General features: G+C 49.7%; 74 protein-coding genes and 2 other annotated features (2 of these 76 cut by a window edge). Of the genes, 5 read left to right on the forward strand and 69 right to left on the reverse strand.

Going from position 1 to position 55,112, the window contains the following annotated elements:
* Positions 1-65: the start of a stage II sporulation protein M gene (locus T458_RS50180; protein ID WP_023558704.1), read on the reverse strand. Its footprint begins 589 nt before the window's first position; 65 of the gene's 654 nt are visible here — the first part of the coding sequence; the start codon lies at positions 63-65; the stop codon falls past the left edge of the window.
* 125 nt (positions 66-190) lie between these two features.
* Here T458_RS50180 and pdaB point away from each other — a divergent pair, with 125 nt between their 5' ends.
* Positions 191-964, forward strand: a complete 774-nt coding sequence (gene pdaB / locus T458_RS50185; protein ID WP_023558705.1) for a polysaccharide deacetylase family sporulation protein PdaB — start codon at positions 191-193, stop codon at positions 962-964.
* 26 nt (positions 965-990) lie between these two features.
* Here pdaB and T458_RS50190 read toward each other — a convergent pair whose 3' ends face one another.
* Positions 991-1,578 (reverse strand): KinB-signaling pathway activation protein, encoded by a 588-nt coding sequence (locus tag T458_RS50190; protein WP_023558706.1) that lies wholly within the window; start codon positions 1,576-1,578, stop codon positions 991-993.
* A 127-nt stretch (positions 1,579-1,705) separates the two neighbouring features.
* On the opposite strand from T458_RS50190, the gene gerD reads away from it, so the two are divergent.
* A complete protein-coding gene (gene gerD, locus T458_RS50195; protein ID WP_023558707.1) occupies positions 1,706-2,347 on the forward strand; it encodes a spore germination lipoprotein GerD in 642 nt (213 codons plus the stop codon).
* Between the two features lie 43 nt (positions 2,348-2,390).
* Here the strand turns inward: gerD and T458_RS50200 are convergent, their stop codons facing one another.
* Both T458_RS50200 and cwlD read right to left on the reverse strand, forming a co-directional pair.
* Positions 2,391-3,488, reverse strand: a complete 1,098-nt coding sequence (locus T458_RS50200) for a P-loop NTPase (protein ID WP_023558708.1) — start codon at positions 3,486-3,488, stop codon at positions 2,391-2,393.
* 111 nt (positions 3,489-3,599) lie between these two features.
* Positions 3,600-4,316: an N-acetylmuramoyl-L-alanine amidase CwlD gene (gene cwlD, locus T458_RS50205; protein WP_023558709.1), complete on the reverse strand. Its 717-nt coding sequence runs from the start codon at positions 4,314-4,316 to the stop codon at positions 3,600-3,602.
* A 133-nt stretch (positions 4,317-4,449) separates the two neighbouring features.
* Between cwlD and T458_RS50210 the strand changes: the two genes are divergently transcribed.
* Complete coding sequence (locus tag T458_RS50210) at positions 4,450-5,259, forward strand: methyltransferase domain-containing protein (RefSeq protein ID WP_023558710.1); 810 nt, start codon at positions 4,450-4,452, stop codon at positions 5,257-5,259.
* A 66-nt stretch (positions 5,260-5,325) separates the two neighbouring features.
* On the opposite strand, the gene rpsI is transcribed toward T458_RS50210, so the two are convergent.
* The 36 genes from rpsI to rpsJ all read right to left on the reverse strand — a co-directional run bounded on the left by rpsI (position 5,326) and on the right by rpsJ (position 24,748).
* A complete protein-coding gene (gene rpsI, locus T458_RS50215) occupies positions 5,326-5,718 on the reverse strand; it encodes a 30S ribosomal protein S9 (RefSeq protein ID WP_005828788.1) in 393 nt (130 codons plus the stop codon).
* Positions 5,719-5,738: 20 nt separating this feature from the next.
* Positions 5,739-6,176 carry a 50S ribosomal protein L13 gene (rplM, locus tag T458_RS50220; protein WP_023558711.1) on the reverse strand — a complete coding sequence of 146 codons (438 nt, stop codon included), beginning with the start codon at positions 6,174-6,176 and terminating at the stop codon, positions 5,739-5,741.
* A 220-nt stretch (positions 6,177-6,396) separates the two neighbouring features.
* Complete coding sequence (truA, locus tag T458_RS50225; RefSeq protein ID WP_023558712.1) at positions 6,397-7,152, reverse strand: tRNA pseudouridine(38-40) synthase TruA; 756 nt, start codon at positions 7,150-7,152, stop codon at positions 6,397-6,399.
* On the reverse strand, positions 7,149-7,946 hold the full coding sequence (locus T458_RS50230; protein ID WP_023558713.1) for an energy-coupling factor transporter transmembrane component T family protein: 798 nt from the start codon (positions 7,944-7,946) through the stop codon (positions 7,149-7,151). Before T458_RS50230 ends, truA begins: the two co-directional genes overlap by 4 nt.
* A 3-nt stretch (positions 7,947-7,949) precedes the next feature.
* Entirely contained in the window at positions 7,950-8,822 is an 873-nt protein-coding gene (locus T458_RS50235) for an energy-coupling factor transporter ATPase (RefSeq protein WP_023558714.1), read from the reverse strand.
* Positions 8,798-9,649, reverse strand: coding sequence for an energy-coupling factor transporter ATPase (locus tag T458_RS50240; protein ID WP_023558715.1), 852 nt, complete (start codon positions 9,647-9,649; stop codon positions 8,798-8,800). Before T458_RS50240 ends, T458_RS50235 begins: the two co-directional genes overlap by 25 nt.
* 164 nt (positions 9,650-9,813) lie before the next feature.
* A complete protein-coding gene (rplQ, locus tag T458_RS50245) occupies positions 9,814-10,173 on the reverse strand; it encodes a 50S ribosomal protein L17 (protein WP_023558716.1) in 360 nt (119 codons plus the stop codon).
* Positions 10,174-10,303: 130 nt separating this feature from the next.
* On the reverse strand, positions 10,304-11,248 hold the full coding sequence (locus T458_RS50250) for a DNA-directed RNA polymerase subunit alpha (RefSeq protein ID WP_023558717.1): 945 nt from the start codon (positions 11,246-11,248) through the stop codon (positions 10,304-10,306).
* Between the two features lie 157 nt (positions 11,249-11,405).
* Complete coding sequence (rpsK, locus tag T458_RS50255) at positions 11,406-11,804, reverse strand: 30S ribosomal protein S11 (RefSeq protein ID WP_023558718.1); 399 nt, start codon at positions 11,802-11,804, stop codon at positions 11,406-11,408.
* Between the two features lie 16 nt (positions 11,805-11,820).
* The gene (rpsM, locus tag T458_RS50260) at positions 11,821-12,189 is read right to left on the reverse strand and encodes a 30S ribosomal protein S13 (RefSeq protein WP_023558719.1); all 369 of its coding nucleotides are present in this window, start codon (positions 12,187-12,189) and stop codon (positions 11,821-11,823) included.
* A 21-nt stretch (positions 12,190-12,210) separates the two neighbouring features.
* Positions 12,211-12,324 carry a 50S ribosomal protein L36 gene (gene rpmJ, locus T458_RS50265; protein WP_003333770.1) on the reverse strand — a complete coding sequence of 38 codons (114 nt, stop codon included), beginning with the start codon at positions 12,322-12,324 and terminating at the stop codon, positions 12,211-12,213.
* A gap of 34 nt (positions 12,325-12,358) precedes the next feature.
* Positions 12,359-12,577: a translation initiation factor IF-1 gene (infA, locus tag T458_RS50270; protein ID WP_023558720.1), complete on the reverse strand. Its 219-nt coding sequence runs from the start codon at positions 12,575-12,577 to the stop codon at positions 12,359-12,361.
* A gap of 117 nt (positions 12,578-12,694) precedes the next feature.
* Complete coding sequence (map, locus tag T458_RS50275; protein ID WP_023558721.1) at positions 12,695-13,441, reverse strand: type I methionyl aminopeptidase; 747 nt, start codon at positions 13,439-13,441, stop codon at positions 12,695-12,697.
* A 4-nt stretch (positions 13,442-13,445) separates the two neighbouring features.
* Positions 13,446-14,090 (reverse strand): adenylate kinase, encoded by a 645-nt coding sequence (locus T458_RS50280; protein WP_023558722.1) that lies wholly within the window; start codon positions 14,088-14,090, stop codon positions 13,446-13,448.
* Positions 14,091-14,152: 62 nt separating this feature from the next.
* The gene (gene secY, locus T458_RS50285; protein WP_023558723.1) at positions 14,153-15,448 is read right to left on the reverse strand and encodes a preprotein translocase subunit SecY; all 1,296 of its coding nucleotides are present in this window, start codon (positions 15,446-15,448) and stop codon (positions 14,153-14,155) included.
* Complete coding sequence (rplO, locus tag T458_RS50290; RefSeq protein WP_023558724.1) at positions 15,448-15,888, reverse strand: 50S ribosomal protein L15; 441 nt, start codon at positions 15,886-15,888, stop codon at positions 15,448-15,450. The genes secY and rplO overlap by 1 nt, the downstream gene beginning before the upstream one ends.
* 32 nt (positions 15,889-15,920) lie before the next feature.
* Positions 15,921-16,106, reverse strand: coding sequence for a 50S ribosomal protein L30 (gene rpmD, locus T458_RS50295; protein WP_023558725.1), 186 nt, complete (start codon positions 16,104-16,106; stop codon positions 15,921-15,923).
* Positions 16,107-16,122: 16 nt separating this feature from the next.
* Positions 16,123-16,620, reverse strand: a complete 498-nt coding sequence (gene rpsE / locus T458_RS50300; RefSeq protein WP_023558726.1) for a 30S ribosomal protein S5 — start codon at positions 16,618-16,620, stop codon at positions 16,123-16,125.
* An 18-nt stretch (positions 16,621-16,638) separates the two neighbouring features.
* Positions 16,639-17,001 carry a 50S ribosomal protein L18 gene (gene rplR, locus T458_RS50305; protein ID WP_023558727.1) on the reverse strand — a complete coding sequence of 121 codons (363 nt, stop codon included), beginning with the start codon at positions 16,999-17,001 and terminating at the stop codon, positions 16,639-16,641.
* Between the two features lie 33 nt (positions 17,002-17,034).
* The gene (gene rplF, locus T458_RS50310) at positions 17,035-17,571 is read right to left on the reverse strand and encodes a 50S ribosomal protein L6 (protein WP_023558728.1); all 537 of its coding nucleotides are present in this window, start codon (positions 17,569-17,571) and stop codon (positions 17,035-17,037) included.
* Between the two features lie 34 nt (positions 17,572-17,605).
* The gene (gene rpsH / locus T458_RS50315; RefSeq protein WP_023558729.1) at positions 17,606-18,004 is read right to left on the reverse strand and encodes a 30S ribosomal protein S8; all 399 of its coding nucleotides are present in this window, start codon (positions 18,002-18,004) and stop codon (positions 17,606-17,608) included.
* A 27-nt stretch (positions 18,005-18,031) separates the two neighbouring features.
* A complete protein-coding gene (locus T458_RS50320; RefSeq protein ID WP_005828830.1) occupies positions 18,032-18,217 on the reverse strand; it encodes a type Z 30S ribosomal protein S14 in 186 nt (61 codons plus the stop codon).
* Positions 18,218-18,241: 24 nt separating this feature from the next.
* Positions 18,242-18,784 (reverse strand): 50S ribosomal protein L5, encoded by a 543-nt coding sequence (rplE, locus tag T458_RS50325; protein ID WP_023558730.1) that lies wholly within the window; start codon positions 18,782-18,784, stop codon positions 18,242-18,244.
* Between the two features lie 26 nt (positions 18,785-18,810).
* Positions 18,811-19,125, reverse strand: a complete 315-nt coding sequence (gene rplX / locus T458_RS50330; RefSeq protein WP_023558731.1) for a 50S ribosomal protein L24 — start codon at positions 19,123-19,125, stop codon at positions 18,811-18,813.
* Positions 19,126-19,174: 49 nt separating this feature from the next.
* Positions 19,175-19,543, reverse strand: coding sequence for a 50S ribosomal protein L14 (rplN, locus tag T458_RS50335; RefSeq protein ID WP_023558732.1), 369 nt, complete (start codon positions 19,541-19,543; stop codon positions 19,175-19,177).
* Positions 19,544-19,584: 41 nt separating this feature from the next.
* The gene (rpsQ, locus tag T458_RS50340; RefSeq protein WP_023558733.1) at positions 19,585-19,851 is read right to left on the reverse strand and encodes a 30S ribosomal protein S17; all 267 of its coding nucleotides are present in this window, start codon (positions 19,849-19,851) and stop codon (positions 19,585-19,587) included.
* A gap of 22 nt (positions 19,852-19,873) precedes the next feature.
* The gene (gene rpmC, locus T458_RS50345; protein WP_005828838.1) at positions 19,874-20,071 is read right to left on the reverse strand and encodes a 50S ribosomal protein L29; all 198 of its coding nucleotides are present in this window, start codon (positions 20,069-20,071) and stop codon (positions 19,874-19,876) included.
* On the reverse strand, positions 20,061-20,495 hold the full coding sequence (gene rplP, locus T458_RS50350) for a 50S ribosomal protein L16 (RefSeq protein ID WP_023558734.1): 435 nt from the start codon (positions 20,493-20,495) through the stop codon (positions 20,061-20,063). Before rplP ends, rpmC begins: the two co-directional genes overlap by 11 nt.
* 2 nt (positions 20,496-20,497) lie before the next feature.
* Entirely contained in the window at positions 20,498-21,160 is a 663-nt protein-coding gene (rpsC, locus tag T458_RS50355) for a 30S ribosomal protein S3 (RefSeq protein ID WP_005828842.1), read from the reverse strand.
* 13 nt (positions 21,161-21,173) lie between these two features.
* Positions 21,174-21,506 carry a 50S ribosomal protein L22 gene (gene rplV, locus T458_RS50360; RefSeq protein ID WP_023558735.1) on the reverse strand — a complete coding sequence of 111 codons (333 nt, stop codon included), beginning with the start codon at positions 21,504-21,506 and terminating at the stop codon, positions 21,174-21,176.
* Between the two features lie 29 nt (positions 21,507-21,535).
* Complete coding sequence (gene rpsS, locus T458_RS50365) at positions 21,536-21,817, reverse strand: 30S ribosomal protein S19 (protein WP_023558736.1); 282 nt, start codon at positions 21,815-21,817, stop codon at positions 21,536-21,538.
* Positions 21,818-21,866: 49 nt separating this feature from the next.
* Positions 21,867-22,697, reverse strand: a complete 831-nt coding sequence (gene rplB, locus T458_RS50370; protein WP_023558737.1) for a 50S ribosomal protein L2 — start codon at positions 22,695-22,697, stop codon at positions 21,867-21,869.
* A gap of 32 nt (positions 22,698-22,729) precedes the next feature.
* A complete protein-coding gene (rplW, locus tag T458_RS50375; RefSeq protein ID WP_023558738.1) occupies positions 22,730-23,020 on the reverse strand; it encodes a 50S ribosomal protein L23 in 291 nt (96 codons plus the stop codon).
* Positions 23,020-23,643 (reverse strand): 50S ribosomal protein L4, encoded by a 624-nt coding sequence (gene rplD / locus T458_RS50380; RefSeq protein WP_023558739.1) that lies wholly within the window; start codon positions 23,641-23,643, stop codon positions 23,020-23,022. The genes rplW and rplD overlap by 1 nt, the downstream gene beginning before the upstream one ends.
* A 20-nt stretch (positions 23,644-23,663) precedes the next feature.
* On the reverse strand, positions 23,664-24,293 hold the full coding sequence (rplC, locus tag T458_RS50385) for a 50S ribosomal protein L3 (RefSeq protein WP_023558740.1): 630 nt from the start codon (positions 24,291-24,293) through the stop codon (positions 23,664-23,666).
* A gap of 146 nt (positions 24,294-24,439) precedes the next feature.
* Positions 24,440-24,748 carry a 30S ribosomal protein S10 gene (rpsJ, locus tag T458_RS0129310; protein ID WP_005828858.1) on the reverse strand — a complete coding sequence of 103 codons (309 nt, stop codon included), beginning with the start codon at positions 24,746-24,748 and terminating at the stop codon, positions 24,440-24,442.
* Positions 24,749-25,102: 354 nt separating this feature from the next.
* Here rpsJ and T458_RS50390 point away from each other — a divergent pair, with 354 nt between their 5' ends.
* Positions 25,103-25,492: a globin domain-containing protein gene (locus T458_RS50390; RefSeq protein WP_023558741.1), complete on the forward strand. Its 390-nt coding sequence runs from the start codon at positions 25,103-25,105 to the stop codon at positions 25,490-25,492.
* Positions 25,493-25,522: 30 nt separating this feature from the next.
* Here T458_RS50390 and T458_RS50395 read toward each other — a convergent pair whose 3' ends face one another.
* The 26 genes from T458_RS50395 to T458_RS50510 all read right to left on the reverse strand — a co-directional run bounded on the left by T458_RS50395 (position 25,523) and on the right by T458_RS50510 (position 52,194).
* Entirely contained in the window at positions 25,523-26,449 is a 927-nt protein-coding gene (locus tag T458_RS50395; RefSeq protein ID WP_023558742.1) for a DMT family transporter, read from the reverse strand.
* A 169-nt stretch (positions 26,450-26,618) separates the two neighbouring features.
* Positions 26,619-27,809 (reverse strand): elongation factor Tu, encoded by a 1,191-nt coding sequence (gene tuf, locus T458_RS50400; protein WP_023558743.1) that lies wholly within the window; start codon positions 27,807-27,809, stop codon positions 26,619-26,621.
* A 121-nt stretch (positions 27,810-27,930) separates the two neighbouring features.
* The gene (fusA, locus tag T458_RS50405; protein ID WP_023558744.1) at positions 27,931-30,009 is read right to left on the reverse strand and encodes an elongation factor G; all 2,079 of its coding nucleotides are present in this window, start codon (positions 30,007-30,009) and stop codon (positions 27,931-27,933) included.
* A 69-nt stretch (positions 30,010-30,078) separates the two neighbouring features.
* Positions 30,079-30,549 (reverse strand): 30S ribosomal protein S7, encoded by a 471-nt coding sequence (gene rpsG / locus T458_RS50410; RefSeq protein WP_023558745.1) that lies wholly within the window; start codon positions 30,547-30,549, stop codon positions 30,079-30,081.
* A gap of 54 nt (positions 30,550-30,603) precedes the next feature.
* Positions 30,604-31,038 carry a 30S ribosomal protein S12 gene (rpsL, locus tag T458_RS50415; protein ID WP_012683978.1) on the reverse strand — a complete coding sequence of 145 codons (435 nt, stop codon included), beginning with the start codon at positions 31,036-31,038 and terminating at the stop codon, positions 30,604-30,606.
* A 121-nt stretch (positions 31,039-31,159) separates the two neighbouring features.
* Positions 31,160-31,414, reverse strand: a complete 255-nt coding sequence (locus tag T458_RS50420) for a 50S ribosomal protein L7ae-like protein (RefSeq protein WP_031306169.1) — start codon at positions 31,412-31,414, stop codon at positions 31,160-31,162.
* Between the two features lie 136 nt (positions 31,415-31,550).
* Complete coding sequence (gene rpoC, locus T458_RS50425) at positions 31,551-35,174, reverse strand: DNA-directed RNA polymerase subunit beta' (protein WP_023558747.1); 3,624 nt, start codon at positions 35,172-35,174, stop codon at positions 31,551-31,553.
* 29 nt (positions 35,175-35,203) lie between these two features.
* A complete protein-coding gene (rpoB, locus tag T458_RS50430; RefSeq protein ID WP_023558748.1) occupies positions 35,204-38,746 on the reverse strand; it encodes a DNA-directed RNA polymerase subunit beta in 3,543 nt (1,180 codons plus the stop codon).
* A gap of 305 nt (positions 38,747-39,051) precedes the next feature.
* On the reverse strand, positions 39,052-39,648 hold the full coding sequence (locus T458_RS50435; protein ID WP_023558749.1) for a class I SAM-dependent methyltransferase: 597 nt from the start codon (positions 39,646-39,648) through the stop codon (positions 39,052-39,054).
* Positions 39,649-39,758: 110 nt separating this feature from the next.
* Entirely contained in the window at positions 39,759-40,121 is a 363-nt protein-coding gene (gene rplL / locus T458_RS50440; RefSeq protein ID WP_023558750.1) for a 50S ribosomal protein L7/L12, read from the reverse strand.
* 57 nt (positions 40,122-40,178) lie between these two features.
* Positions 40,179-40,694 carry a 50S ribosomal protein L10 gene (gene rplJ, locus T458_RS50445; protein WP_023558751.1) on the reverse strand — a complete coding sequence of 172 codons (516 nt, stop codon included), beginning with the start codon at positions 40,692-40,694 and terminating at the stop codon, positions 40,179-40,181.
* A gap of 24 nt (positions 40,695-40,718) precedes the next feature.
* Positions 40,719-40,880: a sequence feature (ribosomal protein L10 leader region), on the reverse strand.
* A gap of 42 nt (positions 40,881-40,922) precedes the next feature.
* Entirely contained in the window at positions 40,923-41,606 is a 684-nt protein-coding gene (rplA, locus tag T458_RS50450) for a 50S ribosomal protein L1 (RefSeq protein WP_023558752.1), read from the reverse strand.
* Between the two features lie 88 nt (positions 41,607-41,694).
* The gene (gene rplK, locus T458_RS50455) at positions 41,695-42,120 is read right to left on the reverse strand and encodes a 50S ribosomal protein L11 (protein ID WP_023558754.1); all 426 of its coding nucleotides are present in this window, start codon (positions 42,118-42,120) and stop codon (positions 41,695-41,697) included.
* 191 nt (positions 42,121-42,311) lie between these two features.
* Positions 42,312-42,848: a transcription termination/antitermination protein NusG gene (nusG, locus tag T458_RS50460; RefSeq protein WP_023558756.1), complete on the reverse strand. Its 537-nt coding sequence runs from the start codon at positions 42,846-42,848 to the stop codon at positions 42,312-42,314.
* Between the two features lie 45 nt (positions 42,849-42,893).
* Complete coding sequence (gene secE / locus T458_RS50465) at positions 42,894-43,109, reverse strand: preprotein translocase subunit SecE (protein WP_023558758.1); 216 nt, start codon at positions 43,107-43,109, stop codon at positions 42,894-42,896.
* 31 nt (positions 43,110-43,140) lie between these two features.
* On the reverse strand, positions 43,141-43,290 hold the full coding sequence (rpmG, locus tag T458_RS50470) for a 50S ribosomal protein L33 (RefSeq protein ID WP_003392018.1): 150 nt from the start codon (positions 43,288-43,290) through the stop codon (positions 43,141-43,143).
* A gap of 268 nt (positions 43,291-43,558) precedes the next feature.
* Positions 43,559-44,209, reverse strand: a complete 651-nt coding sequence (gene sigH, locus T458_RS50475) for an RNA polymerase sporulation sigma factor SigH (RefSeq protein ID WP_031306170.1) — start codon at positions 44,207-44,209, stop codon at positions 43,559-43,561.
* A gap of 80 nt (positions 44,210-44,289) precedes the next feature.
* Positions 44,290-44,814: an NYN domain-containing protein gene (locus T458_RS50480; protein ID WP_023558761.1), complete on the reverse strand. Its 525-nt coding sequence runs from the start codon at positions 44,812-44,814 to the stop codon at positions 44,290-44,292.
* A gap of 1 nt (position 44,815) precedes the next feature.
* The gene (gene rlmB, locus T458_RS50485; protein ID WP_023558763.1) at positions 44,816-45,571 is read right to left on the reverse strand and encodes a 23S rRNA (guanosine(2251)-2'-O)-methyltransferase RlmB; all 756 of its coding nucleotides are present in this window, start codon (positions 45,569-45,571) and stop codon (positions 44,816-44,818) included.
* Positions 45,568-45,978, reverse strand: a complete 411-nt coding sequence (locus T458_RS50490; RefSeq protein ID WP_023558765.1) for a Mini-ribonuclease 3 — start codon at positions 45,976-45,978, stop codon at positions 45,568-45,570. Before T458_RS50490 ends, rlmB begins: the two co-directional genes overlap by 4 nt.
* A gap of 14 nt (positions 45,979-45,992) precedes the next feature.
* The gene (cysS, locus tag T458_RS50495; protein ID WP_023558767.1) at positions 45,993-47,399 is read right to left on the reverse strand and encodes a cysteine--tRNA ligase; all 1,407 of its coding nucleotides are present in this window, start codon (positions 47,397-47,399) and stop codon (positions 45,993-45,995) included.
* The gene (gene cysE, locus T458_RS50500) at positions 47,380-48,045 is read right to left on the reverse strand and encodes a serine O-acetyltransferase (protein WP_023558769.1); all 666 of its coding nucleotides are present in this window, start codon (positions 48,043-48,045) and stop codon (positions 47,380-47,382) included. The genes cysS and cysE overlap by 20 nt, the downstream gene beginning before the upstream one ends.
* 64 nt (positions 48,046-48,109) lie before the next feature.
* Positions 48,110-48,345 (reverse strand) — a binding site (T-box leader).
* 20 nt (positions 48,346-48,365) lie between these two features.
* Positions 48,366-49,832 (reverse strand): glutamate--tRNA ligase, encoded by a 1,467-nt coding sequence (gene gltX / locus T458_RS50505; RefSeq protein WP_023558771.1) that lies wholly within the window; start codon positions 49,830-49,832, stop codon positions 48,366-48,368.
* A gap of 79 nt (positions 49,833-49,911) precedes the next feature.
* On the reverse strand, positions 49,912-50,388 hold the full coding sequence (gene ispF / locus T458_RS57010) for a 2-C-methyl-D-erythritol 2,4-cyclodiphosphate synthase (protein WP_031306171.1): 477 nt from the start codon (positions 50,386-50,388) through the stop codon (positions 49,912-49,914).
* A 9-nt stretch (positions 50,389-50,397) separates the two neighbouring features.
* Complete coding sequence (ispD, locus tag T458_RS57015) at positions 50,398-51,081, reverse strand: 2-C-methyl-D-erythritol 4-phosphate cytidylyltransferase (RefSeq protein ID WP_031306172.1); 684 nt, start codon at positions 51,079-51,081, stop codon at positions 50,398-50,400.
* Positions 51,082-51,105: 24 nt separating this feature from the next.
* On the reverse strand, positions 51,106-52,194 hold the full coding sequence (locus T458_RS50510; protein WP_023558773.1) for a PIN/TRAM domain-containing protein: 1,089 nt from the start codon (positions 52,192-52,194) through the stop codon (positions 51,106-51,108).
* A 285-nt stretch (positions 52,195-52,479) separates the two neighbouring features.
* On the opposite strand from T458_RS50510, the gene T458_RS50515 reads away from it, so the two are divergent.
* The gene (locus T458_RS50515; protein WP_023558775.1) at positions 52,480-52,875 is read left to right on the forward strand and encodes a hypothetical protein; all 396 of its coding nucleotides are present in this window, start codon (positions 52,480-52,482) and stop codon (positions 52,873-52,875) included.
* A 94-nt stretch (positions 52,876-52,969) separates the two neighbouring features.
* Here T458_RS50515 and pssA read toward each other — a convergent pair whose 3' ends face one another.
* From pssA to radA, 3 genes are all read right to left on the reverse strand, one after another.
* Positions 52,970-53,698, reverse strand: coding sequence for a CDP-diacylglycerol--serine O-phosphatidyltransferase (gene pssA, locus T458_RS50520; RefSeq protein ID WP_023558777.1), 729 nt, complete (start codon positions 53,696-53,698; stop codon positions 52,970-52,972).
* Between the two features lie 147 nt (positions 53,699-53,845).
* Positions 53,846-54,922 carry a DNA integrity scanning diadenylate cyclase DisA gene (gene disA / locus T458_RS50525; RefSeq protein ID WP_023558779.1) on the reverse strand — a complete coding sequence of 359 codons (1,077 nt, stop codon included), beginning with the start codon at positions 54,920-54,922 and terminating at the stop codon, positions 53,846-53,848.
* 6 nt (positions 54,923-54,928) lie between these two features.
* Positions 54,929-55,112, reverse strand: the end of a protein-coding gene (gene radA, locus T458_RS50530; protein ID WP_023558781.1) for a DNA repair protein RadA. It continues 1,187 nt past the right edge of the window; only the last 184 of its 1,371 coding nucleotides appear in the window; the start codon falls outside the window, past its right edge; its stop codon occupies positions 54,929-54,931.

Here is a 55,112-nt window from a genome sequence, read left to right on the forward strand (position 1 = left end):
ATCAACGCAGCTATGAGGAAATAACGTCTCTGATCCTCCCACAGTCGCTGTATATTCGCTTTCATACGCACGCTCCTCCATATCCCAATAATTCCACTATATTCATTTTACCTCACCAATAGTCGATCCACCAAAGAATATCCTCGTCTGATCCGCATAAACTGATATCGGACAAAGGAGGTGCTTATCCATGAGATATATCTTCGTCGTCAGTGCACAACGACTGAAGCAAATTTTGATTGTTGGCACCACGCTTTTGTTGGCGGTCGTGCTCGGTTACCATGAACGCGATACCCTATCAGCCTTCTCCGAACAACCCCAGGAACAGGTACAGGGGCCGCATGCCATCTATAAGGTCGACACCAAGGAAAAGAAAATCGCCCTTACCTTTGACATCAGCTGGGGAGAGACGCGAGCCGAACCTATCCTCGATATCCTGAAGGAAAAGAACGTCAAAGCCTCCTTTTTCCTCTCTACTTCCTGGGTGCAGCGCCAACAGGACACGGTAAAGAGGATCAAGGAAGACGGATTTGAAATCGGATCGCACGGCCATAAACACGAATTCTACACCAAGTACTCCGATGACGAGATTCGTTCACAAATTCGCCGGGCCGACTCCATTCTCACTGAAATGACTGGCAAGAAACCAAGTCTGATCCGTTTTCCCAACGGTGATATCGACAAGCGCGTTCTGACGATTGCCAACAGCCTGGGATACACCGTCATCCAATGGGACACGGACTCACAGGATTGGACGAATCCCGGCACCGATGTCATCGTCAACAACGTTCTCTCCAAAGCCCATCCTGGTGACATCGTTTTGATGCATGCCAGCGATTCCAGCAAAGAGACGCATTTGGCGCTGCCTGTCATTATCGACAAACTCCGGAAACAAGGGTATGAATTTGTCACTGTATCCGAATTGATCTCCGGGACCCAAGTAAACAGCCAAGAAGTTAAGTAAGCAAAAAGCTGGCCTCCAAAATGGGGTCAGCTTTCTGTTTTTAACACTCGATGCAGTTGCATCACTTGCCATACGTTGCAGAATAATAAAGGAACCAGCATGGAAAACGTCGCATGGACACCCATTTCTTTCAACGCTGGAATCCACTCCATTGCCGTTGCCACAAACATAAAAAACAGCGTCGGAACGAACGCATTCCGATTCGTAACACTCACTTTTCCATAGGCGGTAGCAACTGCTACGATCAAGAGCATCGTTGGTTCAAAAAAGAACGGGAGTACCGAGCCACCATTACCCAGTGAATTATAGCGCAGGTAAACCATATCAAAAAAGGCAAACAAAACGAGGAAAATCTGAATGCTCCGCCATAATGATGCAGAGCGAATAATCGTTTTTGCAAAATAATTAATCGTCATATAGGCAAAGAAGCCCATTTGGGAAACGATACTAATCGTCATGCCATACAACAGGTACATGAGCATTCCCATAAAAAAATTGCCCATATCCCCTTCCGTCATTTTGGCCCAATCAAAAATAATGGCGACCAGAATTCCACCCAGCCCGCCAAGCAGCAAGGTAGTAATAAACAGCCAGCCATATTTGCGTAAACTCACCAACAGCCCCTCCAATCCACATTCGCTTATGATTGTACCAATGCAAGAAAGAAAATACTAGCGTAAGAACAAAACAAAATGCGCACGTTACTCATAGGCGAAAGTTAAAGAAGGAGGTGTCCACCCCATGAAGAAAATGGCTTTCCCTGCTTGGCTGCTGTTAATCGCCTGTCTGCTTCTCTCGAGCTGCGCAAGCGGACAAGGGCAAAGTTCGTCTCAGCCAGATTACAAAAGCATGAAAGACATGGTGCTGGACATATTGCAGACGGAAGAAGCCAAAAAATCCGTGGAAAAGATGATGAAGGACGAAAAGTTCAAGCAGAACATCATGTTGGATGAATCCACGGTACGCACTACGCTGATCCAAAGCATGACCAACCCCAGCAGTCCTCACATTAAAGAGGCTTTTAAAGACCCCAAATTCGCCAGTACGCTGGCCAAGTCAATGAAAGATGAGCAAAAAAAACTGATGAAGGACCTGATGAAGGACCCTGAGTATCAAAAAGACTTAGTCACAGTCATGAAAGATCCGGAGTTTGAAAAAAACCTGATGGATTTGATGAAAAGCTCCGCCTATCGCCAGCAAACCATGACGATCATGAAGGAATCCCTGCAAAGCCCATTATTTCAAGCTGAATTAATGCAGCTTATGACCAAGGTATCCGAAGAAATGACCAAGCCAAAGGAATTGAAGTCCAAGAAAAAAGGACAAGGCGGCGGTGGCAGTGGTAGCCACGGCGGAGGAGGAGAAGGCGGCGGGTCTCAATAAACAGAAAAGGTGAGCTCTGCGCGAGCCCACCTTTTTTCCATCCCTATGCTTGTGTCTCACATTTCTGCGCGACACGCTTAGCCATGTCGAGATAGATCTGTCCAATCGGACTGTCCTGCTTGTAGACGGATGGGGAATAATCCGGTTCAGAAGGGTGATTTTCCGGCTGTCCGAGAGGAATCTGTGCCAGCAGGTCACAGGTCAGTGTCTCAGCAAGCTTCGCACCGCCACCGCGTCCGAACACATATTCTTTGGAGCCATCCTTCGCTTCGTACCAAGCCATATTCTCGACGACACCCAGGATTTCGTGACCAGTCCGTTTGGCCATCGCTCCGGCCCGCGCCGCTACAAAAGCAGCTGTCGGATGAGGCGTCGTTACGACGATTTCCATGCTTTGCGGAATCATCGTGTGCACATCCAACGCCATATCTCCTGTTCCTGGGGGCAAGTCCAGCAACAAATAGTCCAGCTCTTCGCCCCAGTGAACTTCTGTGAAAAAGTTGCGAAGCATTTTGCCCAGCATCGGACCACGCCAGATCACCGGTGCGTTGTCCTCGACGAAGAAGCCCATCGACATGACTTTCACGTTTTGCTTTTCCACAGGCAGGATCGTCTCGCCGATCACTGTCGGACGCTGATCGATGTTCATCATGTCCGGCACACTGAACCCGTAGATGTCAGCATCAATAATCCCGACCTTCTTGCCCAGACGCGCCAAAGCCACTGCCAGGTTCACCGTGACGGTGGATTTTCCAACCCCGCCTTTTCCAGACGTAATCGCGATGAAGGTTGTCGCCGAATCCTTGTCCAAAATTGGATTCAGCAATGGCGTTTTTCCAGGTGTCATATTGTGAGTCTGATTTCCGCGCAGCTGCGCGCTGAGTGCCGCTCTTTCTTCATCCGTCATCGCCCCGAACTGCAGCTTCACCTCTTCCGCTCCCAGAGCCTTCAAGGCAGAGACGACATCATCTTCAATTTTTGCTTTCAACGGACATCCCGAAATGGTTAATACCACCGTAAGACTGATCGTAGTCCCTTCGATCTGAATGTCGCGAATCATATTCAGTTCAACCAGACTGCGATTAATCTCAGGATCTTTTACATCACGCAATGCCTCGAGAACCTTCTCCTTAGTTAACATTCTGATCCCCCCATCTATACTTGACCACATTTTTTGCTTCTTTACGCTGTGTGAAAGCCGTGCGGGTACATTATAGCATACTCGAAACACAGGAACACCGGGGAGCACCACTTACGGTGCAGTTGGCGCTTTTTCCCCGGCGTACTGTCTTAGGATTCCCTGATAAATTGCATTTGCCATGGCTTTTTGATAATCGACGGAGCGCAGCTGCTCCGCTTCTTTGGTGTTGCTGACAAATCCAACCTCCACCAGCACCGCCGGACAGGTTACCTCCCTGATTAAAAACACCTTCTCTGTTTTGCTCGGCACTCGGTTGGTATTGCCGATCACACGTTTGATTTCATCCTGGATCAGATAAGACATCTCCTGGCTCTTTTTGAAAGCAGGTGCATAAAAGGTCTGGGCTCCTGACCATTTCGCGGATGGAATCGAATTTACGTGAATGCTGACCAAAAAATCGGGAGCATGCTCATTGATAAACTTGACCCGATTTCGTATATCCTCTGACTTTCGTCTGCGATTTTGATCCGCTTCCGGGGATGCCAAATCCTTGTCCTCTTCTCTCGTCATGATGACATACGCCCCCGATTGCTGAAGAAAGTCCCGCAGATACATGCTGATTGCCAGTGTTACTTCTTTTTCCACTACGCCCCCATCAGCCGATACCGCTCCTCCATCCTTTCCTCCATGTCCCGGATCGATCGCGATCACGGTCCCGGCCAGTGGCAGCGACCACGCCATCCATGAGGAGCGATCGGGTGCTTCATAGGTAAACAACACCATTAACAAAGCAAAAGCCAGTATCCAGCCTATTCCTTTACGTGTCACTGTCTACCGTCCCCTTTTGTCCCATTCTCGTTCCATCTTATGGACAAACGTGGACAAATATGACGGCATGGACAAAGGAAAATCTCCCTGCGCGATTGTATAAAATAAGAGAATAAAAAAGGGAGGGGTAGGAATGGACTCAAAGGTGGCTCGAAAAAGGGCGGAGCTCTCAGGAAAGGCTACTCATGTGCTCGATGCAAGAACATTGGATTCTTCCCACAAAAGACTGGCTGAGCTTCTGACGGAAGGACTCACGGTGCTGGATGTCGGCTGCGGCACCGGAGCGATTACACACGGGATTGCAAAAATAGTCGGATCGACAGGACGTGTCGTAGGTATAGACAGCAACCCAGCCCTCATAGAAAAGGCAAGCCACACTCATCAGGCCATTCCCGGGTTATCCTTTCTGACAGCTGATATTTTCAATCTCCCTTTCAAGGAAGAATTCGATATCGTTACCTCTGCAAGAGTTCTGCAATGGCTATCCAGGCCAGAAGAGGCATTACACATGCTGAAAGCTTCCACCAAACCAGGAGGCTGCATCCTCATTCTGGACTACAACCACGAAAAAATAGCTTGGGAACCTGAACCCCCGCCCAGTATGAAATTGTTTTACTCCGCCTTTTTACAATGGCGTTCGGATGCCGGCATGGATAATGCGATTGCAGATCATCTTCCAGCACTCTTTCACAGCATAGGTCTCGACGACGTATCGATTACATCTCAACACGAGACAGCAAACAGAACCGATGCGGATTTTCTTTCACGTATCCGGATTTGGGCGGATGTGGCCGCAAGCAGAGGGTTACAAATGGTTCAGGATGGATATGTAACGGAGAGTGAACGAGCTCGGGCCGAAATGGAATATCTGGATTGGATGGAGAACACAGCACAATCCCAAACGCTGTATATGCTAGCTGTGGAAGGAATCAAACCTAGGTAAATGCTCAAAAGAGTAAAAACCCCTGACCAATATAGGCCAGGGGCGAACATACTTGTCGGCAAGCAATTAGCGCTTGGAGAATTGAGGCGCGCGACGAGCAGCTTTCAAGCCGTATTTTTTACGCTCTTTCATACGAGGATCGCGAGTCAGGAAGCCAGCGCGTTTCAGAGCGCCGCGCAATTCCGGATCTGCTTTCAACAAAGCGCGTGCTACACCATGACGGATTGCACCAGCTTGACCAGTGGTTCCGCCACCGTTTACGTTAACCAATACATCGTAGCGACCCAGTGTTTCAGTCAAAACGAGTGGTTGTTTCACGATCAATTTCAGCGTTTCCAAACCAAAGTAAGTATCCATTTCACGTTTGTTGATCACGATGCGACCTTCACCTGGAACCAGGCGAACACGTGCTACGGAGTGCTTACGACGACCTGTACCGTAGTATTGTACTTGTGCCACGTATATTTCCTCCCTTTACCTTAACCGCGGATTTGCCAAGCTTCTGGTTTTTGTGCTGCATGTGGATGCTCAGTTCCAGCGTATACTTTCAGCTTGGTGAACATTTGACGTCCCAGGCTGTTTTTAGGCAGCATACCTTTTACAGCGAGTTCGAACATACGCTCTGGCTTTTTGTTCAACATGTCGCCAGCAGTTGTCTTTTTCAAACCACCTGGATACAGGGAGTGAGTGTAGTAAATTTTGTCTTGCAGTTTGTTACCAGTCAATTTCACTTTGTCAGCGTTGATGACGATTACGAAATCGCCAGCATCAACGTGAGGAGTGAATTCTGGTTTCAGTTTACCGCGCAGAATCGAAGCTACTTCGCTAGCCAGACGGCCCAGCGTTTGACCTTCTGCGTCAACGATGTACCATTTGCGCTCTACTTCGAGCGGTTTCGCCATATATGTGGTACGCATGTTTGTCCCTCCTAAATATCTTGCCTAACGCAAATGCTATAACCAAACATTCAAAAGAGAAAATTGCAAACTGTAACGGGTGAGCAACTTCTCCAGGTGTTCCATATAAATACGATCTTGTCATTTTAATTCCCGGGGCTAGAGTGGGGCTAGGCGGGGTTAAAATACCAAGGAATATCGTACTACATAGAGGTGTCAGAGTCAAGTGCCATCTCCAAGGCTAATCTTTGGAAATCTGTCCATCATAGAAGACTTCCCACATCGTCAAACCCTTGGCTGGCGCTGTTTTTCCAGCTCGCTCCCGATCACATGCCGCCAGAATCTCTTTTACCTCCTGCGGGTCTCTTTTTCCCTGTCCGACCTCCACCAATGTCCCGACGATAATGCGAACCATGTTGTATAGAAAACCGTTGCCGCGGCAAGTCACCCACACCTCATGACCACGTCGGTCCACGGATAAGTGATAGACGGTGCGCACCTTGTCCTCGACAAAGGTCTTGGCCGAACAAAAAGAGGTAAAGTCATGCTCCCCCACCAGATGCGAAGCCGCCTGCTGCATCGCCTCCACATCAAGCGGATAGCGAATATGGTCGGCATACCGATGGCGAAACACGTCCGCTACCGGGTCATTGTCGATGCAGTAGCGATACTCTTTTACCCGGACGTCGAACCGCGCGTGAAAGGACGCCTCTGCCTCTTCGACAGAACGAATCACAATCGCGTCGGGCAGTTGGTTATTCAACACAAAACGCCATTTGTCCAGAGGGATATGGCTCGCTGTGTCAAAGTGAATCACCTGACCGCGCGCATGCACTCCGGCGTCCGTCCGCCCTGACCCGAAGATCTGGATCTTTTCCCCGGTTACTCGTTCGAGGGCAGCCTCAATCTCCCCCTGGATCGTGATCTGATCCGGCTGGACCTGAAATCCGCTGTAGTCGGTCCCGTCATAGGCAACGATGCATTTGAGCCGCCTCATGTACGCCACCACCCGATTGCAAGGATCAGCAATACGGCTGCCACCGCGATCAAGCTGTCGCGCCATGAAAAACGCAGCTTGTTCAGGCGCGTCCTGCCGACACCACCACGGTATCCCCGGGCCTCCATCGCCATGGCGAGCTCCTCAGCACGCCGAAACGCGCTGACAAACAGCGGAATCGCGATCGGGATCAGATTTTTCGCTCTGCGTACCAGATTCCCGCTGGTAAAATCGGCTCCTCTCGCTGACTGAGCCTTGATGATCTTGTCCGTCTCCTCCATCAGCGTTGGGATGAAGCGCAAGGCAATCGACATCATCAATGCGATCTCATGGACAGGAACACCGATTCGGCCAAATGGTCCGAGCAAACGCTCCAGGCCCTCTGTCAGATCCATCGGTGAAGTCGTCAACGTCAGCAAAGAACTAAAAAGAATAAGAAGACCGAGACGTATGGAGATAAAGATGGCTTGCCGCACCCCTTGCTCCTCAACGGTGAAACTGCCTAGCTGATAGTAGACGGTTCCCCCTTTGGTAATGAAAATATGGAGTACGACGGTAAAGAGGATCAACAGCCAGACCGGCTTCAGGCTTTTCAGGATATAGGAAAGAGAAAGCCGGGAAAGTAGAATGGAAAAAACAGTAAATGCTATGAGGATCGAATAGGTAATCGAATTGTTCGCCAAAAATACCAATGTGGCAAACATAACGATAAACAGCAGCTTGCTCCGCGGATCCGCCAGATGGAGAAACGAACGTCCCGGCACATATTGACCGATAGCAATATTCTGCAGCATGCCCTAGCACTCCTTCGGCACGGACAGTCGTTTCAACACATGAGCGATCAGCTCCTCTTCCCGATACAGGGTAGCAGGGAGGCGAGCTGTGTCCGGCAGCAATTGATTGATTCGCGAGATGAAGGAAACGGTTTGCGGCACGTCGAGGGACAAGTCCCGGAGCCTATCAGCCTGTTGGAAAACTTCCTCGGGTCTGCCCTGCATCACCACTTCTCCCCCAGCCAGCACCAGCATGAGATCCGCATAACGCGCAGCTTCCTCCATACTATGTGTGACCAGCAAGGTCGTCAGGTTCTGCTCTCGGTGAATCCGGTGAATCCCTTCCAGAATTGCCTTGCGACCAGCAGGATCGAGACCTGCCGTAGGCTCATCCAAGACAAGCACCTTGGGTTGCATCGCCAGTACGCCAGCGATCGCTACACGCCGCATCTGTCCGCCGCTCAGTTGAAAGGGAGATCTGTCCTTGATCGCTTCGTAGTCCAATCCGACAAGCTCCAACGCTTCGCGCGCCCGAGACTCAGCCATGCTTTCGGGCAACTCGAAGTTGAGGGGACCAAAGCATACGTCTTTGGCGACCGTCTCCTCAAACAATTGGTGCTCCGGATACTGGAAGACAAGACCGATATCCTTGCGTTTGGCAGGGGGAATGCGTTTCGTCGGAGTGATGACAACATCCCCAATCGTGATCTCTCCAGAGGTCGGAGAGAGCAGCCCATTGAGATGCTGGATCAACGTAGACTTCCCCGAACCGGTTTGTCCGATAATCCCTACGAAAGCACCAGATGGTATCTTCAGCGATATATTTTTCAAGGCAAGCCGTTCAAATGGCGTTCCCTTGCCATACAGATGGCTTACTTGGTCAAAAGTAATCTGCATAGGTGCTCCACCAGCTCCTCTTGATGCAGTCCAAACGGGAGATCGTACCCCTTGGCCACCAGTTCATGACGGACACGTACCGTGAAAGGCACATCCAAGCCAGCCTCCTGCAGCCGCTCTACCTGTGAAAAAACTTCACCAGGCTGCCCGTCCATGAGGACCTCTCCGCGATTCATCACGATTACTCTGTCTGAATCGACCGCTTCTTCGGGAAAATGCGTGATATTGACGATGGTAATGCCTTCTTCCCGATTCAGTTTTTTCGCCAGGTGCATGACTTCCTGACGGCCCTGAGGGTCGAGCATGGCGGTAGCTTCGTCCAATATAATAACAGAAGGACGCATCGCCATGATGCCAGCTATCGCTACTCGCTGCTTTTGTCCGCCTGACAACCGATAGGGTTGAGCCAGCGTGTAGTTCTCCATTCCGACAGAGTGCAGGGCCTCATCAATGCGCTTGCGCATCTCCTGGGGATCTACCCCCATATTTTCAAGGCCAAAGGCAACGTCATCCTCAACGGTCGCCCCGACAATCTGATTATCCGGGTTCTGGAAAACCATTCCCACATGACGGCGAATCTCCCAAATCATTTCTCCATTCCTGGTATCGGCACCACTGACCAGAATCGTTCCGCTTTCGGGAAGGAGCAACGCGTTCATCAATTTCGCGAGAGTCGACTTTCCGGAACCGTTATGCCCCAATACGGATACGAACGATCCCTTGGCAATCGTCAAATCGACTCCCTTTAATACTTCTACCCGTTGGCCTTCTTCTCCATCATAGGAAAAAGCGACATTTCGAAACGTCAGCAGGTTCTCCTCGTTCATGGGTCAGTCACATCCCTCAACCTCATCCATCCTGGCAATAAAGAAAAAAGAGTTGAAGCAGAGTCCAGCCTATGACCAGATCTGCCCCCACCCTTTTCGCGGTAGTTTACCAGGTCAGAGATAGAATCCCGTGCCCTCGGTCAAACGACCATTTTTACCATCTATTACACCAGCTCGATGAATGCCATAGGAGCTGCATCCCCACGACGAGGACCGGTTTTCAGGATACGAGTGTATCCACCGTTGCGCTCTTTGAAACGAGGCGCGATTTCATCAAACAGTTTTTGTACAGCATCGCGACCTTCAGCGTTCGCTACTTCTTTGCGTACAAAAGCAGCTACTTGACGACGAGCATGCAGATCTCCACGCTTCGCCAGCGTAATCATTTGCTCAGCGATTGGGCGCAGTTCTTTTGCCTTCATCTCGGTCGTTTCAATGCGCTCGTGAATGATCAGGTCCGTTACCAAGTCGCGGAACAACGCTTTACGCGCCGCACTGCGACGACCCAATTTACGGTATGCCATGTTCTTAACCTCCCTTATCACGCTGACTATGCCACGCAGATACTTCGGTGCATCCACGTAGGCAAAACCAGATCTGTAGTTCCCTTAAAGGGATCCCGAAGAACAAATGGTGGCCTTGGGCTTCGATACCCTAGTCGTCGCTGCGCAAAGACAAACCGAGCTCAGCCAGCTTCTCTTGCACCTCTTCCAGGGATTTGCGACCCAGATTGCGCACTTTCATCATATCTTCTTCGGTTTTCTGCGTCAGCTCTTGCACGGTGTTGATCCCTGCACGCTTCAGGCAGTTGTAGGAACGAACGGAAAGATCCAGCTCTTCGATGGTCATCTCCAAGACTTTCTCTTTCTTGTCCTCTTCCTTCTCAACCATGATTTCAGCATCTTTCGCTTCATCTGTCAGACCGACAAACAAGTTCAGATGCTCTGTCATGATTTTGGCGCCAAGACTTACGGCTTCTTCCGGACTGATGCTGCCGTTTGCCCATACCTCAAGCGTCAACTTATCATAGTTCGTCATTTGCCCGACACGGGTATTTTCGACTTGATAGTTCACACGTTTGATTGGCGTGTAGATGGAATCAATCGGAATCACGCCAATAGGCAAATCCTCCGATTTGTTTCCGTCTGCTTGAACATATCCACGACCACGGCCTGCTGTCATACGAATGTGTAGTCGTCCGCCATTCGCCAACGTAGCAATATGAAGATCAGGGTTCAAGATCTCCACATCGCTGTCAGCACGGATATCTCCCGCCTTGACGATGCCCTCGCCTTCCGCATCGATTTCGATGATTTTTTCTTCATCGGAATGGATCTTCAGAGCGAGGCCTTTGATATTCAGGATGATCTCGGTCACATCTTCAACGACGCCTTCAACAGTCGAGAATTCGTGCAGAACACCATCAATTTGCACGGTACGAACTGCCGCACCTGGCAACGAAGAGAGGAGAATCCGTCTCAGAGAGTTGCCAAGAGTAGTTCCATAACCGCGCTCAAGAGGTTCCACTACGAATTTTCCGTACGAGTTGTCGTCGCTTACTTCCACAACCTCGATTTTTGGTTTTTCTATTTCTATCATTAAACAAACCCTCCTTCAAAACGTCGAAATTCTTGGGTGGGCCGCATACGTGCCCACTCAGGAATTTCCCCGGCGGTTTACCGTTTGCGTGCATGACGAGCAAATAAATCAGAATTTACCATTCTAGTATGGACATGTTCTGAACGATATAAACCAGTTACACGCGGCGACGTTTTGGTGGACGGCAACCGTTGTGCGGAATCGGTGTCACGTCTTTGATCATATTCACTTCGAGACCGGCAGCTTGCAGGGAACGGATCGCTGCTTCACGACCAGCACCTGGGCCTTTTACCGATACTTCCAGAGAGCGCATGCCATGTTCCATCGCTACGCGTGCTGCCGCTTCAGCAGCCATTTGCGCTGCAAATGGAGTGCTTTTGCGAGAGCCTTTGAAGCCGAGGGAACCAGCGCTGGACCAAGAGATTGCGTTACCATGTGGGTCAGTGATCGTAACGATGGTGTTGTTGAAAGTAGAGCGGATATGCGCTACGCCAACTTCAACATTTTTACGGTCGCGACGACGGGTACGTGTAGCTGCTTGTTTTCTTTTCGCCATGTCAGTTTACCCTCCTTTACTTCTTCTTGTTCGCTACTGTACGACGAGGACCTTTGCGCGTACGAGCATTTGTTTTGGAACGTTGGCCGCGAACAGGGAGTCCACGACGGTGACGGATACCACGGAAGCAACCGATTTCCATCAAACGTTTGATGTTCAGGGAGATCTCACGACGGAGATCGCCTTCCACCTTCACGGATTTGTCGATGTACTCACGCAGTTTAGCTACCTCGTCTTCTGTCAGATCACGGACGCGAGTGTTTACATCTACGCCAGTGGCAGCCAGAATTTTTTGAGACGTGGGGCGGCCAATACCAAAGATGTAGGTAAGAGCGACTTCCACGCGTTTCTCGCGGGGCAAGTCAACGCCAGCAATACGTGCCATGTGTAAAAAGCACCTCCTTGTTTACCCTTGTTTTTGCTTATGCTTAGGATTTTCACAAATAACCATAACGTTGCCTTTACGACGGATAACCTTGCATTTCTCGCAGATCGGTTTAACCGAAGGTCTCACTTTCATGGTTCTTGCCTCCCTTTTCTAGGGGTTTCACTTATTATTTATAGCGGTACGTAATACGTCCGCGGGTTAAGTCGTACGGCGACAGTTCAACAGTTACCTTATCCCCAGGCAGGATACGAATAAAGTGCATGCGAATCTTGCCAGAGACATGAGCAAGGATCTTGTGTCCATTCTCTAATTCTACCCGAAACATTGCGTTGGGCAAAGGTTCAATAACTGTTCCTTCCACCTCAATAACATCGTCTTTTGCCATAGTAAACTCTCCTTTCTTCTGCGCTTCAGTCGGACCATGAGTTTTGCGAAATGATCACACAACGAACTTATCGTCGACACGTTGGACGACAATCTCGGAGAAAACCGAAACCCTCGTTTACGTTCGTGTAAAAATCTCATAGCCATCTTCCGTAATCGCGATGGTGTGTTCAAAATGAGCACATGTTTTCCGATCCACTGTTACTACCGTCCAATTGTCCTCCAATGTGCGGACATAACGTTCGCCGGCATTTACCATTGGCTCAATTGCCAACACCATGCCTGGTTTCAACTGTGGACCCCGATTAGGAGGGCCGTAGTTGGGAACCTGCGGATCCTCGTGCAAGTTTTGCCCAATCCCATGCCCCACATACTCGCGAACGAGTGTGAAGCCGGCAGCTTCTGCATGAATCTGAATGGCATGTGAGATATCGGAGAGTCTGCCTCCTGGCTTCGCTTGCTCAAGTCCCTTGAACAACGATTCCTCCGTTACTCGCAGCAACCTCTGATTCTCTGAGGAAATCGTGCCGACCGGATACGTCCAAGCGGAGTCTCCATGAAAGCCTTGAAATTGGGCACCAATATCGAGGCTGATGATGTCGCCTTCTTGTAACGTCCGATTTCCTGGGATCCCGTGTACGAGTTCTTCATTGACTGAAGTACAGATACTTCCTGGAAAGCCACCGTAGCCTTTAAACGAGGGTATTGCTCCCATGCTTCTGATAAAGGTCTCGGCTAGTTCGTCCAGTTGCTTCGTCGTGACACCAGGCTTGATTGCCTTGGCCAGCTCTTGATGGGTGAGTGCTACGATCCGACCAGCTTCGCGCATAACCTCAAGTTCTGCTTTCGACTTTAGGATGATCATTCGATTACCCTCGCAACAAAGACTTGATCTGTGCAAACACGACCTGGATATCTTGTTCTCCATCGATATTTCTCAGGAGTTCCTGTTTGGTGTAGTAGTCGATAAGCGGCTGAGTTTGAGCGATGTTGACGTCGAGTCGTTGTGCAACCACTTCCGGCTTGTCGTCATCCCGCTGGTACAGCTTGCCGCCATCCTTGTCACACACGCCTGCCTCTTTTGGAGGATTAAACAATGTGTGGTAGCTAGCACCACATACAGGGCAGATCCAGCGACCTGTCAAACGTTCAATCAGGGATTCCCGACGAACATTGATGTTGATCACGTGATCGATTTCGCGTCCCAGCTCCCCGAGGGTAGCGGTCAGCGCTTCAGCCTGAGGAACGGTGCGCGGGAATCCATCCAATAGAAAGCCCTTTTTGCAGTCGTCCATCGAGACTCTTTCCCGCACGATCCCGATTACGACTTCATCGGGAACCAGCAGCCCTTTATCCATAAAAGACTTGGCCTCGAGTCCGAGCGGCGTTTCATTTTTGACCGCAGCTCGGAACATGTCGCCAGTCGAAATGTGCGGGATGTCAAACTCTTTAACGATACGTTCTGCCTGTGTCCCTTTACCGGCACCAGGCAGCCCCATCAGAATTATATTCACGTCCATTCCCTCCGTCCCATAAAGAAAAGCTTACAGAGGCTTTTCCGAAAAAAACCAAGACATTACTTGATGAACCCTTGATAGTGGCGCTTGATCAATTGGCTTTCGATCTGCTTCATCGTATCGAGAGAAACCCCGATGACGATCAAGAGAGATGTACCACCAATATAGATCGACGTCGGCAAATTGGCCAACTTGCTGAAGAAAAACGGCAAGATGGCGATCGCCATCAGGAACAATGCGCCAGCCAGAGTCAGACGGTTCAACGTACGTGTAATGTACACCTCGGTGTTTTTACCAGGACGAATACCAGGGATGTAACCGCCATTCTTCCTCATGTTTTCCGCCATTTGCACAGGGTTGATCTGTACAAAGGTGTAAAAATACGTGAAACCAATGATCAGGATAGCGTACAACGCCATTCCGATTGGTTCATTCACTTGGAAGTTATGGTAGATCCAGTTGGCAAAGCCAGTACCGGAGGCATCTACCCAGAACTGAGCGATTGTCGATGGGAACATCACGAGCGAAACAGCGAAGATGACTGGAATAACACCAGCAGAGTTGATCTTCAATGGAATATGAGTGGATTGACCACCATACATTTTCCGACCAACAACGCGCTTGGCATATTGCACAGGAATCTTACGTACACCTTGCTGCATGAAGATAACCCCGACAATAAGGGCGAGGATCACCAAGAGGATGATTACGACCTTTACGATACTGAAGAAAAGATTCTGAGACGGATCTGCAAACTGCGTTGCGTAGATCGTACCCATTCCGGTTGGAATATGAGCCACGATACCAGCCACGATCAGGATTGATATCCCGTTCCCAATCCCCTTCTCGGTAATCTGTTCCCCCATCCACATCATGAATGCCGTACCAGCCGTCAAGGTCAATGCAATGAGTGCATAGCTGCCAACCGATGTATCATTCAGCAATCCAGGAGCCATATTGTTGAAGCCGATCGTCATCCCGACGGATTGAATCAACCCCAAAATAATCGTGGAGTAGCGTGTCACCGTAGCGATTTTGCGACGGCCCACTTCTCCTTCGCGCGCCCATTGCGTAAGCTTGGGCACTACGTCCATAGAAAGAAGCTGCATGATAATGGATGCTGTGATGTAAGGCATAATCCCCATTGCAAAAATCGAGAAGTTTTGCAAAGCCCCACCAGAGAAAGTGTTCAACAATCCCAACAATTGGTTGGTGTTTTGCTGAAACAACTCGACGTTTACATTAGGAACAGGGATAAAGGTCCCGATCCGAAAGACTACCAGCATCATAAGTGTAAACAGGATCTTACGACGCAGGTCGCCAATTTTAAAAATGTTAGTCAAGGACGCTAACATTAGATCACCTCGGTTGTTCCACCGACTTGAGCGATCTTCTCAGCAGCTGCGCCAGAGAACTTGTGAGCTTTTACGGTCAGCTTCACAGTCAGTTCGCCGTTAGCAAGAACCTTCACACCATCGCGGAGTGCGCTGATAACACCGGTTGCCAAGAGCAGTTCAGGTGTTACTACAGTGCCTTCCTCGAAACGGTTCAGCGCATCCAAGCTCACAATTGTGAACTCTTTACGGTTGATGTTGTTGAAACCGCGTTTAGGCAGACGACGGAACAAAGGATTTTGTCCACCCTCAAAACCGAGGCGAACGCCGCCACCGGAACGAGAATTTTGACCTTTGTGACCTTTACCAGCAGTTTTACCAGTACCGCTACCGATACCGCGACCGATGCGTTTACGAGTGTGACGAGAACCTTCTGCAGGTTGCAGTTCGTGCAATTTCATACGTTGCACCTCCTAACTGATTGAAATGCTTTTTACGCTTCTACTTCTTTCACTTCAACCAAGTGCTTCACTTTGAAAACCATACCGCGGATCGCAGCGTTATCTTCTTTCACCACGGACGAATTGATTTTGCGAAGACCCAGTGCTTTAACCGTATCTTTTTGATCGACAGTACGACCGATCAGGCTGCGTTTGAGGGTGATTTGCAATTTTGCCATGTTCATTCCCTCCTTATTAACCCAACAACTCGTCAACAGTCTTACCGCGCAGTTTCGCGACATCTTCCGCTGTTTTCAGACGGCCGAGGCCTTCCAGCGTAGCGTTGACCATGTTGATAGGATTGTTGGAACCAAGAGACTTACTCAGGATATCACCTACACCTGCCAGTTCGAGTACCGCACGAACAGGGCCGCCCGCGATAACACCAGTACCTGGTGCTGCAGGCTTCAGGAGTACTTTACCGGAACCGAAACGGCAGAGAACTTCGTGAGGAAGAGTCGTTCCTCTCATCGGTACGCGGATCAGTTTTTTCTTCGCGTCGTCAATTGCTTTGCGAATCGCGTCTGGTACTTCTTGAGCTTTCCCCATACCGGCACCAACGTGTCCGTTACGGTCACCCACAACAACCAGGGCGCTGAAGCTCATGCGACGTCCACCTTTAACCGTCTTAGCTACGCGGTTAACGGCGACTACTTTTTCTTCGAGCTCTAATTTGCTAGGGTCGATACGCATTCCTTACCCTCCTTGTTGTTAGAATTGCAGACCAGCTTCACGAGCTGCTTCTGCCAGTGCTTTAATACGTCCATGATAGATGTAACCACCACGGTCAAAAATCACTTCAGTCGCACCTTTTTCTTGTGCACGCTTAGCGATCAGTGTGCCAACAGCCGTAGCAGCTTCCACATTAGCCCCGTTTTTCAGGCCAAGCTCTTTATCCAAAGAAGATGCAGATGCCAAAGTTACGCCAGTTGCATCGTCAATCAGTTGAGCATAGATGTGTTTCGAAGAACGGAATACGTTCAGACGAGGGCGGATAGCAGAACCAATTACCCGTTTGCGAATACGCAGGTGACGTTTTTTCCGTGCTTTGTTTTTATCAGCTTTCGTAAACATTAAGCGGCCTCCTTTCTCATGAAACTACGCGGCTTACTTACCTTTTTTACCTTCTTTACGACGAACCACTTCATCGCTGTACTTGATCCCTTTGCCTTTGTATGGCTCAGGTTTGCGAAGTGCGCGGATTTCAGCAGCGATTTGTCCAACGCGCTCTTTATTGATCCCTTTAACCACCAGTGTGGTTTGGTTAGGAACATCGATCTCAATACCTGCTTCTGGTGTTACTTCTACTGGATGAGAGAATCCAAGAGAAAGTGTGATGCCATTGCCGCTTTTCGCAGCACGGTAACCTACACCAACCAGTTCCAGGGTACGAGTGAAGCCTTCCGAAACGCCTGTTACCATGTTGGCAACCAGCGCACGAGTTGTACCATGCAGGGAGCGGTGAAGTTTGTTGTCGCTAGGACGCTCAACGATTACTTCGTTTTCAGCGATGTTGATTTTGATATCTGGGTGAAAGCTACGAACGAGTTGACCCTTAGGGCCCTTTACCGTCAGCTCAGTTCCGTTCAGAGTGAGGGTAACGCCTGCAGGTACCACGATCGGTTTTCTACCGACACGAGACATGTGGTGCACCTCCTGTGCTTTTGCAATCTATGAATTACCAAACGTATGCGAGTACTTCTCCGCCAACGTGAGCTTGACGAGCTTGCTTGTCAGTCATAACGCCAGTGGAAGTAGAGATGATCGCGCAACCAAGTCCGCCCAGAACCTTAGGCACTTCTGTGTTCTTTGCATATACACGAAGACCAGGCTTGGAGATGCGTTTCAGACCTGTGATGACGCGCTCGTTGTTTTGACCGTACTTCAGGAAAACGCGGATAATCCCTTGCTTGTTGTCTTCGACAAACTCAGCATCGCGGATGAAGCCTTCTTCTTTCAGAATGCGCGCGATTTCCTTCTTGATTTGAGACGCCGGGATCTCCACTTTCTCGTGGCGAACCATGTTGGCGTTACGAATGCGTGTCAACATATCTGCAATTGGATCAGTCATTACCATGAGAGAAAACCTCCTTCCCGTTTCAAATTACCAGCTTGCTTTTTTCACGCCTGGAATTTGACCTTTATAAGCAAGTTCACGGAAGCAAATACGGCAGAGTTTGAATTTGCGCAATACGGAGTGAGGACGTCCGCAACGCTCGCAACGAGTGTACGCGCGAACAGCAAACTTCGGCTGACGCTGTTGCTTGATGATCATTGATTTCTTTGCCACATTCTTCCCTCCTTACGAGTGGGTTTATTTACGGAATGGCATACCCATTTGAGTCAAAAGCTCACGAGCTTCCTCATCCGTTTTTGCGGAAGTGACAATTACGATGTCCATACCGCGTACTTTATCAATTTTATCGTACTCGATCTCAGGGAAGATCAGTTGTTCCTTCAGACCAAGTGTGTAGTTACCGCGACCATCGAACGCCTTGGAAGAGATTCCGCGGAAGTCACGAACACGCGGCAGAGAAACGTTCATCAACTTGTCGAGGAAGTGGTACATACGCTCGCCGCGCAGGGTTACCTTTGCACCGATCGGCATACCTTCACGCAATTTGAAACCAGCGATGGATTTCTTCGCGCGAGTTACTACAGGTTTTTGACCAGAGATAATGGACAGGTCTTCCACTGCAGTATCCAAGGCTTTAGCGTTAGCAACAGCTTCGCCAACACCCATGTTGATGATGATTTTCTCTACTTTTGGTACTTGCATGATGGAAGTGTAGTTAAACTTGCTCATCAGAGCAGGTACGATTTCCTTCGAATACTTTTCTTTCAATCTTACTGCCATCTAGAACGTCCTCCTTTCCGACCTGACTACTTGTCGATTACTTCGCCAGATTTTTTCGCATACCGAACTTTCTTGCCGTTATCCAATACTTTGTAACCGATGCGAGTTGCTGTGCCGGACTTCGGATCGATCAAAGATACGTTGGAAACGTGAATCGGTGCTTCTTGAGTAACAATGCCGCCTTGCGGATTGGCTTGAGACGGACGGCTGTGTTTTTTCACGAGGTTGATACCTTCAACCAGAACGCGATCTTTCTTAGGAAAGGCAGCGAGAACGCGACCTTTTTTCCCTTTGTCCTTGCCCGCATTTACGATAACAGTGTCGCCTTTTTTAACGTGCATCGCTTGGTGCACCTCCTATCGAACAAACTACCTGGTTATAAACGTTCAATTAGATAACCTCTGGAGCAAGAGAGATGATCTTCATGAAATCCTTGTCGCGGAGCTCACGAGCCACAGGTCCAAAGATACGGGTACCACGAGGGGATTGATCTTCTTTGATGACAACTGCTGCATTTTCATCAAAACGAATGTAAGAACCGTCTGGACGGCGAACGCCGCTCACTGTACGTACTACAACCGCTTTAACTACTTGACCTTTCTTGACAACGCCGCCGGGTGTAGCGGATTTAACGGAGCACACAATAACATCACCGATGTTCGCCGTTTTGCGACCGGAACCACCCAGTACCTTGATGCACATGAGTTCCTTTGCACCGGAGTTGTCAGCAACAGCCAATCTCGTCTGAGTTTGGATCATTTACTGTTCCTCCTTTCGGAATTGATATCCGAAAATCTAACTTATACAATTACTGCCTCTTCGACGATACGTACCAAGCGGAAACGCTTGTCTTTGGACAATGGACGGGTTTCCATCAATTCCACGATGTCGCCCACTTTTGCCGTGTTGTTTTCGTCGTGAGCCTTGAACTTTTTGGAGTATTTCACACGCTTGCCGTACAAAGTATGCTTCTTGTAAGTTTCAACAAGAACCACGATGGTTTTATCCATTTTGTCGGAAACGACGCGACCTACAACGGAACGACGCATATTGCGATCTGCGGTCATCGTTCAAACCTCCTTCCTCAAATTAGCCGATTCCCAATTCTCTCTGGCGCAGGATGGTTTTCGCACGTGCAATATCCTTGCGCACTTGTTTGATGCGAGACGTGGTTTCGAGTTGACCCGTAGCCAACTGGAAACGAAGGTTGAACAACTCTTCTTTCAAAGAAGCGACGTTTTGTTCGATCTCGGCAGTGGTCAAATTACGGAACTCATTAGCCTTCATGTGCGTCACCACCCACTTCTTCACGCTTCACGAATTTGCACTTGATTGGCAGTTTGTGCATAGCCAGGCGCATAGCTTCGCGAGCGACTTCTTCAGGTACGCCAGCAAGTTCAAACATGATCTTGCCTGGTTTCACTACCGCTACCCATTTCTCAGGAGAACCTTTACCGGAACCCATCCGTACTTCGAGCGGTTTTTGTGTTACTGGTTTATCTGGGAAGATTTTGATCCATACTTTACCGCCACGCTTGATATAACGTGTCATCGCGATACGGGCAGCCTCGATTTGACGGTTGGTTACCCAGGATGGTTCTACTGCTTGCAATCCGTATTCACCGAACGCAATTGTGGTACCACCTTTTGCGTTACCGGCCATTTTCCCACGGTGTTGTTTACGGTGTTTCACGCGTCTTGGCGTCAACATGATTACTTGCCTCCTTCCTCAGTAGCGACGTTCTTTCTCGCTGGAAGGACTTCTCCACGGTAGATCCACACTTTCACACCGATGCGACCATAAGTGGTATGTGCTTCTGCAGTACCGTAGTCGATATCAGCGCGCAATGTGTGAAGCGGAACAGTACCTTCACTGTAGCCTTCAGAACGAGCGATGTCAGCTCCGCCCAGACGACCGCTTACCAAGGTTTTGATACCTTTCGCACCAGCGCGCAGCGTACGAGTGATCGATTGCTTTTGCGCACGACGGAAAGAAATACGGTTTTCCAATTGGCGTGCGATATTTTCAGCTACCAGAGTAGCATCCAGGTCAGGACGTTTTACTTCGTTGATATTGATATGAACGCGTTTGCCAGTCAGATCAGTCAAGGATTTGCGCAGAATTTCGACCTCTGCTCCACCTTTACCAATTACCATTCCAGGCTTAGCGGTGTGAATCGTTACGTTCACGCGATTTGCAGCGCGTTCGATTTCGATCGTGGATACAGCAGCATCTTTCAGACGCCCTTTTACAAACTTGCGGATTTTCAAGTCTTCGTGCAACAGGGTTGCGAAGTCCTTGTCAGCGTACCATTTGGACTCCCAGTCGCGAATGACACCGATCCGAAGACCTACCGGGCTTACCTTTTGACCCACACGTAATCCCTCCTTATTTCTCGTTTAGTACCACTGTGATGTGGCTTGTGCGTTTATGGATGCGGCTAGCGCGACCCATAGCGCGCGGACGGAAACGCTTCAACGTAGGACCTTGGTCTACGAAGATTTTGCTCACTACCAGGCTGTTTGGATCCAGCTCGTAGTTGTGCTCAGCGTTTGCAATAGCCGACTTCAAGAGCTTTTCAACAACAGGAGATGCAGCCTTTGGCGTGTGTTTCAGGATCGCCAACGCTTCACCTACTTGCTTGCCTCTGATCAAGTCAACCACCAGGCGGACTTTACGAGACGCGATGCGAATATTGCGAGCAACTGCTTTTGCTTCCATCTTTGTACCTCCTCTCTGTCAAGAGAAAATTAGCGCTTCTTGGACTTCTTGTCGTTGTCGACGTGACCTTTGAAGGTACGAGTTGGTGCGAATTCACCCAATTTATGGCCAACCATGTCTTCCGTTACATAAACAGGTACGTGTTTGCGGCCGTCGTAAACTGCAAACGTGTGTCCTACGAAATCAGGGAAGATGGTGGATCTACGAGACCAGGTTTTGATCACGCGTTTCTCGTTCTTTTCATTTTGCTCGACAACTTTTTTCATCAAATGGTCATCCACGAAAGGACCCTTTTTCAAGCTTCGTCCCATTAGTGAACCTCCCTTCGCCAAAGGCGTTCGGTTATTGTATCAGCCTACCTTACTTCTTGCGGCGGCGGATGATGTACTGATTCGATTTGTTTTTCTTCTTGCGAGTTTTGAGACCCAATGTTGGTTTACCCCAAGGAGTAACTGGAGCTTTACGTCCGATTGGAGCGCGGCCTTCACCACCACCGTGTGGGTGATCGTTCGGGTTCATTACGCTACCGCGAACAGTTGGGCGAACACCCAGCCAGCGGGAACGTCCAGCTTTACCGATATTGAGCAGCTCATGGTCGATGTTACCTACTTGACCGATGGTTGCGCGGCAAACATTGTGGATGCGGCGTGTTTCGCCAGAAGAAAGACGTACGATGACAAACTCTCCGTCACGACCCAGCAATTGAGCGGAAGTACCAGCAGCGCGAACCAATTGGCCGCCTTTGCCTGGTTTCAACTCGATGTTGTGGATTGTTGTACCTACTGGAATTTTCTCCAAAGGCAGAGCGTTACCAGTTTTGATGTCGGCATCTGCACCGGAAACGATCTCGTCGCCCACTTTCAAACCGTGTGGAGCGATGATATAACGCTTTTCACCGTCAAGGTAATTGATCAAAGCAATGTTAGCAGAACGGTTTGGATCGTATTCGATCGTAGCTACGCGACCTACGATGCCGTCCTTGTTGCGTTTGAAGTCAATGATGCGGTATTTGCGTTTATGCCCGCCACCATGATGACGTACTGTAATTCTACCTTGGTTGTTGCGACCAGCTTTTTTGCTCAGAGGCGCCAACAAGGATTTTTCAGGAGTCGAAGTTGTGATCTCCTCAAATGTAGAAACAGTCATTTGGCGACGAGAAGGAGAAGTCGGTTTAAACTTTTTAATACCCATGTTAATACCCTCCTTTTCGGGAATCGTCGGGATTATACGCCCTCGTAGAAGGTCAGGTCTTTGCTGTCATCAGTCAGCTTAACGATCGCTTTCTTCCACTCAGAAGTATAACCGGAGTATTTTCCATAGCGTTTTGGTTTTGCAGGAACACGGGAAGTGTTTACTGCTTCTACTTTTACGCCGAAAACTTTTTCAACAGCTTGCTTGATTTCTGTTTTGTTGGCTTTGAGAGGAACTTCGAATACGTACTTCTTCTCAGCCATCATGTCAGTGGTGCGCTCCGTAATGATAGGGCGCTTGAGGACATCGTAAAGGCTCTTCATTAGGCGAGCACCTCCTCTACTTTCGCAACCGCGTCTTTCGTCACGATTACTTTATCATGCGCTACCAGATCCAGAACGTTAATGCCTGCAGCATCTACGAACTTAGCACCTGGGATGTTGCGGGAAGAGAGCGCGATGTTTTGATCATACTCGGAAGTAACGATCAGAACTTTGCGATCTACTTTCAAGCTGTTCAGAACAGCTGTCATTTCTTTGGTTTTTGGAGCGTTGAAGTTCAAAGCATCCAGAACCAGCAGTTCGTTGTTTTGTACTTTTGTCGAGAGTGCGGATTTCAGAGCCAAACGGCGAACTTTACGATTCAATTTGTAACCGTATTTGCGCGGAGTTGGTCCGAATACAACACCGCCACCTTTCCATTGCGGAGAGCGAATGGAACCTTGGCGTGCACGACCTGTACCTTTTTGTCGCCATGGCTTGCGGCCACCACCACGTACTTCAGAACGGTTCTTTACATCGTGTGTACCTTGGCGTTGGGATGCTTGTTGCATCACGATCGCATCGAACAGAACGGCGTTATTAGGTTCGATCCCAAATACGCTTTCTGCCAATTCGATTTCGCCAACTTGGGAACCGGTTTGGTTATAGAGAGCTACTTTCGGCATGTCAGTTCCTCCTTTCCTTACTAGTTCTTCTTGACTGCCGTCGATACCAGTACGCAGCTGTTCTTCGGTCCAGGTACAGAACCTTTTACGAGAATCAGGTTGCGTTCTGCGATGACTTTCACTACTTCCAGGTTTTGAACGGTTACATTGTCGCCGCCCATTTGTCCTGGCAGGGTTTGACCTTTAAATACGCGGTTAGGAGCTACAGCACCCATAGAACCAGGGCCGCGATGGTAGCGCGAACCGTGAGCCATAGGACCGCGGGATTGGTTGTGACGTTTGATCGCACCTTGGAAACCTTTACCTTTGGATACGCCGGCAACGTCTACAATATCTCCCTCAGCAAAAATATCAGCTTTCAACTCTTGACCTACCTCGAATTCACCGAGGTTTACACCGCGAATTTCACGAACGAAGCGCTTAGGTGCAGTGTTAGCTTTCGCTGCATGGCCTTTTTCCGGTTTGTTAGCGCGATGCTCTTTTTTGTCTTCAAAACCGATTTGAATTGCTTCGTAACCATCGTTCTCCAGGTCTTTCTTTTGGAGAACCACGTTAGAACCAGCTTCGATGACTGTTACAGCGATCGCTGTTCCGTTTGGGCCAAAAACTTGAGTCATTCCAAGTTTTTTACCTAAGATTCCTTTGGTCATTTGTGCCACCTCCTGTACATATTTCACAAAAACAGTATTGTTGTATCAAGTCCCTACCGATGCGCAGGGGTGCCATTTTAAGGGTTTGTTGCTTGTTGTAACACGCTCATCAAGACAACGGCTGCGCGTGTATCGCGTTTGGGACTTTACAGTTTGATCTCGATATCTACACCAGATGGCAGATCCAGACGCATCAAAGCATCTACTGTTTGTGGTGTAGGGTTCAAGATGTCGATCAAACGTTTGTGTGTACGCATCTCGAATTGTTCGCGAGAATCTTTGTACTTGTGCACCGCACGCAGAATTGTGTAAACTGCTTTTTCCGTAGGAAGCGGAATTGGACCGGAGACATTTGCACCGGAACGTTTTGCAGTGTCTACAATTTTCTCTGCAGACTGATCGAGGATTTTGTGATCATACGCCTTCAAACGAATACGAATCTTTTGCTTTGCCATTTGAGTCCCTCCTTTTTCGCCCATTTTTTAAACAGACATTTCTCCGTGGAAATATCCTGCACCCCGGTCATGGCAAAGGGGCCGGGTGTGTCAGCAACCTCCCACATCATCGCAAGTCCATGACCAACATTACATATTGTACTAAAATCCTTTGGGCAACGCAAGTTATTTCTGTATTTCCGCCGAATTCTTGTACAAGCAAATCTCGTAACGAGACTCACCCTGCCTATATTACCGATTCTGCTACAGAAAGGCAAGCGGGATTCCCTGCCAACTCCTGCTCTTCCCTTTCTATAATAGAAGGAACCCGCTATACTTAGGAGGAGACACGTGCGCAGAGGAGGCCTTTTCACTATGGTTGAAGGCAATACTTATTATGAAATGATCGGCGGAGCGGATACCTTGGCACGCCTTGTAGATACATTTTACGACTTAGTCATCCAACATCCGGATCTTTCTCCCTTGTTTCCCGACGACCTGTCTGATGTAAAAGAGAGACAGTACCAGTTCCTCACTCAATTCTTGGGAGGCCCTGCTCTCTACACCGAGAAACACGGGCATCCGATGCTGCGGGCTCGACACCTGCGTTTTCCGATCGGGCCGACACAAGCCGAAGCCTGGCTTGCCTGCATGAGCGAAGCAATGGATCGCACGGGGCTGCCGGAAGAACCGCGCCAGCAAATCTTCGAGCGCCTTCGTTTGACCGCCCACCATATGGTCAACCAATGGGAGCAGGCGGAATAATGGTCAAAAAGAAGCGTAGGGAGTGATTCCCTACGCTTTTGTTGTCGCATCGACCGCGGATTTCGCAACCGGCTGAGGCAGCTTCTTGGAACCCAAATAGACGCCGGCCACAATCATGCACAAAGCAAGTACATGAATCAATTGCAGCTTTTCACCTAAAAATATCGCCGCAAACACGAGACTGGCCAAGGGCATTCCATTTAAAAAGACGGCTGTTCGGCTAGCTCCAAGCTGCCGGATGCCGTAATTCCAGCCTACTGTGCCCAACGCCGAAGAAAAGACTGCGGACACCAGAATGACCAGCCATTGAAATGGACTAATTTCCATGCTCATATAATAGGTTACGGGTTTGTCGAGTAAAGCGACTGACCAAAGAAAGACCATCCCGAAAACCTGCGCCAATGCCGTAATCAGAAGCACAGGCACTCCCCTCATCACCAGCTTGCGAATCAATAGACCCCCGGTCACGTACATCAGCATGGAGAAAAACATAACCGCATCTCCCCAGCCGCTAACCTTCAGGCTTCCATGTTGAGAAAGAACAACTACCAGGACACCCGAAAAACCAACTCCAATTCCGAGTGCTTTACGCCAAGACATAGGTTCACCTAAAAAAAGCATTGCCAACAATCCGGTAGCCAACGGGTTCAATCCCAAAATGAGTGAGCCATTGCCAGCGGTTGTATACTGAACGCCAATGGCCATTGTAATCTGATGCAGAGCAATCGAGGTCGCCCCAATCCCCGCCAGGAGCAGCCATTCCATTTTCGCCATCCGCAGACGCTTTCGGTACGCCCAGATGATCGGGATAAAACAGGCGGCAGCCAATGCCATGCGCAGCGATGAAACAAATAACGGAGGGAACGTGGTCAGGTATTTCACCATCACTACGTTTAGTCCCCATATGGAGACTACCCCCGCCAACATGATAAATAGTAACCCTTCTTTATTTTTCATTGCCTTGTCTCCCATCGCGTACGTTCCAAATCATGCTGGTATTGTAGCACATCCTCCTTGTCATCTGCTGTAGAAGGATTTAGATTACCGTTATTGGAAAAATCGATTATGAAACGGCAAAAAGACCTGGCAACCAAAATGGTTGTCAGGTCTTTTACTATGGCAATCATTAAGCTTCGATGGAAGCAACTACGCCAGCGCCTACTGTACGGCCACCTTCGCGGATCGCGAAGCGAGTACCTTGTTCCATCGCTACTGGAGCGATCAGTTCAACGGTGAACTCAGTGTTGTCGCCAGGCATGATCATTTCAACGCCTTCTGGCAGTTGGATGATACCTGTAACGTCAGTTGTACGGAAGTAGAATTGTGGACGGTAGTTAGCAAAGAAAGGAGTGTGACGTCCGCCTTCTTCTTTGGACAGAACGTAAACTTCTGCTTTGAACTTAGTGTAAGGCTTAACGGAACCTGGTTTCGCCAAGCATTGTCCACGCTCGATGTCTTTACGGTCTACACCGCGCAGCAGAGCACCGATGTTGTCACCAGCTTCAGCTTGATCCAGCAATTTGCGGAACATCTCAACACCAGTAACTGTGGAAGTTTTTGTTTCCTCAGCCAGACCGATGATTTCTACTGGGTCACCAACTTTAACGATACCGCGCTCTACACGACCGGTAGCAACAGTACCACGACCAGTAATGGTGAACACGTCCTCAACTGGCATCAGGAAAGGCTTGTCAGTTGCACGCTCAGGAGTTGGGATGTAAGTATCTACAGCTTCCATCAGCTCAACAACTTTTTGTGCCCATTCGCCAGTTGGATTGTCCAAAGCTTCTTTAGCAGAACCTTTGATTACTGGAGTATCGTCACCTGGGAACTCGTATTGAGACAACAGGTCACGGATTTCCATTTCAACCAGTTCGAGCAACTCTTCATCGTCTACCATGTCACATTTGTTCATGAATACTACGATGTAAGGTACGCCTACTTGTTTGGAGAGCAGGATGTGCTCGCGAGTTTGTGGCATTGGGCCATCCGCTGCGGATACAACCAGGATCGCTCCATCCATTTGAGCAGCACCAGTAATCATGTTTTTCACATAGTCCGCGTGACCAGGGCAGTCAACGTGAGCATAGTGACGGTTCTCAGTTTCGTACTCAACGTGAGAAGTGTTGATTGTGATACCGCGCTCTTTTTCTTCAGGAGCAGCATCGATCGCAGCATAGTTCATAGCTTTTGCATTACCTTTTTGCGCCAATACAGTTGTGATGGCAGCAGTCAGGGTAGTTTTACCGTGGTCAACGTGACCAATGGTACCGATGTTAACGTGCGGTTTAGAACGCTCAAATTTTTCTTTTGCCATGAGAGCTAAAGCCTCCTTAAATGATAAGGGTTTATAGTGTTAAGAAAGGTTTACCCTACCTTGTGGTTTCCCACCAATATTGTAAACCTTTCTCGTTTCCAAATAAAGTCGTGCGCGGAAATTATTCGCCTTTGGATTTCTTGATGATCTCTTCGGAGATGAATTTTGGTACCTCTTCGTAGTGATCGATCTCCATGGAGTAGGTTCCGCGACCTTGTGTACGGGAGCGAAGAACTGTGGAGTAGCCGAACATCTCGGAGAGCGGCACCATTGCACGGATGGCTTGTGCGTTTGCACGAGCTTCCATACCTTCGATGCGGCCACGGCGGGAGTTCAGGTCACCCATTACGTCACCCATGTACTCTTCAGGCATAACTACTTCTACTTTCATGATTGGCTCAAGGAGTACAGCGCCACATTTTTTCGCAGCTTCTTTCAGAGCGAGAGAACCTGCTACTTTAAATGCCATCTCGGAGGAGTCGACGTCATGGTAGCTACCGTCTACGATAGTAGCTTTGATATCAACCAGCGGGAAGCCGGCGATAACACCATTTTTCATCGCTTCTTCGATACCTGCTTGAACAGCAGGGATGTACTCTCTCGGTACCACACCACCGACAATTTTGTTTTCAAACTGGAAGCCTTGACCTGGTTCGAGCGGAGCAAATTCCACCCAAACGTGACCGTATTGACCACGACCACCGGACTGACGAACGAATTTACCTTCCACTTTCGCTGCATTGCGGAATGTTTCACGATATGCAACTTGTGGAGCACCTACGTTCGCTTCCACTTTGAATTCACGTTTCATACGGTCAACGATGATCTCCAGGTGAAGCTCACCCATACCGGAGATGATGGTTTGACCAGTTTCTTCATCCGTGCGAGTTCTGAACGTAGGATCCTCTTCAGCCAGCTTGGACAGGGCGATACCCATCTTGTCTTGGTCTGCTTTGGATTTTGGTTCGATCGCAACGGAGATAACTGGCTCTGGGAATACCATGGACTCCAGGATCACTGGGGCCTTTTCATCACACAGAGTGTCACCAGTTGTCGTATCTTTCAAACCTACTGCAGCAGCGATATCACCGGAGTAAACCGTTTGGATTTCTTCGCGGTGGTTTGCGTGCATTTGCAGGATGCGGCCTACACGCTCACGCTTGCCTTTCGTAGAGTTCAGTACGTAAGAACCGGAGTTCATTACACCAGAGTAAACACGGAAGAAAGTCAGACGACCAACATACGGGTCAGTCATGATCTTGAAAGCAAGAGCAGAGAACGGACCATTGTCGTCAGCTGGACGAGTCACTTCTTCTTCGGAATCTGGCAACGTACCTTTGATTGCTGGAATGTCGATTGGAGAAGGCAGGTAAGAAACTACGTTGTCCAGCATTGGCTGTACGCCTTTGTTGCGGTAGGAAGAACCGCACATTACTGGAACGAGTTTTACCTCGATGGTACCTTTGCGCAGTGCTGCACGAATTTCATCGTTAGTCAGCTCTTCGCCTTCCAGGTACTTCATCATCAGCTCTTCATCTTGCTCTGCAGCCGCTTCAACCAATTTCAGACGAAGCTCTTCGCACTTCTCTTTCAGGTCTTCAGGGATATCTACAGCATCAGATGTTTTACCCAAGTCATCGGTATAAATGATCGCTTTCATCTCGATCAAGTCTACCATGCCTTTGAACTGGTCTTCTGCACCGATTGGATATTGGATCGCTACCGGGTTAGCGCCCAGACGTGTGCGGATTTGCTCCAGGCACATGTCGAAGTTCGCCCCGATGATGTCCATTTTGTTGATGTAGCAAAGGCGCGGAACGCCGTATTTGTCAGCCTGACGCCATACGGTCTCAGTCTGAGGCTCTACACCGCCTTTTGCGTCAAAAACGGTTACAGCACCGTCAAGAACGCGCAAGGAGCGCTCAACTTCAACAGTGAAGTCTACGTGTCCAGGCGTATCGATGATGTTGATTCGATGACCTTTCCACTGAGCGGTAGTAGCAGCAGATGTGATGGTGATACCGCGCTCTTGTTCTTGTTCCATCCAGTCCATGGTGGCGGCACCTTCGTGCGTTTCACCAATTTTATGAACGCGACCGGTATAGAACAGAATACGCTCTGTCGTTGTCGTCTTACCAGCATCAATGTGAGCCATGATACCGATATTACGCGTATTCGCTAAAGAGAACTCGCGAGCCATTAGGTGTGCTCCTTCCATACTCGAGTGTAAAAAGATAAGGGTGTCCAAAACAGACACCCGTTTTGGATCCTACCAACGATAGTGTGCGAACGCTTTGTTTGCTTCTGCCATTTTGTGCGTATCTTCACGCTTTTTCACGGCAGCACCAGTGTTGTTCGCTGCATCCATGATTTCATTAGCCAGACGTTGTTCCATGGTTTTCTCTCCACGGTTACGGGAGTAGTTAACCATCCAACGAAGACCGAGTGTAGTGCGGCGCTCAGGCTTCACTTCGATCGGTACTTGGTAGTTAGCACCACCTACACGGCGAGCTTTTACTTCCAGTACTGGCATTACGTTTTTCAGTGCTTCTTCAAACACTTCCATCGGGTTGCGACCTGTGCGCTCCTGGATGATGTTAAATGCGTTGTAGAGGATGTTTTGAGCTACACCGCGCTTACCATCCAACATCAAACGGTTAATCAAACGAGTAACCAGCTTGCTGTTGTAAATAGGATCAGGCAGCACGTCACGACGGGCTACAGGACCTTTACGAGGCATCGTATTCCCTCCTTCTTTTCGATATCAAATTACGCCACTTCACAGGCGTTTTTCTTATTTTTTAGCTGCTGCTTGACCTGGTTTTGGACGCTTGGTACCGTATTTGGAACGACCTTGTTTACGGTTGTTCACACCAGCAGTGTCAAGAGCACCACGAACGATATGGTAGCGTACCCCTGGCAAGTCTTTTACACGACCGCCGCGCACCAGCACGACGCTATGCTCTTGCAGGTTGTGGCCGATACCACCGATGTAAGCTGTTACCTCGATTCCGTTAGTCAAACGCACACGAGCGTATTTACGCAACGCGGAGTTCGGTTTTTTCGGAGTCATGGTACCTACACGAGTGCAAACACCACGTTTTTGAGGAGAGCTTTGGTTGGTTTGGCTTTTCTTGAAGCTGTTGTACCCTTTTTGCAGAGCTGGGGACTTCGACTTCACAACCTTATCCTCGCGACCTTTACGCACCAATTGGTTAATTGTAGGCATGATGTTACCTCCCTTCTTAATACCCAATCTCAAGACCACAGATCCAGGTGAGTCATTTTGGGGTCAAATAGAAAGTTCTTGTCCAGTGTGACGCAACGCGGAACACCAAACAAAAACATCGTTAACCACTTTTTTTAATCGCGGCCGTTGCCGCTCCCACTTCAATTCCGCACACCTTGCCTAATCGGCGCATGGAATCCACATGGATGACTGGCACACCCTTCTCTTTGCAAAGGAGCTCGACCTTTTGGGTCAAACGCCGATCGGCATCATCTGCGATATAGACCGTTTCTACTTGTCCGTTTTCCACGGCTTTCATCGTTTGCTTGATTCCGATGGTTAACTCCTTGGCCCGCTCTACTTTTTCATAAGACATGATGATCATATCCTCCAAAGTACAGATGTCAGGCACACTAGAACATAATAGCAGGTAGGCTATTAGATGTCAATGCCCGTTTCTCATATTTTTTAGTGGAGAAAACGCCCGCCATACGACGGGCGTTTCACCTTGTTTACTCCACAGAAACGGCTTCCTGCTGCTCTTTTTCCGCAGCTTCTGCTTCGTAATCAGCCACACTGGCCACATTGATATTGCGATAACGGGACATTCCTGTACCTGCTGGAACCAGTTTTCCGATAATCACGTTCTCTTTCAGACCCAAGAGACGGTCTACCTTGCCTTTGATAGCAGCATCGGTGAGTACGCGAGTCGTTTCCTGGAAGGATGCTGCAGACAGGAAGGAGTCTGTCTCGAGGGATGCTTTGGTAATCCCCAAAAGAACCGGACGTCCAACTGCCGGATTTTTGCCTTCCAGCAATACTTTGGCGTTCGCTTGCTCGAATTCCGGTACCTCAACGTACGAGCCTGGCAACAAATCGGTATCTCCGCTGTCAATGACGCGCAGCTTGCGAAGCATTTGACGAATCATAACTTCGACGTGCTTGTCGTTAATTTCTACACCCTGCATGCGGTACACTTTTTGAACCTCTTGCAAAATGTAGTTGGATACACCGCGCATGCCGCGAACTTTCAACATTTCTTTCGGGTCTACGGAACCCTCAGTGAGCTCATCCCCGGCGTTCAGCTTAGTACCAACCGATACCTTGATGCGTGCGCCGTATGGAGCGGAGTACACCTTGTTTTCCGCTTCGCCTTGCACTTCGATCTCACGACGGTCTTTTACCTCGCGAATATCAACGACTTCCCCGTCGATCTCGGAAATAACCGCCTGACCTTTTGGATTGCGCGCTTCAAACAGCTCCTGAATACGCGGCAAACCTTGGGTAATATCGTCTCCGGCAACCCCACCGGTATGGAATGTACGCATCGTCAGCTGCGTACCAGGCTCCCCGATGGATTGAGCGGCGATAATGCCCACCGCTTCGCCCACTTCCACTTCTGCTCCTGTCGCCAGGTTGCGGCCGTAGCACAGTTTGCAGACACCGTGACTGGTGCGGCAAGCGAGTACGTTGCGGATATAAACTTCAGTAATCCCGACTTTTTCGATGTAGTCAGCAACTTCTTCAGAGATTTCTTCGTTGCGGCGAACGATGATCTCTTTGGTCTCCGGATGGCGCAGCGTCTCGAAGCAGGTACGGCCGACGAGACGGTCCGAGAGCTTCTCGATTTCTTCCTTACCATCCTTGATCGCCGTAACGCGGATCCCCTTGTCTGTGCCACAGTCTTTTTCGCGGACGATCACGTCTTGGGCCACGTCTACCAGACGGCGAGTCAGATAACCCGAGTCCGCTGTACGCAGCGCCGTATCGGCGAGACCTTTCCGCGCACCGTGCGTGGAGATAAAGTACTCCAATACGGTCAGACCTTCACGGAAGTTGGATTTAATCGGCAACTCGATGATTCGTCCGGACGGGTTGGCCATCAGACCGCGCATACCAGCCAACTGTGTGATCTGGGACACGTTACCGCGGGCTCCGGAGTTCGCCATCATAAAGATCGCATTGAACTTATCCATGGACTTCATCAGGACTTCGGTTACTTCATCCTTGGCCTTGGACCAGATCGAGATGACGCGGTCGTAACGCTCGTCTTCGGTAATCAAACCGCGACGGAACTGCGTCATGACGGTTGCGACCTTTTGATCGGCTTCGTCGAGAATCTCTTTTTTCTTCTCTGGTACTGCGATGTCCGCGACGGCGATCGTAATACCTGCTTTCGTGGAGTACGTAAAGCCCAGTTCCTTGATTCGATCGAGAATCATGGAGGTTTTCATCGTGCCGAAGCGACGGAAGCACTCGGCGATGATCGTACCCAGGAAGCCTTTTTTCACAGCGCCGCTGTCCGGGAGATTCTTAATGAACTCCTTCACATTGACGCCTTTATCAAAGATGAAGTACTGGTCTGGCACCATGTTTTGCAGGTTGTTCTTGGTTGGCTCATTGATAAATGGCAGGTCTGGCGGGAAGATCTCGTTGAAAATCACTTTTCCTGCCGTCGTGACCAGCAATGCTTGTTCCTGATTTTCGGTAAAGCTTGTTTTGTTCAGCCGTTTCGCAGGCACCGCAATACGCGTGTGCAAGCTGATATAGCCTTGCTGGTAAGCAGCGATCACATCATGCGGATCGCGGTAAACAGTACCTTCCCCTTTGTCGCCTTCGCGCTCCAAGGTCAGGTAGTACGATCCGAGTACCATATCCTGGGATGGCGTGACAACCGGCTTACCGTCTTTCGGGTTGAGGATGTTCTGCGCTGCCAGCATGAGAATGCGTGCTTCTGCCTGCGCCTCAGCGGACAACGGAACGTGAACGGCCATCTGGTCACCGTCGAAGTCGGCATTGTATGCCGTACAAACGAGCGGGTGCAGACGAATCGCACGACCCTCTACCAGAACCGGTTCAAATGCCTGAATGCCCAGACGGTGCAAAGTGGGGGCGCGGTTCAACAGTACCGGATGCTCGCGGATTACGTCCTCGAGTACGTCCCACACTTCTGGCTGAACGCGCTCTACCTTGCGCTTGGCGCTCTTGATGTTGTGAGCGAGACCTTTGGCCACCAGCTCTTTCATCACGAACGGCTTGAACAGCTCCAGAGCCATCTCTTTCGGCAGACCGCACTGATACATTTTCAGGTTTGGTCCGACTACGATAACAGAACGGCCGGAGTAGTCTACACGTTTACCCAAGAGGTTCTGACGGAAGCGTCCTTGTTTCCCTTTCAGCATGTGGCTGAGGGATTTCAGCGGACGGTTACCCGGTCCAGTCACCGGACGACCGCGGCGTCCGTTATCGATCAACGCATCGACTGCTTCCTGCAGCATGCGTTTTTCGTTTTGTACGATGATGTCGGGAGCACCCAATTCCAAAAGGCGCTTCAGACGATTGTTCCGGTTGATTACGCGACGATACAGATCGTTCAGGTCAGAGGTCGCAAAGCGTCCCCCATCCAGTTGAACCATCGGGCGCAGCTCCGGTGGAATGACAGGCAGTACATCCAGCACCATCCAATCCGGGTGGTTGCCGGAGTTGCGGAATGCCTCCAGCACTTCCAGACGCTTGATCGCGCGATTGCGACGTTGTCCTTGCGCTGTTTTCAGGTCTTCCTTCAACGTCTCTACGTCTTTGTCCAAATCGATTTCAGCCAGCAGGCGCTTGATCGCTTCTGCTCCCATCATCGCTTGGAAGGAGTGTCCGTATTTTTCGCGATAATTGCGGTACTCTTTTTCAGAGAGCAATTGCTTCTTATCGAGCGGGGTGTCACCTGGGTCTGTGACCACATAGGATGCGAAGTAAATCACTTCCTCCAGGGAACGCGGGGACATGTCGAGCACCAAGCCCATACGGCTCGGAATCCCTTTGAAATACCAGATGTGAGAGACTGGGGCAGCCAGTTCAATATGCCCCATCCGCTCACGGCGTACCTTGGCGCGAGTCACTTCCACGCCACAACGATCGCACACGACACCTTTATAACGAACGCGCTTGTATTTTCCGCAATGGCATTCCCAGTCCTTGGTTGGTCCGAAGATGCGTTCGCAGAACAAGCCATCTTTTTCCGGTTTCAATGTACGGTAGTTGATCGTCTCCGGCTTTTTCACTTCCCCGAAAGACCACGAACGGATCTTATCGGGGGAAGCCAAGCCGATCTTCATATATTCGAAGTTGTTCACGTCTATCACAGGGCGTTACCTCCCTTTGTACCGGAATCTTACTCTGCTTCCTCCGAGCTTCCACCTTCAAGCACGAGGTTCAGCTTTTCACTGTTGCCCTCATCCTCGTCTTCCATTTCACGCATTTCAATCTCCTGCTCGTCACCGGACAGGATTTTCACGTCCATACCCAAGCTTTGCAGTTCCTTGATCAATACCTTGAACGACTCAGGAACACCTGGCTCCGGCACGTTTTCTCCCTTGACGATCGCTTCGTAGGTCTTCACACGACCGACCACATCATCCGACTTGACGGTGAGGATCTCCTGCAAGGTGTAGGCTGCACCGTAAGCTTCCAATGCCCATACCTCCATCTCCCCGAAACGCTGTCCGCCGAATTGAGCTTTACCGCCCAACGGCTGCTGGGTAACGAGAGAGTATGGTCCGGTAGAACGGGCGTGAATCTTGTCGTCTACCAAGTGAGCCAGTTTCAGCATGTATACGCAACCGACTGTGACACGACGATCGAATGGTTCCCCTGTACGGCCATCGTACAGAATGGTTTTACCGTCGCGATCCAAGCCAGCCTCTTCCAATGTTTCAAAGACTTCGTGCTGACGCGCCCCATCAAATACCGGTGTGGCTACGTGGATGCCCAAAAGTTTGGCCGCCATACCCAAGTGAGTCTCCAACACCTGACCGATGTTCATACGAGAAGGTACACCCAATGGGTTGAGGACGATCTCTACTGGAGAACCATCTGGCAGGAACGGCATGTCTTCCTCAGGCATGATCCGGGCAATAACCCCTTTGTTACCGTGGCGTCCCGCCATTTTGTCACCCACGGAAATTTTCCGTTTTTGGGCGATGTAGACACGGACGAGTTGATTGACGCCTGGAGGCAGCTCATCGCCGTTTTCACGGGTGAACACCTTCACGTCTACGATAATGCCGGAACCGCCATGCGGCACGCGCAAGGAAGTATCGCGAACCTCACGCGCTTTTTCCCCGAAAATCGCATGCAGGAGTCGCTCTTCAGCGGTCAGTTCAGTAACCCCTTTTGGCGTTACTTTCCCGACGAGAATATCGCCGTCCTGGATTTCCGCACCTACACGCACAATTCCGCGTTCGTCCAGATTTTTCAACGCATCTTCCCCTACGTTCGGGATGTCTCGCGTGATTTCTTCCGGACCGAGCTTGGTATCGCGAGCTTCGGATTCGTATTCTTCGATATGGATAGACGTATAGACGTCATCTTTCACCAGTTTTTCACTCAGCAAAATCGCATCTTCATAGTTGTATCCTTCGTAGGTCATAAACGCGACAATCACGTTGCGACCGAGAGCCAGTTCCCCTTTTTCAGTGGACGGGCCGTCACCAATGATGTCACCTTTTTCAATCCAGTCGCCGCGCTGTACGATCGGGCGCTGGTTGACGCAGGTACCTTGGTTGGAACGGATAAACTTGTGCAATTTGTACTTGTCGAGATCGCCGGCTACTTGTTTGCCATCGATCTCCTTGTAACGACGAACCCAGATTTCACGAGCGGTTACTCGTTCTACCTGTCCCGGATGCTTCGCCACGATGGCAACACCGGAGTCTTGCGCCGCTTTGTGCTCCATACCGGTACCGACAAACGGAGCCTGTGGAATCAAAAGCGGAACAGCTTGCCGCTGCATGTTGGAACCCATCAGGGCGCGGTTCGCGTCATCGTTCTCAAGGAACGGAATCAAAGCGGTCGCCACAGAAACAACCTGCTTCGGCGATACGTCCATGAAATCGACCTTGTCACGCGGTACGCTCAGGATCTCACCTTTACGTCGGCAAATGACCATGTCGTTGATAAAATGACCTTCATCATCGAGCGGCTGGTTTGCCTGCGCTACGTTGAAGACATCCTCTTCGTCAGCAGTCAAATAGCTGATTTCCGTGAGTACGCGTCCTGTCTCAGGGTCTACCTTGCGACGCGGCGTTTCGATAAAGCCGTAGTCGTTGATCCGCGCGAAGGAGGACAACGAGTTGATCAAGCCAATATTCGGTCCCTCTGGCGTCTCAATTGGACACATGCGTCCATAGTGGGAATGGTGAACGTCGCGCACTTCAAAGCCGGCGCGCTCACGAGTCAAACCACCAGGACCCAGTGCGGACAGACGGCGTTTATGCGTCAGCTCAGCCAACGGGTTGGTCTGATCCATAAACTGGGACAACTGCGAGCTTCCGAAGAACTCCTTCAGGGATGCAATCACCGGACGGATGTTAATGAGAGCTTGCGGCGTGATCTGGTTCTGATCCTGGATGGACATACGCTCACGCACTACGCGTTCCATTCGGGAAAGCCCGATACGGAACTGGTTTTGCAAGAGCTCACCCACAGAACGCAGACGACGGTTGCCCAAATGGTCGATGTCATCGGTCGTTCCGACACCATGCAGCAGGTTCATGAAGTAGTTGATCGCTGCCACGATGTCTGCTGGCGTGATGTGCTTGATAGTCTTGTCAATATTACCGTTGCCGATAATTTTGATGACTTTTCCATCCTCATTCGGGGAGAATATATTAATCGATTGCAGGTGAATGGTATCTTCCTCGAGAACTCCACCATGCGTGCGCACATCAATGAAACCAATATTCGTTTCCAGATGATCAATGATCCGATCCAGCAAGCGGCGGTCAATCATTTGGCCAGCATCAGCCAGGATCTCGCCTGTCTCTGCATTAACCAGCGTTTCAGCCAAGCGCTGATTGTAGAGACGGTTTTTCAAATGAAGCTTTTTGTTCATTTTGTAGCGGCCAACGGAAGCCAAATCATATCGCTTCGGATCGAAGAAACGCGATACCAAGAGGCTTTTCGCATTTTCTACAGTCGGCGGTTCACCCGGACGCAGGCGCTCGTAAATCTCAATCAACGCTTTCTCCGTAGAGTCAGTGTTGTCTTTTTCCAGCGTGTTCTTGATGTACTCATCCTCACCCAGCAGATTGAGGATTTCAATATCAGAGCCAAAGCCCAGTGCACGCAAAAGAACCGTTACCGGGATTTTGCGCGTACGGTCGATGCGGACATAAATCACGTCTTTCGCATCTGTCTCTAACTCCAGCCACGCACCCCTGTTCGGAATGACAGTAGCGGTAAACGTCTGCTTACCGTTTTTGTCCACTTTTGTGTTGTAATATACACTGGGGGAACGAACAAGCTGGCTGACAATAACGCGCTCAGCCCCATTAATAATGAAGGTTCCCGTTTCGGTCATGAGCGGGAAATCCCCCATGAAGACTTCTTGTTCCTTCACTTCTCCCGTCTCTTTGTTCAACAAACGTACCTTCACACGCAGAGGCGCCGCATAGGTGACGTCACGTTCTTTCGACTCGTCAACGTCATACTTCGGCTCTCCCAAGCTGTAGTCGATAAACTCCAGCACGAGATTGCCCGTGAAGTCCTGGATCGGCGAAATGTCCTGGAACATCTCACGCAGTCCCTCATCAAGGAACCATTGGTAGGACTTCTGCTGAATCTCGATGAGATTTGGAAGGCCCAGCACTTCGTTAATACGTGAATACGTACGACGCTGGCGATGTCGGCCACTTTGAATCACTTTACCTGCCAACTTATTCACCCCTCAGGTTGTGTTTTCACACATAGAAACTTGGCATTCGGCAACCCTTACAAGCAGACGAATACCTCAAATAAAAATGGGTTAAAGCAGTAATACCATTTTTAACCCAGAGAAACTCTATTTTAATAGAATTCCCAAGTTTTTACTCATGCATTCCTTCTTTTAACAAAAGAAGAAAAAGCACTTGACAGAAAGGGAATTACACAAAAATAGACATTTATCCCATATTGACATTTTATAATGCTATCACATCAGGATATTCCCGTCAAGAAAACTTTTCAAAAGTCAATCCTTGACTATTTCACTGCGCGGAAAATGGAATACCCTTTTTCCCGGTCCACTTCTTCTACGTGCGCATAAAGCTCTTGCAGCTTTTTCAAAGCTGAAGGTGCTCCTTGCTTTTTCTGAATGACCACCCACATCTCGCCGCCCTCTGAGAGCAGCTCATGTCCTTCTGCAAAGATCTTGTGGACGATTTCCTTGCCTGCGCGAATCGGCGGATTGGTCAGGATCACGTCATAGCATTCTCCCTGCACGGCACTGTAGACATCGCTGACTCGCACGTCTACATTGTGAATGCCATTGCGCTCTGCATTGCGCCTCGCCAGATCTGCTGCGCGCTCATTGACGTCGATCATCGTGACTGTCCCCTCGCTCGCGAGCTTGGCTGCTGTCAACCCGATCGGACCATAGCCACACCCCACATCCAGCACACGCGCTTGACGCGGAATCTGCATGTTCTCGATGAGCAGCAGACTGCCAAAATCAACACGATCGCGCGAAAAAACACCCGCATCTGTGGTGAAATGCAACTCATGTCCTCGCAATGTAAACGCCATTTGTCGCTCGTCATGCGCAGCACCTGGTTTGTTGGTGTAGTAATGATCTGCCACGTGTATATACCACCCTTTGTCTCGTCGTTTCTTCGATGGGGTTATCCTTTGCCTTTGCCTACAGAAAAACCCCCTGCCAAGGCAAGGGGATTTCCATATGGGAAGCTAACTTACTTCACTTCTACAGATGCGCCAGCTTCTTCGAGTTTTGCTTTGAGAGCTTCTGCTTCGTCTTTGGAAACGCCCTCTTTGAGTGTTTTTGGTGCGTTGTCTACCAGGTCTTTTGCTTCTTTCAGACCCAGACCAGTCAGTTCGCGAACCACTTTGATTACGTTGATTTTGGAAGCTCCGCCGCTTACCAGAGTTACGTTGAACTCAGTTTGCTCAGCAGCTGCTTCAGCAGCGCCACCAGCTACAACAGCTACAGGAGCTGCAGCAGTTACGCCGAATTCTTCTTCGATTGCTTTTACCAGGTCGTTCAGTTCGAGAACGGACATGCCTTTGATGGCTTCCAAGATTTGCTCTTTGCTCATTTGTAAATCCTCCATTCAAGGAATAGTGTTTAGATTTGGTGTTACCCGATCAGGCGATTACGCGCCTTGACCTTCTTTTTGCTCGGCCACTGCTTTGACTGCCAGTGCAACGTTGCGCATTGGAGCTTGCAGGACGGAGAGCAGCATGGACAAGAGACCTTCGCGGGAAGGAAGAGCTGCCAATGCTTTAATTTGATCAGCATCAACTACTTTACCTTCGATCACGCCACCCTTGATTTCCAGCTTGTCGTTTTTCTTCGCGAATTCAGCAATGATCTTCGCTGGAGCGATAACATCTTCCTTGGAGAACGCCAGAGCGTTTGGTCCAGTCAGATATTGGTCCAGTTCAGTCAAGCTTTCTTTCTCAGTAGCCAGACGAGTCAGGGAGTTTTTCAACACCTGGAACTCAACACCCGCTTCACGCAGTTGTTTGCGAAGCTCAGTAACTTGAGCTACAGTCAGACCGCGGTAGTCAGCCACCACTGTAGTTTGGCTTTCACGCAATTTGGATGCGATTTCGTTGATCGCCTGTACTTTCTCTTCACGAATAACGGTTGGACGAATTTCTGCCATTGTTTACACCTCCCGTGCTCTATCTCGAAAAAAGGAAAATGCCCTCGCAGACTCACGAGGGCATAATGCTCTATCGTCAAAGGAAAGATACCTTTCCTCTTTCGTACATTACACGCCTCGGAGGGATATTAAGCAGCGTTCATTCAAACGCGCACCTTCTGTCTACGGCATATTCATTTCATCAACAGGCACTATCTTAACAACTCCCAGAAAGGAAGTCAAGCGTCATTATTTTACAGCAACGCGTACACCAGGACCCATAGTGGAGCTGATGGATACGTTTTTCATGTAGATACCTTTTGCAGCAGCTGGCTTCGCGCGGTTCAGCGCTTCAGTCAGAGCAGCCAGGTTCTCAACCAGCTTGTCAGCATCGAAGGATACTTTACCGATTGGAGCGTGGATGTTACCAGCTTTATCTACACGGTACTCGATTTTACCAGCTTTGATTTCGTTAACCGCTTTGGTTACATCAAAGGTAACAGTACCAGTTTTCGGGTTAGGCATCAGGCCTTTTGGACCGAGTACACGACCCAATTTACCTACTTCACCCATCATGTCAGGAGTTGCTACTACGACGTCAAATTCGAACCAGCCACCCTGAATTTTTGCGATCATGTCTGCATCGCCTACGTAGTCTGCTCCTGCTGCTTCCGCATCTTTCGCTTTTTCGCCTTTTGCGAAAACGAGAACGCGTTGCACTTTACCAGTACCGTGCGGCAGAACAACAGCACCACGGATTTGTTGGTCAGCACGCTTCGGGTCTACACCCAGACGGAATGCTGCTTCAACGGTTTCATCAAATTTAGCGGAAGCTGCTTTTTTAACCAGCTCTACGCCTTCAGCTACTTCGTATACTTTGTTCTTATCAATCAGCTTGGTAGCCTCTTGATATTTCTTTCCATGTTTCGCCATGTTTGAAATCTCCCTTCAATGTGGTCGTAGCGGTTAATCCTCCCACAGACAAGGGGCACAACGTCTGTGCCCCTTTGCACCAAGACAATTAGTCTTCGATTACGATACCCATGGAACGAGCAGTACCTTCCACCATGCGCATAGCCGCTTCCACGGATGCTGCATTCAGGTCAGGACGCTTCAGTTCCGCGATTTCACGAACTTTATCACGCTTCAGCGTAGCAACTTTTGTTTTGTTTGGTACGCCAGAACCGGACTCGATGCCAGCAGCTTTCTTCAACAGAACAGCAGCTGGAGGAGTTTTGGTGATAAAAGTGAAAGAACGGTCTTCAAACACGGTGATTTCCACCGGAATGATCATACCTGCTTCGCTCTCTGTACGAGCGTTGAATTCTTTACAGAAACCCATGATGTTCACACCAGCTTGACCGAGAGCCGGACCTACTGGAGGCGCAGGATTCGCTTTACCTGCTGGGATTTGTAATTTAATTACGCGGATAACCTTCTTAGCCACGTAAGACACCTCCTTACTTCACATGTGGTAATTACGGGGGAATGCCCCCTCCCACCGTTTGGTGAAAGCTTCGTTTATGTAACGAAAACTTCCGATCTATAGTGAGAGTGCAAGAAACCCCAAATATTGTTGTGGGATTGTGAAAACAACATGAAATGTATCACATCACGTCATTCTTTTCAAGTTGATTCCTAATCCAATTTTTGAACCTGTGTAAAGTCTAGCTCCACCGGCGTTTCACGTCCAAAAATGTCCACCAATACGCGAACCTTCTGTCTGTCCGGGTGAATCTCGATAATCTCCCCGGTGCGATTGGAGAATGGACCGTCTGTGACGCGCACCATATCGCGGAGAGCAAAATCGACTTTGATCTTGGGAATCTCGATTCCCATTTGTTTGAGAATCGTGTCGGCCTCTTCAGGACGCAGCGCTGTCGGCTTGGAGCCGGCGCCCGTGGATCCAACAAAGCCGGTAACCCCAGGAGTGTTGCGCACGACATACCAAGAGTCGTCCGTCATCACCATTTCAACAAGAACGTATCCAGGAAACACTTTTTTCGTAACGGTGCGCTTTTTTCCATCCTTGGTCTCTACCTCTTCTTCGGTAGGGACAAGTACGCGAAAGATCTTGTCTTCCATGCCCATCGATTCGACGCGCTTCTCCAGATTCGTTTTCACCTTGTTTTCGTAACCTGAGTACGTGTGAACGACATACCATGCTTTTTCCATATCCAACAGGACGTTAACCGTCCGTCCCTCCTAAGACTTGCAAAATTACTTTCCTAAAATCAAATCGATCAAGCGAGAGATACCCAAATCAATGACAAAGAAGAACACTGCAAGCAGTACAACCGTGATGATAACGACTAACGTATACGTTGTCAATTCCTTCCGGTTGGGCCAGCGAACTTTCTTCAATTCGGACATAACGTCGCCAAAAAAACTACCTGTACGGCGGAAACTAGCTCCAATACGTGCTAAGAAACCCATATTGCCACCCCCAGACTTGGTCGCTCAAGCATTACTTCGTCTCGCGATGAAGGGTTTGCTTCTTGTCACGGGAGCAATACTTTTTCAGTTCAACACGTTCAGTAGTAGTGCGCTTGTTCTTGGTGGAGATATAGTTACGCTCGCCACACTCGGTGCACGCCAACGTGATGTTTACTCGCATTTATTGCCACCTCCATCTCATTTCAAACCTGCTATTGTTTACGTTAAACCCGATGATCAATAGTACGGGAAAACCGCTACTTTTTCCTGACCATTTCACCTGAAAGTAACCATAGAAAAAGAGAGATAAGAGTCTATGGCTACCTAAACAAATTTATCACACCGAAAATCCCATGTCAACAAAACGTCTTGACAAAGGGAATGCATTTTGTTCCATCCTGTGCCCACCGGAAAACCTTCTACTAGAGCAAAAAAGAGATTCTCTGTATTTACAGATGAATCTCTCTACCTTCGAGATAGCGTTCCAGTTTTCGTTTTACACGCTGCAGGGCATTGTCAATGGATTTGACATGACGCTTTAACTCGACGGCAATCTGTTGATAGGATCGCCCATCCAGGTAAAGCATCAGCACTTGTCGCTCCAAATCGCTCAGAATCTCGCTCATTTTGCCTTCGATGTCGTCAAACTCTTCGCGATTGATGAACAATTCCTCCGGATCTGTCACCTTCGTGCCGCAGATCACGTCGAGCAGCGTACGGTCCGAGTCCTCATCATAGATGGGCTTGTCCAGGGACACGTAGGAATTGAGCGGAATATGCTTCTGCCTCGTCGCCGTTTTGATCGCCGTAATGATCTGACGCGTAATGCAAAGCTCGGCAAACGCCTTGAACGAAGTGAGTTTATCCCCGCGGAAGTCGCGAATGGATTTGTACAGTCCAATCATGCCTTCCTGCACAATATCTTCGCGGTCAGCCCCAATCAGAAAGTAGGATCTGGCTTTGGCACGGACGAAGTTCTTGTACTTGTTGATCAAATACTCCAATGCTTCGGTGTCGTCATCGCGAACAAGATCGACAACCTCTTCGTCGGTTAATAGCTCATATTGGGCATGCTTCAACTCCTTGAGGTCTACACTCACACTCGATCCCTCCGCCAGCCGTTCTCCATAGATGTCGTTATTATACATGATGCCGTAAAAAAGCGTCAACCGAATCCAAGTTATTCCCTTCGCCATTTTTCGAATATTTTCGCTATTTCCTCATCCAAGGCTATCCGCCTTGAGAAACGTTCGTCGCGAGTTTTTTCTACTTCTTTCTTGATCTCCTTGCCTGCGCTTTCCAGGTCATGCAACAATTCCCGCGCAGATTTGCGCAGCGCCCCCTGCCCGAAAATAACCCGCTGGGAGGTATAGTCGGAGGTGGCCACATAGATTTGTCGATTTTTATTTTGATGCTGCGAGACAATCTGCTCAATTTTTTCATCAGCTGTCTCTTTTTTCTTGGTAAAGTACACTTCCACCCGATAATCCTCGATTTGCCGTCCCGGTCCCGGAACGTTGTAAGCATCGAATACGATCATCACCTTGATGCCGGTATAACTCTGGTATTCTGCCATTTGGGAAATCAACAAATCGCGCGCTTCATCCATCCGATCCTGGTCTTTCAGCGCGCGTAAATCCGGCCAGGCACCGATGATATTGTAGCCATCCACGATCAACAGTTGCTTGGCTTTCCTTTTGGCCATGTCACTTCACCCGCGTCGGTAGCGGACTTCGGGAACGATACACTTCATACATCAACAACGCAGCAGCGACAGAAGCATTCAGCGAGGTGACATTGCCAGCCATGGGGAGACTGTACAGAAAATCACAGTTTTCTCTGACCAAACGGCTAATGCCTTTGCCTTCGCTGCCGATTACGACGCCGAGCGGCATGGTGAAATCACCTTGGCGAAAATCCTGTTTGGCGCTGGCATCTGTTCCTGCAATCCAGACTCCCCGCTCTTTCAGCTCCTCTATGGTGCGAACGAGATTGGTCACCCGGGCAACTGGCACGTAGTTGATCGCACCTGCGGACGCCTTGGCAACAGTCGCAGTCAGGCTGACCGATCGGCGCTTGGGAATAATGACGCCATGGGCACCCACAGCATCCGCGGTACGCAGGATAGAGCCCAGGTTATGCGGATCCTCCAGTTCGTCCAACAAGAGAATAAACGGCGGCTCTTGCTTTTCTTCGGCTCGCCGCAAAATATCCTCTACCTCTACGTAGTCGTAGGCAGCCACTGATGCAATCACGCCCTGGTGATTATCCGTCGATGCCAAAGTATCCAGCTTTTTGCGGTTGGCAGTCGTGACGATGACGCCCTGCTCTTTTGCCAGCGCAAAGATGGGCCCCATCAAATTTTTGTTGGTCCCTTCCGCGATCCAGATTTTATTGATCGTACGCCCTGAGCGCAGCGCTTCGATCACCGGGTTCTTGCCTACAATCCACTCTTCACTCATGTTCCGTGCTCTCCTTCCACGATGGCAAATGCCTGCTGCATGATTTCCGCAATCCGCTCTTCTTTTCCGTTCAGATACAGATATCCGATCAAAGCCTCGAAAGCGGTCGCGTGGCGATAGTCGATAATATCTGCATTTTTTGCCGAGGAACCCGATTTGGCATTGCGTCCCCGCTTCACGATGCTGACCTCGTCCTCTGACAGCTCCGGCATCAGGTTCATCAGGATATTCGCCTGGGCTTTTGCCGAAACGTAACGATTGGCCGCCTTGTGGAGCTGGTTTGGCTTAACCAGCCCCCTGGCGATCAGATGGTACCTGACGCAATGCGCATACGTGGCATCACCTAAAAAGGCGAGCACAAGTGGATTGGTTTGATTCGGATCCCGGGTCAACTCTTCTTTTTGCATGTTGTCTAAGCTCCTTATTTGCGGCGCCAACGCACACCCTGCGGCGTATCTTCCAGCACGATTCCTTTAGCGGCGAGAAGATCGCGAATTTCATCAGCACGGGCGAAGTTGCGTGATGCGCGAGCTTCGGTCCGCTCGACGATCAAAGCATCGATCTCACTGTCCAAAAGCTCCTGCTCCTGCTCCAAAATGATGCCCAGCACTCCAGTCAGTTCCAGCAAAAGCTCCTTGTAAGCCGTAATTTCTTCGCGCCCCACATTCTGATTCAGCATGTATTGGTTCGCTTCCTTTACGACTTCAAACAGAACTGTCAGTGCGTTGGCGGTATTCAGGTCGTCATCCATTTCTTTCACAAAACGCTCCCGCAGATCGCGAATCGTTTGCGCTTGTTGCTCAGCCTGGCCGTTAGGCTCTGCCTCCCTAGCTGTCTGCAGACGGTGGTCGAGATTATGATAGGCCGTTTTCATCCGTTCCAAACTGTTTGCCGCTTGCTCCAGTAGCTCATCACTGAAATTGATCGGATTGCGGTAGTGCCCTTGCAGCATGAAGAAGCGAATCAATTGCCCTCCGAATTGCTGGACGAGATCGCGGGTCAACAGGAAGTTGCCAAGGGATTTGGACATTTTTTCATTGTCGATGTTCAGCATGCCGTTGTGCAACCAATAACGGGCAAACACCTTGCCAGTAAAGCACTCAGACTGGGCGATCTCGTTTTCATGGTGAGGGAAAACCAGATCGGAGCCGCCTGCGTGAATATCGATCTGCTCACCCAGAAACTTCAACGCCATCGCCGAGCATTCGATATGCCATCCCGGACGCCCTTCGCCCCACGGACTGCCCCAGCTCACTTCCTTATCCTTGGCCGCCTTCCAGAGGGCAAAATCAAGCGGATGCTCTTTCTTTTCATTGATGTCCACACGCGCCCCTGCCTGCAAATCATCCAGCGGCTGGTGCGAGAGTTTTCCATACTCGTCGAAGCGGCCTGTACGGAAATAGACATCTCCTTCACTTTCATAGGCGTAGCCTTTTTCTATCAAGCCCTCGATAAATTCAATAATCTCCGGGATGGTCTGCATGACGCGCGGTTGAATATCCGGAGGCATGACGTTTAAGGATTTCAGGTCTTCGTTGTAGGCATCTGTAAAGCGGTCGGCCACTTCTTTGACCGTCGTGCCTTCCTCGTTGGCGACGCGGATCAGCTTGTCATCTACGTCCGTAATGTTTTGTACGAATGTCACGTCAAAGCCGCGGTACTTCAAATAGCGGCGCAATGTATCAAACACAATCGCGGGACGGGCATTCCCGATGTGAATGTAGTTGTAAACCGTCGGACCGCACACGTACATTTTCACCTTGCCGGGCACAAGCGGCACGAAAGGTTCTTTTCGACGGGTCATCGTATTAGTGAATTGAATGCTCATTTTCCTTCTTAGCCTCCCTCAAAAGATCCAATTCCTTGCGCAAGCTCTCGATTTCTTTTTGCATCTGCCGAAGTGTATCAGCTACCGGGTCTGGCATATTCACATGATCCAGATCACATTTCACTCGTTTTCCATCCTGAATGACGATGCGCGCTTTGATTCCCACCACCGTGGAATTGGGCGGCACTTCCTGCAGGACGACTGCTCCGGCTCCGATCTTGGAATTGTCGCCGATTTTAAAGGAACCCAAAACTTTCGCTCCTGTCGCGATAATGACGTCGTTGCCAATGGTCGGGTGGCGCTTTCCTTTTTCCTTTCCGGTCCCGCCCAGTGTTACACCCTGGTAAATGGTCACGTTGTCGCCGATCTCACACGTCTCTCCGATCACAACGCCCATACCATGGTCAATAAACAGGCCTTTGCCGATGCGCGCACCTGGATGAATCTCAATCCCCGTCAAAAAACGGGTAAATTGAGAAACAGCGCGCGCCAGCGTACACCAGCCTGCTTTCCAGAACCGATGGGCAATCCGGTAACCCCAGATGGCATGCAGTCCGGAATAGGTAAGGACTACTTCAAAGGTACTGCGTGCTGCCGGGTCCCGCTCGAATACTGCTTGAATGTCTTCTCTCATCTGTGCAAACATAGGGATGCACCTCCAACGTGATAATCCCTCAAAAAAACCGCCCCTGCCACCTTCGACAAGAAGGGACAGAGACGGTTTTCTACCGCGGTTCCACTCTGCTTAGATCATCCATAAAAGGACAGTCTCGCTTTACACCCGGTAACGGCGGGGCGCCGATGTCGCATACTTGCACCAAAAACCCGTGCGTTCTGCTCATTGCTCACAGGGGCATTTCCAGACAGCATGCGCAGATGGCTCTCACCTATCCATCCTCTCTGTGGACGCATTCACTCCTGTACTTCTCCTGATCATCGCTTTGATTTCCTTTATTTGTAAAACCTTTACTCGCCGTGTGTCATTACTTTGTTCATGCGCTCCAAAACCTTGTCGCGACCGAGCAAGAACAAGGTCTCCGCCAGATCGCGTCCATGCGCCTGTCCGGTAGCCGCCACACGCACGGGCATGAACAATGCCTTGCCTTTAAGTCCAGTCTCTTTTTGCACGTCTTTTAGCACTGCCTTGATGATGTCAACATTATATTCGTCTTGCGCTGACAGGTGTTTGACAAAAGATGCAAGCACCTCAGGCAGTTGCGGTTCTTTCAAGACTGCTCTGGCCTCTTCATCGTACACTACTTCATCCAGGAAGAAAAGAGCAGCCAGCGGTACGATCTGCGCGCAGTAGGACATCTGCTCCTGGTACAGCGCGACGATGCTGCGAACCCAGGCCCGCTTTTCGCTGGACAGTTCTTCATCGATGAAGCCCGCTTTTTGCAAATGCGGCACACACATGTCCGTAATGGTGTCCAGAGGTTGGCGTTTCAGGTAGTAGTTGTTCATCCAGTTCATTTTGGTCGAATCAAACACAGCCGGAGACTTGTTGACGCGATCCATCGAGAAGAGCTTGATCAAATCTTCCTTCAAGAAGATCTCCTCTTCTCCGCCCGGGGACCACCCGAGCAATACCAGGAAATTGACAATCGCTTCCGGCAAAAAGCCCAGTTCACGATACTGCTCGATAAACTGGATGATGCTCTCGTCGCGCTTGGACATCTTCTTGCCTTCTGGGTTGAGAATCAGAGCCAAGTGAGCGAAGCGAGGAGCCTCCCAGCCAAATGCTTCATAAATCATCAACTGCCGCGGCGTGTTGGACAGATGCTCCTCCCCGCGGATAACGTGGCTGATTTTCATCAGATAGTCGTCGATGACTACAGCAAAGTTATAGGTAGGAATCCCGTCTGGCCGGCAGATGACGAAGTCGCCCATCTCGCTGGAGTCAAACGTAACCTGTCCACGAATCATATCATCTACTACGTACTGGCGGTTGTCCGGAACCAGGAAGTGGATCGAAGGCACGCGCCCTTCCGCCTCGAACTGTTGACGCTGCTCTTCTGTGACATGGCGATGCTTTTCCAGAATCCGCGGCGTCTCACCCCGCTCAAGCTGCTCTTCGCGCTCTGCATCCAGCTCTTCCTTGGTAGCGTAGCAATAATAGGCTTTCCCTTCAGCCAGCAATTGATCGATGTATTGGCGATAGATGTCCAATCGCTCAGTCTGACGGTATGGGCCGTATTCGCCGCCTACATCTGTACCTTCTTCCCACTCGACGCCCAGCCACTTCAGGTTTTTCATCTGCTCTTCATCAGCATTTTCCTTGTTGCGGGTCTGGTCGGTATCCTCAATCCGAACGATAAAGGAACCACCGTGATGCTTTGCAAACAGGTAGTTGAACAGCGCGGTTCTCGCGCCGCCGATATGTAAATGCCCAGTTGGACTGGGAGCATAACGTGTGCGGATTTCTTTCGCCATGGGTAGCACCATCCTTATGAGTGTAAAAAGGTGTTATGGGTATCAAAACGCTTCTGACGTTTTCATGTTACACCTTGTCTTACTCCTTGACAAGCAAGCAAGCAGCCTGGGAGGCGATTCCTTCTCCACGGCCTGGGAAACCGAGCTTTTCGGTCGTAGTTGCCTTGACATTGACCTGCGACAGCTCGTCCGCTTCCAGAACACGAGCAATCAGAGCTTGCATCTGCGGGATATACGGAGCCATTTTTGGCGCCTGAGCGATAATCGTAGCGTCTACATTCCCCAAGCGGTATCCGCGTTCCTTGACCATCTTCCAGACATGCTCCAATAGTTTGACACTGTCCGCATCCTTGTATTCCGGGTCCGTATCCGGAAAATGGCGGCCGATGTCCCCCTCGCCCAATGCACCCAGAATCGCATCCGCAATCGCATGGAGCAGAACATCAGCATCCGAATGGCCCAACAGCCCTTTTTCATAAGGAATGGTGATGCCGCCGATGATGCATGGACGCCCCTCCACCAGTTGATGCACGTCAAAACCTTGTCCGATCCTTATAGACATGAATTACTCTCCCCTTCTTTTCCGCAATATCTCTTCACCCAGCAACAAGTCGTCCGGTGTCGTGATTTTGATGTTCTCATAGCTTCCTGCCATGACCGTCACCGGATGTCCCAACCATTCTACCAGCATTGCGTCGTCCGTGCCTATTTTTCCCGCTCTCCATGCAGCCAGATGCGCTTCCTTCAACAAAGACATACGAAAAGCTTGTGGGGTTTGCACCGCCCACAAGCTCTCCCGCGCCGGGGTAGACTCGACTACGCCCGTCTCTCCCACCACTTTTATCGTATCCTTTACAGGCACGGCCAGGATCGTCGCTTGATCGCGCTGAACCTGACGGATGATCTGACTGATTTGTTCGGGAGTAACGAATGGGCGAGCAGCGTCATGGACCAGGACATGCGTGCAATCCTGCAAGGCTTCCAGACCATTGCGTACACTGTCCTGCCGCTCCGCACCGCCCAGTACGACTGTTAGCTGAATGTTATCCTTTTCCAGCCAAGCAAGCACCTCATCTCGATCAGCCTCACTGACCACCAGCACGATTTGCCCGATCTCCTGATGAGAGGCAAACAGCCGCACCGTATGAGCCAGTATCGGCTCTCCTGCCAACGGCAGCCACAGCTTGTTTCGCTGTCCGCCCATGCGCTTGCCTGAGCCGGCTGCCACAATCACAACTCCCGTCGTCACGATTCATTCCCTCTCCCGTTTTCTCTACAACGCTTTTTCCAACAGCTTCGGCTTCGCGAAAATCATGCGTCCTGCCGAGGTCTGCAGCACGCTGGTCACGAGTACATCTATCTCGTTGCCGATATAATCACGGCCGCCTTCCACCACGATCATCGTACCGTCATCCAGATACGCAACCCCTTGACCATGCTCTTTACCGTCCTTGATCACCTGGACGTTCATTTCCTCGCCCGGCAAAACCACTGGCTTTACCGCATTGGCCAAGTCATTGATATTCAAAACAGGAACTCCCTGCAATTCGCAAACCTTGTTCAGGTTGAAGTCGTTGGTAACCACTTTGCCGTTGATCACCTTCGCCAGCTTGATCAGCTTGCTGTCCACCTCGGATACTTCTTCAAAATCGCCTTCCCAAATCTGCACTTTCACTTTCATTTCTTTTTGAATCTTGTTGAGAATATCTAAGCCCCGCCGCCCGCGATTGCGTTTCAATACGTCGGACGAGTCGGCAATATGCTGAAGCTCCTCCAGCACGAAACCCGGAATGATCAGACTGCCTTCCAAAAAGCCTGTACGGCAGATATCTGCAATGCGACCATCGATAATCACACTTGTATCCAAAATCTTGTTCTCCACATTCGTGGCAGCTCCAGCGGCCTCTTTTTTCTTATCCTTGCGACCAATCGAAAAGACCGACATGATTTCGTCGCGCTTGCGGAACCCGACCTGAAATCCCAAATAGCCAAGTAGTCCAGAAACAACCAGCGGCAACAAATCACCTATCACCGGAATCGATATTTTACTGATGGGCAGGAATAATAAAAAAGCAACAATAAGACCACTAATCAACCCCATCGCTCCGAACATGACATCGACAATCGGCATTTTGACGAGTGTCTCTTCTCCCCAACGAACGACCTTCAGAATATAATCCAATAGCCAATTCGCTAAAAAGAAAAATAAGATGGCACCGAGCACCGCACCAATGTAAGAAGTACCGCTTACTTCCCCAATTTTCAATAATGGATCAAGCAAATTGTACAGGTCTGGGCCGTACTGATATCCCAAACCGCCACCAACGATCACGAAAAAGATTTTTCCTATGCGGCGTACCATGCCTTCACCTCCTTGTTATTAATATTGACAGAAGCGAACAAGTAAAACCCTCTTTCTCAAGAAACAGATCAAACAACCAAGCCTATTTCCATCACTATAGCAAAATTCTTTTTATCATGTCAAATAGCCAAAGATTCTAACACAAATATGGAAGTTTCGTCAACCTCGAACTCTTGTTTTCCTCTTTGACAAAATTGACAGTAAGCGGCGTCCCTTCTTATAATGACAGTAGTGTTGTGCTGAAAATTGCGACGATACCAACAGCCTAAAGCAGAGGTGAACCATATGGACACTCGCAACATCGATGACTTTCAAACGCAAGTATCCGAACTTTTAATCAGACATCGAAGCGTCCTGGACGTCATGTCCAAAGTGCAGGAAACAGCATCCCGCATCAACCGTTCACTGACCAAAGCCATTACAGAATGCGGCTGCGTAGAAGTGGTAGCCAAGAAGCAGACGTTTGACTCCAGTAAAAACCTGGAGGACCACAAGTCCCAGCTCGACACGCATTTCTCCGGTCCATTATGCGAGCACTGCCGGGACGTCTTTACAGCAGAGCTTGGAAAAAATCTTTTTTACCTGACAGCTTTGTGCAACATTACGGATATTAAACTGGAAGACGTGATCGAGCAGGAAAGCAAAAGACTCAACACCTTGGGCGTATTTAATCTCACTTGATTCCCCACTGGTAATACGAATAAACATGTAAAAAGGTTGCAAAAAAAAAACCCGCTTTTTCATCAGCGGGTTTTCCTTTTTTTCAGAGGAAACCTTATTCAAACGGAACGGATTCCTCTTCCTTTTTCTTGCGTTTGCTTAATTTTTTGATCAAAAAGTCAACGTTTTTTTTTATTCCGTACAAAGCGTAAACCGCCAGCGGCAGGAAGACGATCTTCGGAAACTGCTGCGGGAATTTGATCGCTACCACGACAACGATTGCGATGATAATTGGGGTGATCCAATACGCGGCTTTCGGAATCCCCACTTTTTTGAAATTGGGGTACTTGACCTTGGATACCATCAAAAACGCAAGCAACAGCATGCTTGCTGCCAACAGGGTAGAGTTAAACACTTCATGGTACAGCGCAAGAGTGGCGAGAACACCGCCGGCAGCCGTAATCGGAAGGCCGATGAAGTAGCCTGGCACTCCAGCCTGCACATTGAACCGGGCTAGTCGCAATGCACCGCAAATCGGGAAGATCGCAGTAAGGACAATGCCGATCCAGTTAAAATCCTGCAGGACCACGACGTACATGATAAAGGCCGGTGCAACACCAAATGTAATCACATCAGACAGAGAATCCAGTTCTTTCCCAAATTCACTTTGCGCATTCAGCATTCGGGCGACGCGTCCATCCAGGCCGTCTGCCAGCATGCCGATAATGACGGTAATCGCAGCATAATCGACGTAATGATCACCTTGAAAAGCAAGTATGATGGCCAGTACTCCTAAAAACAAGTTGCTGACGGTTAGTATGTTCGGCAACGATTTCACGAACATAGACTACCTCCTGATTTCCTTCGCGCAGAAGACAGATCATTTTCATGATTGGTCTACTAGGCAAATCGATTAATACAAAACAGTTTACTTTGCGAATGGATCGAGACGAATGTCACAGAAAATAACGTGACTTAATCCTATTCTACTTCAAATATGTCTGTCAATGAACACTTGTTCCTGAATCCTTCTCAATCCATCCTTGACCGCCCGGGCTCTGACCTCGCCGATTCCATCCACTTCATCCAGCTCTTCGATGGTTGCCATGACGATGCGGGGCAGGTTGTGGAAATGTTCGACAAGATTCGAGACGATCGTAAAAGGCATTCGTGGTATCTTCTGCAAAATTCGATACCCACGGGGTGATATGGACTCTTCTAGCATGCTGGCGTGGGCGGTATACCCGAGAACTCGCAGAAAGGAAGTCGGCTCCAGCATCTCCTCCGAGCTAAGCTTTTTCATCTCCAGCAAAATTTCGACCGGTGAAGATTCCCGATCGCGACTATAGTCCCGGATCAACATCTGCGCCTCTTCCTCGAGATTGGATACAAGCTCTTCCAACTGCATGCTGATGAGCCTGCCCTCAGTGCCCAATTCACAGATGTATTTGGTTACCTCTTCCTTAATACGTAATACCATCTCGATTCGTTGCAAAACGAAAGCGACTTCTTCCAAAGTGACCAGTTCCTCGAACTCCAACGCGCCCAGATTCGTCAACGACTGTTCCAGCACGGACTTGTATTTTTCCAGGGTGGATACTGCCTGATTCGCCTTCGCTAAAATAACGTTTACGTCGTTGAGGACATAGCGGAATGCCCCTTTGTACAGTGTGATGACATTGCGTCTCTGGGAGATGGCGATTACCAGATGATTGGTATGGATCGCTGTGCGTTGCGCTGTACGATGACGGGTTCCCGTCTCACTGGTCCCAATCGCCGCAGGAGGGAAAAGTTGAGTATTGGCAAAAAGAATTCGTTTGGCATCTTCACTTATAATGATTCCCCCATCCATTTTCGCCAATTCGTACAAATGGGATGGAGTGAACTCACAATTGATGGAAAAGCCTCCGTCAACCATTGCCTCCATTTTGGGTCCGTACCCGATGACGATCAATCCACCTGTTTTCGCCCGCAAGACATGTTCAAGTCCTTCACGAAGCATCGTGCCCGGAGCAACAAAGCGCAGCACATCACGAAAGTCTACGCTCTTCTTGTTGGGTTCGTGCATGCCTGTCTACCCCCTCATGACCTCATCCAACGCTTCCGCGATATTGTTGACCCCGATTACCACGATATCGTCTGGAGCTTCCAACCCGCGAATGTTCTTCTGCGGGATGATTACGCGCTTGAAGCCCAATTTATGCGCCTCACGCACACGTTGTTCGATCCGGGAGACGCCGCGCACCTCTCCCGTCAAG

This window comes from Brevibacillus panacihumi W25 (assembly GCF_000503775.1).
Lineage (GTDB): Bacteria > Bacillota > Bacilli > Brevibacillales > Brevibacillaceae > Brevibacillus > Brevibacillus panacihumi_A.

Coding starts and splice junctions, on each gene's coding strand:
- pdaB (WP_023558705.1), top strand. CDS start 191: ATGAGATATATCTTCGTCGTCAGTGCACAACGACTGAAGCAAATTTTG.
- gerD (WP_023558707.1), top strand. CDS start 1,706: ATGAAGAAAATGGCTTTCCCTGCTTGGCTGCTGTTAATCGCCTGTCTG.
- T458_RS50200 (WP_023558708.1), bottom strand. CDS start 3,488: ATGTTAACTAAGGAGAAGGTTCTCGAGGCATTGCGTGATGTAAAAGAT.
- T458_RS50210 (WP_023558710.1), top strand. CDS start 4,450: ATGGACTCAAAGGTGGCTCGAAAAAGGGCGGAGCTCTCAGGAAAGGCT.
- rplM (WP_023558711.1), bottom strand. CDS start 6,176: ATGCGTACCACATATATGGCGAAACCGCTCGAAGTAGAGCGCAAATGG.
- truA (WP_023558712.1), bottom strand. CDS start 7,152: ATGAGGCGGCTCAAATGCATCGTTGCCTATGACGGGACCGACTACAGC.
- T458_RS50230 (WP_023558713.1), bottom strand. CDS start 7,946: ATGCTGCAGAATATTGCTATCGGTCAATATGTGCCGGGACGTTCGTTT.
- T458_RS50235 (WP_023558714.1), bottom strand. CDS start 8,822: ATGCAGATTACTTTTGACCAAGTAAGCCATCTGTATGGCAAGGGAACG.
- T458_RS50240 (WP_023558715.1), bottom strand. CDS start 9,649: ATGAACGAGGAGAACCTGCTGACGTTTCGAAATGTCGCTTTTTCCTAT.
- rplQ (WP_023558716.1), bottom strand. CDS start 10,173: ATGGCATACCGTAAATTGGGTCGTCGCAGTGCGGCGCGTAAAGCGTTG.
- T458_RS50250 (WP_023558717.1), bottom strand. CDS start 11,248: ATGATAGAAATAGAAAAACCAAAAATCGAGGTTGTGGAAGTAAGCGAC.
- rpsK (WP_023558718.1), bottom strand. CDS start 11,804: ATGGCGAAAAGAAAACAAGCAGCTACACGTACCCGTCGTCGCGACCGT.
- rpsM (WP_023558719.1), bottom strand. CDS start 12,189: ATGGCACGTATTGCTGGCGTTGACTTGCCCCGCGAGAAACGCGTGGAA.
- rpmJ (WP_003333770.1), bottom strand. CDS start 12,324: ATGAAAGTGAGACCTTCGGTTAAACCGATCTGCGAGAAATGCAAGGTT.
- infA (WP_023558720.1), bottom strand. CDS start 12,577: ATGGCAAAAGACGATGTTATTGAGGTGGAAGGAACAGTTATTGAACCT.
- map (WP_023558721.1), bottom strand. CDS start 13,441: ATGATCATCCTAAAGTCGAAAGCAGAACTTGAGGTTATGCGCGAAGCT.
- secY (WP_023558723.1), bottom strand. CDS start 15,448: ATGTTAGCGTCCTTGACTAACATTTTTAAAATTGGCGACCTGCGTCGT.
- rplO (WP_023558724.1), bottom strand. CDS start 15,888: ATGAAATTGCACGAACTGCAACCTGCAGAAGGTTCTCGTCACACTCGT.
- rpmD (WP_023558725.1), bottom strand. CDS start 16,106: ATGGCAAAATTGCAAATCACCCTCAAACGCAGCCTGATCGGTCGTACT.
- rpsE (WP_023558726.1), bottom strand. CDS start 16,620: ATGCGTATCGACCCTAGCAAATTAGAGCTCGAAGAAAAAGTAGTCGCC.
- rplR (WP_023558727.1), bottom strand. CDS start 17,001: ATGTTTACGAAAGCTGATAAAAACAAAGCACGGAAAAAACGTCACCTG.
- rplF (WP_023558728.1), bottom strand. CDS start 17,571: ATGTCTCGTGTCGGTAGAAAACCGATCGTGGTACCTGCAGGCGTTACC.
- rpsH (WP_023558729.1), bottom strand. CDS start 18,004: ATGGTAATGACTGATCCAATTGCAGATATGTTGACACGCATTCGTAAC.
- rplE (WP_023558730.1), bottom strand. CDS start 18,784: ATGGCAGTAAGATTGAAAGAAAAGTATTCGAAGGAAATCGTACCTGCT.
- rplX (WP_023558731.1), bottom strand. CDS start 19,125: ATGCACGTTAAAAAAGGCGACACTGTTATCGTAAATGCGGGCAAGGAC.
- rplN (WP_023558732.1), bottom strand. CDS start 19,543: ATGATCCAAACTCAGACGAGATTGGCTGTTGCTGACAACTCCGGTGCA.
- rpsQ (WP_023558733.1), bottom strand. CDS start 19,851: ATGACCGCAGATCGCAATATGCGTCGTTCCGTTGTAGGTCGCGTCGTT.
- rpmC (WP_005828838.1), bottom strand. CDS start 20,071: ATGAAGGCTAATGAGTTCCGTAATTTGACCACTGCCGAGATCGAACAA.
- rplP (WP_023558734.1), bottom strand. CDS start 20,495: ATGTTGACGCCAAGACGCGTGAAACACCGTAAACAACACCGTGGGAAA.
- rplV (WP_023558735.1), bottom strand. CDS start 21,506: ATGGAAGCAAAAGCAGTTGCTCGCAATATTCGCATCGCGTCTCGTAAA.
- rpsS (WP_023558736.1), bottom strand. CDS start 21,817: ATGGGACGAAGCTTGAAAAAGGGTCCTTTCGTGGATGACCATTTGATG.
- rplB (WP_023558737.1), bottom strand. CDS start 22,697: ATGGGTATTAAAAAGTTTAAACCGACTTCTCCTTCTCGTCGCCAAATG.
- rplW (WP_023558738.1), bottom strand. CDS start 23,020: ATGAAGAGCCTTTACGATGTCCTCAAGCGCCCTATCATTACGGAGCGC.
- rplD (WP_023558739.1), bottom strand. CDS start 23,643: ATGCCGAAAGTAGCTCTCTATAACCAAACCGGTTCCCAAGTTGGCGAA.
- rplC (WP_023558740.1), bottom strand. CDS start 24,293: ATGACCAAAGGAATCTTAGGTAAAAAACTTGGAATGACTCAAGTTTTT.
- rpsJ (WP_005828858.1), bottom strand. CDS start 24,748: ATGGCAAAGCAAAAGATTCGTATTCGTTTGAAGGCGTATGATCACAAA.
- T458_RS50390 (WP_023558741.1), top strand. CDS start 25,103: ATGGTTGAAGGCAATACTTATTATGAAATGATCGGCGGAGCGGATACC.
- T458_RS50395 (WP_023558742.1), bottom strand. CDS start 26,449: ATGAAAAATAAAGAAGGGTTACTATTTATCATGTTGGCGGGGGTAGTC.
- tuf (WP_023558743.1), bottom strand. CDS start 27,809: ATGGCAAAAGAAAAATTTGAGCGTTCTAAACCGCACGTTAACATCGGT.
- fusA (WP_023558744.1), bottom strand. CDS start 30,009: ATGGCTCGCGAGTTCTCTTTAGCGAATACGCGTAATATCGGTATCATG.
- rpsG (WP_023558745.1), bottom strand. CDS start 30,549: ATGCCTCGTAAAGGTCCTGTAGCCCGTCGTGACGTGCTGCCTGATCCT.
- rpsL (WP_012683978.1), bottom strand. CDS start 31,038: ATGCCTACAATTAACCAATTGGTGCGTAAAGGTCGCGAGGATAAGGTT.
- T458_RS50420 (WP_031306169.1), bottom strand. CDS start 31,414: ATGTCTTATGAAAAAGTAGAGCGGGCCAAGGAGTTAACCATCGGAATC.
- rplL (WP_023558750.1), bottom strand. CDS start 40,121: ATGAGCAAAGAGCAAATCTTGGAAGCCATCAAAGGCATGTCCGTTCTC.
- rplJ (WP_023558751.1), bottom strand. CDS start 40,694: ATGGCAGAAATTCGTCCAACCGTTATTCGTGAAGAGAAAGTACAGGCG.
- rplA (WP_023558752.1), bottom strand. CDS start 41,606: ATGGCGAAACATGGAAAGAAATATCAAGAGGCTACCAAGCTGATTGAT.
- nusG (WP_023558756.1), bottom strand. CDS start 42,848: ATGGAAAAAGCATGGTATGTCGTTCACACGTACTCAGGTTACGAAAAC.
- secE (WP_023558758.1), bottom strand. CDS start 43,109: ATGGGTTTCTTAGCACGTATTGGAGCTAGTTTCCGCCGTACAGGTAGT.
- rpmG (WP_003392018.1), bottom strand. CDS start 43,290: ATGCGAGTAAACATCACGTTGGCGTGCACCGAGTGTGGCGAGCGTAAC.
- T458_RS50480 (WP_023558761.1), bottom strand. CDS start 44,814: ATGGCCAAAAGGAAAGCCAAGCAACTGTTGATCGTGGATGGCTACAAT.
- rlmB (WP_023558763.1), bottom strand. CDS start 45,571: ATGAGTGAAGAGTGGATTGTAGGCAAGAACCCGGTGATCGAAGCGCTG.
- T458_RS50490 (WP_023558765.1), bottom strand. CDS start 45,978: ATGCAAAAAGAAGAGTTGACCCGGGATCCGAATCAAACCAATCCACTT.
- cysS (WP_023558767.1), bottom strand. CDS start 47,399: ATGAGCATTCAATTCACTAATACGATGACCCGTCGAAAAGAACCTTTC.
- cysE (WP_023558769.1), bottom strand. CDS start 48,045: ATGTTTGCACAGATGAGAGAAGACATTCAAGCAGTATTCGAGCGGGAC.
- gltX (WP_023558771.1), bottom strand. CDS start 49,832: ATGGCGAAAGAAATCCGCACACGTTATGCTCCCAGTCCAACTGGGCAT.
- T458_RS50510 (WP_023558773.1), bottom strand. CDS start 52,194: ATGGTACGCCGCATAGGAAAAATCTTTTTCGTGATCGTTGGTGGCGGT.
- T458_RS50515 (WP_023558775.1), top strand. CDS start 52,480: ATGGACACTCGCAACATCGATGACTTTCAAACGCAAGTATCCGAACTT.
- pssA (WP_023558777.1), bottom strand. CDS start 53,698: ATGTTCGTGAAATCGTTGCCGAACATACTAACCGTCAGCAACTTGTTT.
- disA (WP_023558779.1), bottom strand. CDS start 54,922: ATGCACGAACCCAACAAGAAGAGCGTAGACTTTCGTGATGTGCTGCGC.